Below are 57,671 nucleotides of genomic sequence, written 5' to 3' on the forward strand. Positions count from 1 at the left end.
TGGAATATTATTTTTACTAAAAAATTTCAAATCAAATGTCTTGTTTTTATCAATGCTCATAACACCTCCTATAATAGTGCCTTTAAAGAAATAACAAATAGATTGAGCAACATCTCCATTAGGATATTTGGTAAAATATTTTGAATATACTCCGATTAAATGCTCTACTTTAATATCAAGTCCTGTCTCTTCTTTAAGTTCTCTAATAGCAGTTTCTTCTATAGATTCACCAACCTCAACCGCTCCGCCTGGAAGACCCCAAACATCTTCTGCATCACTTCTTTTTTGAAATAATATTTCTCCTTTTTCATTAGTAATAATTGCCCCGGAGAAATTTAAAATTATTGCATCGTGTCCTACCTTACTTCTTATCCATTTAATATAATCACTCATTATACTCCTCCTAACCTTCGATGCGATTATTTACATTAATGTAATGAAATATAGTATATCAACGTTTTAATTATAATATCAAATACCATATTATGTAAATATCTAAACTGACAGTGATTCTTTGTTCAAAATCATCAAATATTGGTGGTGAAATGGATTTTAATAGAATAAAAACTATATGCAGAGGAGACACTAAATTTATTAATATAATTTAATTTTATACTTTTTATTTTTATTTCACTAATTCTTCACAAAGTAAACACATTTTATTTCTAGAATTAAAAGTGGATAGTGAATGAAAAACACTTTCTACTCCCACCCTATTATACGCATGGTTCTAAATTAAATTTAGTTACCAAAAAGAAGAAGCCAGATGTCGTTACTGGCTTCTTCTTTTATTTCCGCGAAAGCAAAAGTGAGAATTAGCAAGCTTGCTTGCAATAATTCGAACGCGCACGCGAACCGGAAGAAACTCGCAAAGCGTGTTTCTTCCGGTTTCCGCGAAAGCAAAAGTGAGAATAGCAAGCTTGCTTGCAATAATTCGAACGCGCACGTGAACCGTAGAAACTCGCAAAGCGTGTTTCTTGCAGTTTACAAAATCTTTTAAAGATTCAATCAGATCGTTATAAAGATACCTATGATAAGTATCGTTTTTATCCTTTTACTTGATGTATGTATCTAATGCAAAACTAATAATCAGAGCCCGGTTTATTTTTTTTAATACGTCTTGATCTAGATGACATACTTTTTCTTTTAATCTTGATTTATCTATTGTCCTTACTTGTTCCAGTAATATAACAGAATCTTTTATTATACCATATTTATCTGCATCAATTTCTACATGGGTAGGAAGTTTCGCCTTATTCATTTTAGATGTAATAGCAGCACATATAACAGTTGGACTATGTTTATTTCCTGTATCATTTTGAATAATCAGAACAGGTCTGACTCCTCCCTGTTCAGATCCAATAACCGGTCTTAGATCTGCATAAAATATATCGCCTCTTTTAATTATCACTTTTATCACACTCCATTTTATGGCTTTAGTCTTATTATTTCCCAATTTTGACTTGTGTATTCCATAAAATGTTTTCTTTTATGTGATGAATCGCAATATTTTAGTAATTCTTTGTATAATCTCTGAGTAATTCGTAGGATTTCCAATTATTCAGCATAAAAAACCCAAAAACACTCACAATAAACGTCTTAAAAGAATTAAATATTTTTACATATTTGCGGTGCATAAACCCATTAATGAGTTGCATAAATACATTGTATCATTAACTCCAGGAATATGTTTTCGTCAAAACCGCAGTGATTAAATTATTACAATTTTATTCTTTAACCTCAATTATCTTACCCTTTTGAAAATAAATACGCGGAATTCTTTTCCCAACATTACAAATAAACTCATAATTAAAGGAAAATGCCATAGCTGCCAGTTCTTCAACCGTAATAGTTCGCTCCCCGTCTTTACCAAGCAAAGTTACCGTATCACCTTGTTTTACATTATCGATATCAGAAACATCAACCATAAATTGATCCATACATACTCTTCCAATGATAGGAGCATATTTACCATGAATTATAACTCTGCCTTTTGATGATAAAAGTCTTGGATAACCATCACCATAACCAACAGGTATGGTAGCAATTCTCGTCTTCTTAGTTGTAACATATGTACTGCCATAGCTTACACCAACTCCAACGTCTACCTCTTTAACATAACTAACATGCGTCTTTATTTCCATGGCTGGTTTTAAGGTAATTTTAGTCTTATCAACTTCTTCGGAAGGATATAAGCCATAAGTAGAAATTCCGCTGCGAACCATATCCAGCTGCGCTTCCGGTAAATCTATAATTCCGGCACTGTTTGCTATATGCTTAATGGGTATTGTGATTCCTTCTGCTTCCAGTTGTTTTACAAAAGAAAGATATCTCTTTAACTGATTTTTAGATGATGTTTTATCCGTTTCATCAGCACAAGCAAAGTGTGAAAAAATACCCTCAATCTTTATCCCTTTTAGTGATGCGATTTTCTTAATTTCATTAATACTCTCTATTTTATCGCTAAATCCAATCCTGCTCATCCCTGTATCCAGTTTAATATGGATATTCGCTGTTTTGTTCTGTTTTAATGCTTCTTTTGACAGTTCCTCCGCCGCACAGTACTGGAAAATAGCTGGAGTAATATCATACTTTACCAGCTCTTTAAACTGTTCTCTGGGGGTGTATCCAAGAATTAACAGCGGCTTTTTAATTCCTGCTTTTCTTAATTCGATTCCTTCTTCTAAAATAGCAATTCCATATGCATCAACACCGATTTGATCTAACGCCTTTGCTATTGGTACTGCACCGTGTCCATAACCGTCAGCTTTTATTATTGCCATAATTTTAGTGGTGTTATTTATTAATTTCCTTGTATTTAATATATTTTCGCAAATAGCATCAAGGTCAATACCGGCAGTTACCCTAAAATATCGTTCTTCTGCTTTTTCAATCGAAGATAAGTCTGTGAAACCTGTTGTCATATGTTCCTCCAATCTATACCAGGGTATCCTCATATGCCCATATATTTAATCATTATTATTTAATACTTGTGCCAATGCATCAATTATATCACTGGCAATCAAGCAATAACTTCCTTTTAATTCACGGGCTTTATCACCAGCCAGGCCATGTGTATAAACTCCCAGCTTAGCAGCTTCTTTTGCTTCTAATCCCTGTGCGATAAAAGCTGCGATAATACCCGTTAAAACATCCCCTGAACCTCCGGTTGACATTCCATTATTTCCCGATATATTAATATATCTTTCTTTTTTATTGGCAACGATGGTTCTGGCATCTTTTAATACAGTTATTAAATCATTTTTACAGGTACATATATCTGCAATACCTAAAAGATTATTTATAATTGTATCTAACGGCATATCCAATAAAACGGATAATTCTTTCAAATGAGGGGTTAGAATTGTTTGTTTCGGTAAAATAGATACTATGTTTTCTATTCTGCTGTTATCATTATGCATCGAATTAACTTTTTCAGATAATAAATTAATTCCGTCAGCATCTAATATTACCGGTACTTTTGCATGTTCTAAAACCAAATCCAGTAATCTTCCCGATGTATTACTCATACCAATTCCCGGTCCAATTACTATTACTTTTGCCCATTCGATTTCTTTAAGGATTTGTTCCTCCGTACAATCATCCCAGTTATCAGATTTATAAGTATAAAGTAATGCTTCCGGTAATTGTGACTGAATAATAATCCTGTTTTCTTCTGCAGTCATCACCTTTACTAAACCGGAACCTGCACGGTAAGCCGCTTTTGCTGAAAAATAACATGCTCCGCTGATATTAACAGAACCTGCGATAACTAATACTTTTCCAAATGTTCCTTTATTGGAATAGTTTAACCTTTTCGGTAATTTATTTAAGTCATTCGTATCATAACTAAAATATGGTGAATTAACCTGGTTCACTGCAATCTCCGGGAATCCAATCTCTTCCACTATAACATTACCGGCATATTCACAACCCGGATATAATATAAGACCGATTTTATTTAACCCGAAAGTTATTGTATAATCCGCTTTTATGGCAATGTCCATAGGTTTTGCAGTATCTGCAGACAGACCTGAGGGTATATCAACGGAATATACCGTATGACTGCCGGCATTAATTTCTTCGATGATTTCTTTATAAATACCGGATATATTCCTGCTAAGTCCGATTCCAAAGATTGCATCTATTATAATAGTATATTCAGTGATAGCTATATTGTTATATATAGAAATACCTAAATTTCTGGCGATTAATAATTGTTGTTTTAACAAAGGAGATGCCTTATCTTCATCGCCAACCAGCAATATAGCAACCGTATAACTTTGAAGATATAATATACGAGCGGCTGCTACTCCATCCGCACCATTATTACCAATACCGCATACTGCAAGTATTTTTTCTTTTGTTACACCATGCTTTTTCATTTCATCTATAACGGATAAAGCAGCACGTTCCATTAATACAATCGCAGGTATACCAACTTTTTCAACCGTATAATCGTCAACTGCCTTCATCTGGGCAGAGTTAACAATCGTCTTCATATTAACACCCCTTGCATAACACATCTGCCGGCAGATGTGTTTACTGCCATATAATAAGTCCTCTGTCTTTATTATCATATTTTCAAAGAACCTCAAAGCAGTTTCTTTTTCATTCTAACTTTCTCCAACAACAAAAGCACATGCATATTTATTCGTATTTGTTATGCTGACAAAAATTTTGGCAATAGATAAAGCGTTAGAAATTTCTAAGGCGGAACCATATAAATTTACGTATGGTTTTCCTAAAGAATCTCTTAAAACCTCTATTTCGATCGGCTTGATATTATGAAAACCGGTACCAAACATTTTAGAAACCGCTTCTTTAACAGCAAAATTATCTGCAAATTTATTTTTGCAGGATGCTGCTAATTCTATTTCTTTTGGTGTAAAATACTTTTTTTGAAATAATTCTTTTTCACAGGCCTTAATTACCCTGTTAATTTCTATCATATCTGTTCCAATACCAACAATCATAAATCAGACTCCCAGAAAGTTTATGAGCATGAAATTATAAGCTATTTTTTAATTCTTCATCAAGACCCTGCAGTAATTCCGGTCCCAGCATATCATGCATATAAGAATAAATAGCCGTATTTTTCATCTCCATATCTTGCTTTTCCAAAATCTTTTCTTTTAATTCATTTCTAATTTTTGAGACCCAAAGTGCAATTTCAGCAACTTTTTTATTATTGCTGTTTAATCTTTCATAACATACTTTAGCACTTTCTACAATCAACTGCTCATTAATTGCTTTAATTTGATAAGGCAACTCAATTAATTCATCCTCCGTGCGATTCATCTTCTCACTGAGTTCTTTAATATACCGCTGATTTCTATCCAGAGTTTTCGCTTTAATTTTACCTATTTTTGAATCATTTACATCCATATGGGTTATGATTTCCTGCATAAGTTTGTTCTTTAGAGCTTTCATATCTTTCATATCACTTGCCAATTTACCCTGTTGTTTGATCAGCTCGTTCAATTTTGCTTCAATTTCTTTTATATGAGCCGGCTTGTCATAATCCGGAAATAACTCATGCCAACGTTCATCCAAAGTCAGAATTGGAATTTTCTTACCTTTAAATATTTTCTCAAAGTTTAATTCTTTCTTTTTTTTCATTAGTTTCACTTCCTTCACCAAAGTGATTGTAAGCTTTAAGTTAAAGTATGGATCAGGGTATATTAATTTTTATCAGATTCATCATTATTTTCTTCCAGTGCTTTTAAATTATATGATAAACGCATAAGACTTTCCGCCAGATGGACATTTTCAACCATGACATCACCCGGTAAGTTTAGATCTGTAGGCGCAAAATTCCAGATTGCTTTTATCCCCATACGGACTAAATCCTTAGCAATTGCCGGTGCTTTTAATTTGGGAATGGTTAAAGCGGCAATATGCACCGTATTGTTTTTCATAAAATCCTCCAGTTCATCAATCATACGGATTTCAGTACCTCTGATGGAAATTCCCTCTAATCTTGGATTGACATCAAAAATTCCCCTGATATAAAATCCACGTCTTTCAAAATCCGTATAATTAGCCAGTGCCTGACCCAAGTTACCGGCACCGATTATAATTAAATTATAACATTTATCCAAACCTAAAATTTTACCAATCTCTGTATATAAATATTCAACATTATAGCCGTAGCCCTGTTGTCCAAAACCACCAAAATTGTTAAGATCCTGCCTGATTTGCGAAGCCGTTACTTTCATTCTTTCACTTAGTTCTTTCGAGGAGATACGAACTACATCATTCTCAAGTAATTCCCCCAAATACCTGTAATATCTCGGTAATCTTTGTATTACAGCTAATGATATTTCCTTTTCGTGCACGAATATTCCTCCTTTACTGATTTAACTTCATAAAAACCCATTTAAATTAATTATATGTGATTGATATAAAATTGTCAAATATAGTTTGCCACCCTGCTTATTTGCTTTGTTACAGTTCAAACAATCTGTAACTTTGCTTTCTTGGTTTCTTTCCCATTTACTTGACATTTTTACCGTATTACAATATGATTTTATAGGAATGTTTAATAACCTATACTATAATTACTATAATGCTCTCAAAAAATTAACGGAGAATACAATATGATTTTAGCATGTAAAAATATAAGTAAAAGTTTCGGTACGGATCAAATTTTAAATAATGTTTCTTTCCATGTTAATGACAGGGAAAAGGCTGCTATCGTGGGGGTAAACGGTGCAGGAAAGTCTACCCTTTTTAAAATAATCATGGGTGAATTATCTGCGGATGAAGGCGAAATTATTTTCTCAAAAGGCAGTACGGTGGGTTATCTGTCACAACATCAGGAACTGTCTTCCGATAATTCCATATACGATGAAATTCTAACAGTTAAAAAAGACATAATTGAGTTGGATAACACCATTCACCAATTAGAATCGGAAATGAAAAACGCTTCCGGTAATGAATTGGAACGGTTACTGGCTGGCTATACCAGATTGACCCATGAATTCGAATTAAAGAACGGTTATGCATATAAAAGCGAAGTAGTCGGTGTTTTAAAAGGTCTTGGATTTACCGAAGAGGAGTTTGGTAAACCTGTAACTGCTCTGTCCGGAGGTCAGAAGACCCGGGTAGCCTTAGGTAAATTACTGCTAAGTACACCGGATTTAATCCTGTTAGACGAACCGACTAACCATCTGGATATGGAATCCATAGCCTGGCTGGAAACATTTTTATTGAACTATAAAGGTGCTGTTGTTGTAATTGCCCATGATCGTTATTTTCTAGATAGAGTTGTTACCAAAGTAATTGAAATTGAAAATACCAAAGCAACATCCTATGATGGAAACTACTCTGCTTTTGCTGAGAAAAAAGCGTTCTTAAGAGATGCTATGTTAAAACACTATTTAAATCAGCAGAAAGAAATCAAACATCAGGAAGAGGTAATTGCCAAACTCCGCTCCTTTAATCGTGAAAAATCTATTAAACGTGCGGAAAGCCGTGAAAAAATGCTGGACAAAATTGAACGGATCGATAAGCCGATAACTCAGGAGTCTCACATGTCTATTCGTCTCGAACCCCATGTAACAAGTGGAAATGATGTACTTAGTATTATCGGCTTAAGTAAGTCATTTGATTCCCTTAATTTGTTTAAACAAATTAATTTTGAAATAAAACGTGGTGAAAGAGTCGCAATCATCGGTAATAATGGTACCGGAAAAACAACGATCTTAAAGATAATAAATCAACTGATACCGGCAGATGAAGGTGAAATCAAATTAGGAGCAAAAGTCAAAATCGGGTATTATGATCAGGAACACCAGGTCTTAAATCAGGACAAAACTTTATTTGATGAATTACAGGATACTTACCCCGATATGGATAATACTGAAATCCGTAATGTATTGGCTGCATTTCTTTTTACAAATGATGATGTGTTTAAGCGAATAAAAGATATCAGCGGCGGTGAGCGAGGCAGGGTATCCCTTGCAAAACTTATGCTTTCGGAAGCTAATTTTTTGATTTTGGATGAACCTACCAACCATTTGGATATTACATCCAAAGAAATATTGGAAAATGCCATAAATAATTATACCGGAACTGTCCTGTATGTTTCCCATGACCGTTATTTTATCAATAAAACAGCAACGAGAATTTTAGATTTAACCGGCTGTAATTTAATTAATTATATCGGAAACTATGATTATTATCTGGAGAAAAAACCGGAAATGGAACGTATTAAATTAGCGGAAGCTGCCAGTTCACCCTTTTCTTCCGCTGCTGCTTCATTAAATACGCCAGATGTTCAGAATTCCGAAAGTAAATTAGACTGGAAACAACAGAAAGAAGAACAGGCTAAACTAAGAAAACGCCAAAATGATTTGAAAAAAACCGAAGACGAAATCAATAAACTTGAAACAAGAAATGAAGAGATAGACGCACTTCTAACCCGGGAAGAGATATTTACCAACGTTTCAAAATTACTGGAATTAAATAATGAAAAGAAAGATATTGAAAAACGTCTGGAAGAATTATTGATTTTATGGGAAGAATTAGCGGAATAAAATTAAATATTCACTTTACTTTCGTAAAAGAACAAAGTGTCAGCGTGCTGACACTTTCGCGCCCGAGCGGATTGCGTAGCAATATATTTCCTTTCCGCGAGGTATGCTTCCTGCCCAGGGGCTTTTTTATCGTATAGGACGTAATTTCCTATACGATAAAAAAGGTTATAGCACATCGGATTAAAATCCGGTATGTAATAACCTTTTTTATATAAGCCCCTGCGTTAAGATAGAAGCCCTTGTTGCTATTGAATTGAACTTATAATGATAACAATTTTTTATATTTATGTATGTCAGGTCTTATAATCCCTGTTCACTAATATTCTTAATCGTATTCATAATATGTTCGTGTGCTAAAAATTCAGCTTTTTCACCATCTCTTTGGCGTATTGCATCTAATATAGCAGTATGTTCTTTATTGGAATTAGCAGCCCTGTTATCGGAGGATAATGTAATTTTACGTATCCTCTGAACGTAATGATGAAAATCTGACAGAACATGATTTAATATTTTACTGTCAGATGCATCATAAATTAACTGGTGAAACTTATTATCCAATTCAACTATCTGTTCATGATGTTCTTTCTTTGCATGAAATTCTGACAAATAAACTACTTCCTCTAATTCATCTATTTGTTCCTGTGTTATATGCTCACAAGCCCATCTTGCACATAAGCCTTCCAGATAAGAACGAATAATATAAATGTCATGAATATCTTTTTCAGATATACCATTTACATAGGCGCCCTTGTTCGGAATAATATTAACCAACCCCTCAAGTTCAAGCTGTCTAAGGGCTTCTCTAACAGGTGTTCGGCTAACACCAAGTTCCGAACCGATAGATGTCTCTTTTAATTCTTCATTCTGACTATATTTACCGGATAAAATATCCTCACGTATTTTATTGAATACACGGCCACGGAGAGAATACTTATCCGTTACTTCCTTATGAACATCTTTATCGTCCACAAAAAAACCTCCTATAGTTTTTCAATCGTACTCATGAGATAATCTGCAAATTCTGCACTGGTAGCGCCTGTGTTTCTTCCTGTGATAACCAGTTTTTTCTCTGTAATTGTACAGATATCGAGAGCTTTATATAACTTCTCAGATTCTGCAGTATATCCAATATGTGCAAGAAGCATAGCACCTGCACGAATAACACTGCATGGATCTGCATAAATATCTCTTCCTTCATCCACCATACGCGGTGCCGATCCATGAATTGCTTCAAACATAGCATATCTCTTGCCAATATTGGCACTTCCTGCTGTACCTACACCACCCTGGAACTCTGCCGCTTCATCTGTTAAAATATCACCGTATAAATTAGGTAATACCAGTACCTGGAAGTCTTTTCTTCTCTTCTCGTCTACTAATTTTGCTGTCATAATATCAATGTACCAGTCATCGGCAGTAATATCCGGGTATTCTTTCGCGATTTCCCTGAACATATCTAAGAATTTACCGTCAGTTGTCTTTATGATATTCGCTTTTGTAACAGCAGTTACTCTGGTTTTACCATTAGTTTTTGCAAAATCAAAAGCAGCCCTGATAATTCTTTCCGTTCCTTGTGAGGTTACCACTGTAAAATCAACACCAAGATCTTCTGTCACATGAAAACCTTTACTTCCTACAGCATAAGCACCTTCCGTATTTTCTCTGTAGAAAGTCCAATCGATTCCCTGTTCAGGTATTCTAACCGGTCTGACATTGGCAAACAAATCAAGTTCTTTTCTCATTGCAACGTTTGCACTTTCCACATTTGGCCATGGATCACCTTTTCTTGGAGTAGTTGTGGGTCCTTTCAAAATTACATGACATTCTTTTAATTCTTCTAATACGGCAGGAGGTATTGCAGCATCTTCCGCTGCTCTGCGTTCAATTGTTAAACCGTCTATTACTTTAAATTGGATTTTGCCTGATTTAATATCATCAGCTAATAAGTACTCCAAAACTCTTTGAGCCTGTGATGTAATTGCAGGTCCAATACCGTCTCCGCCGCAAACACCGATTACTATTTTAGATAACTCTTTATAGTTTATGAAATTACCTTGCTGTTTCATTATTTCTACGCGTTTTAGCTGTTCCTCCAGTAATTTACCGAATTGTTCCTTTGCTGCTTGTATATAATCAGTCATTTTTATCCTCCATAGTTATTATATTTTGCCAACTATATATCAGTTTATTTCATTTTTCTCCGCTTGTCAAACAGATACATATTTTTTGTAAAAATTCTTCTTTAATTAATATGATTTAAAGATTTTCTTTTACTTCTTTAATTACTGCAATTAATTCTTCATCTGTAATAACAGTAACACGGCCGCCTTCATATTCTTTATCTACCCACTCTTTTACTTTCATAACAACAGGGTCGTTTTTATCTACTGCGTCTTTACCCTTTAACTTAAAATAGGTATTCATCCAGTGAGCGATACCAGCTAAACCGGAAGTATTGGAAACAGATACTAAAACCGGTCTGTTTAAAAACTTTTCCGTATCAAATATATTATAGATTTCTTCATTTTTCAATAAACCGTCTGCATGGATTCCTGCACGGGTAACGTTAAAGTTCTTTCCTACAAAAGGTGTTCTATGGGGAATTTTATATCCAAGCTCCTTGGTAAAATAATCGGCAATTTCTGTTATTACTGTTGTATCCATACCATCTAATGTACCTTTTAATTGGGCATATTCAAATACCATTGCTTCAAGAGGTGTATTCCCTGTTCTCTCACCGATTCCGAAAAGGGAACAATTTACACCACAGGCACCATATAACCATGCAGTAGTAGAGTTGGTAACAGCTTTATAGAAATCATTATGTCCATGCCATTCTAACATATTAGACGGAACTCCGCCATGGGTCAAAAGACCATATATAATTCCCTGTACGGAACGTGGGATTACGGCACCGGAGAAGTTGACACCATATCCCATAGTGTCACATGCCCTGATCTTAACCGGAATACCATATTGTTCTCCAAGCTTCATTAATTCCAGACAAAACGGGATTACAAACCCATGTATATCGGATCTTGTTATATCTTCCAAATGGCAGCGAGGAGCAACACCTGTCTCCAGGCACTCACGTACTACACTCAGATAATGGTTCATTACTTCTTTTCTTGTCATTTTCATTTTATAGAAAATATGATAATCGGAACAACTTACTAAAATTCCGGTTTCTTTCATACCGATTTCTTTTACTAATTCAAAATCTTTTTTACTTGCACGGATCCAGGAGGTTACTTCCGGAAATTTATATCCTCTTTCCATACATCTATATACCGCATCTCTGTCCTTTTTGCTATAAAGGAAAAATTCACTTTGTCTTATGATGCCTTTCGGGCCGCCCAATCTATGTAAATAATCGTATATTGTAACTATTTGTTCCGTAGTATAAGGCGCTCTGGACTGCTGTCCGTCACGAAAAGTAGTATCTGTGATCCATATTTCTTCGGGGAAATTATGCGGTACGATTCTATCATTAAAGGCTATCTTGGGAATCTCATCATAAGGAAATAAGTTCCGAAATACGTTAGGCTTCTCTACATCAACTAATGGATATAAATGTTCTTCCAATTGAAGTAAATTGTTGTGTGGATTCATAAATACTTTCCTGTTTTCCATGTTATACGTCTCCTTACCACTTTAAGATTTACAATATATAAGAATATATATATTCTTACGATATTATTTTAACACCAACTCCCAAATGCATGCCTCATCCGCTTGCAGGTACGGCACTGCTTTACATAAGAAATTCGTTTTAAGAATTCATTGTTTCATCAGGGAGTGAATTGTTATTTATTTCACTCTATTAATTCTGTTTTATTGTATACAATTATACCGTCATTGTCAAGTACAATTTTTACGATGTAATTAATTATCATGTTATCACATTAAAGTGTTAAACTTTTCAGTTTATTGATATAATTAACTTTATTTTTTTATAGGTCTGTTATATAATTAAATGAAAGAAATCCAGTATAAAACAATACTTTTTATAAAAAAATAAGCGAGGTAAAACTATGCCAAAAAAGAAACTTGTAGTTGCATTAGGAAGAAGTGCTTTCGGTGATACTTTTCCCGAACAGCAGAAAGCAGTTAAAATAGCAGCGAAAGCGATTGTTGATTTAGTAGAAGAAAATTTTGATATTGTTATTACACATAGCAATGGCCCTCAGGTTGGTATGTTCCATACGGCAATGACCGAATTCAGCCGTCTTGATTCAAAATATACGGTTGCTCCAATGTCTGTCTGCAGTGCTTTGAGTCAAGGATATATTGGTTATGATTTACAAAACATTATCCGTACCGAATTATTAAACCGAGGTATTTTCAAACCGATTTCTACACTGATTACGCAGGTTAAAGTAGATCCTTTTGATAAAGCTTTCAGTAATCCAACCAAAATTATTGGCCGGTATATGTCATCTGAAGAAGCTGAATTGGAAAAAAAGAAAGGCAATTATGTAATATATGAAGAAGGTAAAGGATACCGCAGAATTATTGCTTCTCCAAAACCTAAGGATATCTATGAAATAGATGCAATCAAAGCACTATTGGATTCCAATCAGATTGTTATTGCCGGAGGCGGCGGTGGAATTCCGGTGCTGGAACAGGGAACTACATTAAAAGGAGCCAGTGCGGTAATTGAAAAAGACTATACCAGTGAATTATTAGCCGAATTAGTTCAGGCTGATATTCTGCTATTCTTAACAGGCGTAGAGAAAGTCGCAATACATTACGGTACGAAAGAAGAACAACCTTTGGATTTTATTACTGTCAACGAAGCAAAGGAATATATCAGTGACGGTTATTTTGATGCGGTTTCCATGCTTCCTAAAGTTGAAGCTTCCATACAATTTATCTCTTCTGCTCCAAACAGACAAGCAATAATAACACATATTGAAAAAGCGAAAGACGCGATTCACGGCAAGACCGGCACCAGCATAATTATCTAAGACAAAAAAACCGATTTGGTAAATTCCAAATCGGTTTTTTTATTTCCGCGAAAGCAAAGTGAGAATTAGCAAGCTTGCTTGCAATAATTCGAACGCGCACACGAATCGAAGAAACTCATAAAGCGTGTTTCTTCCGGTTTTAAACATCATAATTTATAATTCCAGTGGGGAAATAAATTGCTGAGTCCTAAACTGCATAATTACTTAAATCTTCCTGGAAATTTTTAATCATGGCTTCAAAGACTGAAATCTGTCTGGTTAATTCGTTAATCTGCTCAACGTATACTGTTACATTGGAATTAGCTTCCTGCGTGGAGGCTGAATTTTCTTCTGCAATGGCAGCCAGATTCTGAATACCATCAAATAAATGGGATATATTATCTGCTTCCAATTTAAGATCCTGAGAATTCTGAATCATTAAGTCTGAAACCACTTTTAACCGTTGATTCGTTTGACTGGAGGAATAAACTGCTTCGGTAAGTTTCCTGTTTTCCAGTTTTAATACATCATATTGTACATCAATATCCTCTACAACTACATTAATACTGGAAACAAAATTTGTTAAACTCTCATTAATCTGATTAACTGCATTATTAGTTTCTTCGGATAGTTTTCTGACTTCTTCAGCGACTACGGTGAAACCTTTACCGGCTTCTCCTGCTCTCGCAGCTTCAATGGAAGCATTTAATGCAAGCAGATTAATCTGTTTTGCTATAGCGGCTACGATTAATACGATCTGAGTTATGTCATCAGCATTTACTTTCAGTTCATTGCTGCGCTCTCGAATATTACTGAATTTATCAAGAACGGCTGTGATTTGGGAAGCTGTTGATTGTACATTATGGAAGCTGTCTTCAATTCCCACAACCGCTTCTTCAATCTGCGTTTTATTTTTCTGTCCGTCGTCAGATATTTCTGATACGTTATGTATACTTCCATCGAGTACCGTAATAGCTTTACTTGTGTCTTCGGCCTGTGTCGTGGCTGCAACCGCTACCTGATCAAGTACTGTCGTAATATCATTGGAAGTATTCTGCATGGTATTTGCTATTTCTTCCACCGATATATTAAAAGTATATAACTCATCTACAATTGCGTTGAATCCAATAAAATCCTTTTGAACATTCCTCTTTATTTCATTTATGCTATTCATAATAGCTTCATATTCATCCTTGGACTTAAGTGTAACTGATTCAACAAAATTACGCTGGCTTAGTTTATCAAGTTCTGTCTTGATTAATTTCTGGGGACGATGAAACAGCACTGAAGTGAGCAGGGATACAATCAGGGTTACACCGCCGATAACACATGAATTTAGAATTCCTGCAGACAGGGCAAAGGATAATAAAGTTAGTACTATAGTATTTAATATGGCTGTTTTAACCGCCGTATTCTTAAATATACCAAAAGAAAATAATTGATTTATGCGGTACTTTTTAGTGTATTGAATTTCTTTTTCAAAAGTAAGGGATAATTGGGTTTCATTTTCTTTCTGATTCTTAACCTCAACTTTTATTTCTTCTTTAAAATAATCAGCAACACCGCTTATTAATCCGGTAAGGTAATCTACCATACCTCTCTTGGAACGATAGGTAAAGAGAATTTCATGGGATGAAACCGGCACCACATCCAATACCGGCGGCACCGCACCTTTAAAGCGTTTCATTACAATAATATGTACATCATTCATAGATTTTAAAAATTGATAAGCGGATTCATGACGGAAAAATCCCGGGTAAGACTTACTGAACGTTTTAATATTCTCTTCACCCATAGTAAACCAAATTTCCTGATGGCTTTTCCCAACTGCATTACCAATATGATCCACTATACCCCAAGCTATCCTATCTTCTACATCTTCTAAAGGTGTAAATATATGATCATTGGATAAATTATAGGCCTGCATCGCATTATTCACTATGGTATCTCCAAATAATTTCCTGCAGGATTCAACCCAAGTTGATACAACTGTACCTTTCATATTTCTTTCTCCTTTGTAATATATTTTTTGCAGAACAGATAATTATGGCTGTAATAAAGCTTTAAAGTTATTATTATAGCGATACATTATTGTTATTATTATAAATCAATCAAGAAATAATTACAAGATATGCCAGATGAATTTTATACAACCTGTTATACAACCTAACATCCATGCATATCGCAAGCAGGCCTGTGATACTGCCAGCTTACAAGGATAAAATGTTTTTCTCACACTAGCACCCATGCTTTCCTGGCATAAATCCTGAAGAATAGCTGCTTTTGCTATTCTTCTAATGGCTCGCATTTTTTTGCGAGACGATTCACACTAGCGCAACATGACCGCTTTGGCTATTCTTCCCAAGCCTCTATCCGGGGCTTTGGGCCCGCCTGTACTTTGCGAGACGATTCACACTATTAAGTATCAGAAATAAATGTCAGGCATAATATAACTATTATGATTAAGGATGGTGCTAAAAGTGTGTGGAATAGCCGGATTCTGTAACTTTAAGGGAAACTACACGGAAGAGTCACCGAAATGGTATGATATTCTTAATAAGATGAAAGATACAATAAAACATAGGGGGCCGGATGATAACGGTCTGCAGCTTACAGAACATGCCGGTCTGGCTCATACCAGACTGTCTATCATAGACTTGGCGGGTGGTAAACAGCCTATGAGCAGAAAAATCGGTAACAAAATATTTACCATAATCTACAATGGTGAATTATATAATACGGCTGAATTAAGACGGGATTTAGAATTAAAAGGCTGGAAGTTTCGAACTACCAGCGATACTGAAGTTATACTGCTTGGTATCATTGAATATGGCAATGAGTTTGTGAAGGAGTTAAACGGAATCTTTGCGTTTGCCCTATGGGATGAATATAACCAAACCTTAAGCATTTTCAGGGACCGTCTTGGAATTAAACCTCTATTCTATACAATTGTAAATGATACTCTCGTATTTGGTTCAGAATTAAAAGTGCTTTTTGAATATCCGGCTTGTAAACCGGTTATTGACAAACAGGGCCTGTGCGAAGTATTCGGTCTTGGGCCGGCAAAAACCTACGGCAACGGTGTCTTTAAGGGTTGCTATGAAGTATTGCCCGGCTATTATAATGTTTATAGCAAAGATGGGCTTAAATCTATAAAATATTGGGAATTAGTGAGCAGACCACATACGAATTCCTACGAAGAAACTATCGAAAAAACTTCGTTTCTGGTAAGGGATTCTATTAAGCGCCAAATGATATCCGATATTCCTATCTGTACCTTTTTGTCCGGAGGTGTAGACAGCAGTATAGTAACAGCCGTTTGTGCCACCGAATTAGCAAAACTGGGCGAAAGGCTGAATACGTTTTCTTTTGATTTTGACGGAAATGATACATTTTTTAAAGCAAATTCCTTTCAGCCTTCCAGAGACCGTCCGTATGTAGATATGATGGTGTCCCATTTAAAAACCAATCATACTTATCTGGAATGTGATAACATAAAACTGGCTGATTATCTGTATACTTCAGTGGATGCTAAAGACCTGCCCGGTATGGCCGATGTTGATTCTTCTTTATTATATTTTTGTTCGGAAGTTAAAAAATATAATAAGGTTACCTTAACCGGGGAATGTGCGGATGAAATCTTCGGTGGTTATCCTTGGTTCCATAATAAAGAATCATTTGAAATGCATACTTTCCCCTGGTCTAAAAATGTCGAACCAAGGAAACAGTTATTAAAAGATGATTTATTGCAGGAAGTTAATCTGGATGAATATATCCTGGAAACTTATGAAAAATCAGTTAATGAGACCCCTAAACTTGAAGGTGAAAGTACGATGGAAGCCAGAAGGCGTGAAATAGCTTACCTGAATGTAAAATGGTTTATGATTACCTTGTTAGACCGTATGGACAGAACCAGTATGTATTCCGGTCTGGAAGCCAGAGTACCCTTGGCCGATCACAGAATTCTGGAATATGTATGGAATGTTCCCTGGGATATAAAATGTAAAGATGGTGTGGTAAAACACCTCCTGAGAGAATCTGCCAGAGGCCTGCTGCCGGATGAAGTGCTTAACCGCAAGAAAAGTCCTTATCCAAAAACTTATAACCCTTATTATGAAAAACTGTTAGCAGACAGAATTATGGCTGTATTAGAGGATTCCGCATCGCCAATCAATGCCCTTGTGGATAAAGATAAGGTTAGAAATTTCATCAATACTCCTTCCGATTATGGGAAACCATGGTTTGGTCAGCTTATGGCAGGTCCTCAAATGTTAGCTTATATGCTCCAGGTAAACTATTGGCTGGATAAATATAAGATAAAAATACTTCTCTGATTATAGTTTTTTGTATAGCCTTTTAACACACACATTTGCAGTTAAACTATAAATATATAATACAAAAGGGGATGCTGCTATTAGCTTATACTAATTAGGTATAGTAAAAAAGCTAATATTAACATCCCTCATTTTTCATTCACCATCATAAGTAAGTATCGGTAAGTCAGCCTGCAATATTGAAAACATACCTGTGTATAACTAAAGTTTAAAGAAATTTATTAATTCATTTAATTGTACTGCACTCTCTTTATTACTATTTGCCTGTTCCAATACCTCACTGGTCTTTGATGCTATCGCTGATGATTTACCTGCTATTTCAGAAGAGCCGCTGGCTCCTTCATTGGTTGCAACAGTGACCTCGTCGATAGCCTGTCTAATAAACTGAATGGACTCAAATAACTGAACCGTAGAAGTTTTGATTTCTTCCATCATAGATTCAACCGTATTGGCATCCTCACTGTACTGTTCCCCCGTTTGTACTAATAGCTTATAGTCATTGCTGACTTTATTATCTATAAAATCCAAAATATTTCTGGAATCAGTAACTAATTCTTCTACTGCACCGGATACATCCATTGAAATAGCTTCTATCTTTGTTACCGCATCCTGGGAGTTTTCAGCCAGTAATCGTATTTCATTAGCAACAACCGCAAATCCTTTTCCGGCTTCCCCTGCCCGTGCAGATTCAATGGCAGCATTTAAAGCCAACAAATTTGTCTGGGAAGTTATATTTAGTATCGTTCTGGACAGAGCCCTTATTTCTTCAATCGCACTGGTTTTATCAATTGCCTGTCTTAACTGCCTGTTTGCTTTATCATAAATTTCCATCGCTGTTTTCTGGGATTCTAATGCAATTTCTTTTAATTTCTCAGCACGTTCTTTAATTTCTGCAGTAAGTTCTAATCCGTGATTTGATTTATCTGAAACACGGGTGATTTCTTTTTCTATTTCTACAGAAGTAGCACTCATCTCCTCTGAAGAAGCGGCTGTTTCTTCCATTCCCGCTGATAATTCCTGTGTTGTAGCTGATATATCTTCCACATTATTATAAACAGCATTAGCATTATCAGCCAAAGAGATGGCAGTATCTTCTATTTTTCTGCTTTCTTTTTTTATAGAATACATTGTCTTACTTATTTGATTCTGCATATTAATAAACGATCTGGTAATATCACCGATTTCATCTTTACTCTTCGCAATTTTCGTATCAAAATGAATTGTAAGTTCCCCTTTTTCCAATTTTTCCAAATTATCTTTAATAAGTCTGATACTTTTTGAGATAATGTTACCAAACAAATATGAAAAAATAATACCGGAAAATAAAATTATTATAAGCATTCCGGTTATGGATAGAATGGAATTGTTAATCTTAGCTTCAATATCTTTAGTGTAAACACCTACAAACCACATACCAATTACATTTCCATCCCTGTCCTTTAAGGGAATATAAAAAACATCTGCATTATTTCCAGCAACGACAGCTGTGCCCTGATATTCTTTCCCATCATTAAAAACGTTTTTGATTATTATATCAGAGGCTTTCGTTCCCACCTGGCGCTTTCCGTCTGCATCTTTAACCGTTGTAGAAACTCTCGTATCTCCCGCAAATACAGTTGCAAGGATTCCTGTTTTTTCAGTAAAACTATCTACAGCATCAAAATTATTATTAATCAGGGTGTCCCCTTTATATATTTTATCGCCCTCTAAGTGCCAGTCTCCAGGATAATGTGCATCAATTAAAGATAAGCCTAAATTTGAGTAGTTGATCAATTCTTTATCTGTTTCATCATTTACTAACTTAGTTACAATTTGTAAAAATGAAAAGCTGGTGATGATTATGAATCCAATTATTGCTGTTACTGTTGCTAATACTATTTTCCACTTAATCTTCATGGTATATTCCTCCTGTAATGTTGTTAGGTAATCTGCAATAATCTTTTGTTTTGCTTTAAAACATCCTGTTAAGAAAATTATATTACATAAATTTTCCATTTACAACAAAATACCCTATATAATTAGATTTTTTTGTAATATTCCATATTATACCAAACTGTTGCAATAGCAACATACATTTCCAGCTAAATATGGTTTATACTATAAGTATAGAGAGAATATACCATTGTTTAACTTAATTGAGCATACCAGTTAGCCGCAGTTCCTATCTAATACAGAACATAATTTTTATTGGGTATATCGACTTTGTGGTGGATGGCTTATTTTTGGAAGAATAAACCACCCACATTTTTTAGTGTATCATAGATTGTTATGCCGCCGCATCCAGCAAATTCATGAGTGCTGATTGCTCTACTTCCAATACTTTGGATAAGCAAATCAGTTCGCTTCCGCTGATAGTCGCATTCTGATGGAAGATTCTCATTAACCTCTGGTACTCAATTCCAGACCTCTCTGCAACGAAGGTGTACTTGATACCCTTACGTTCGATGATGTTTTTAAAGAATTGAATTATCTTTGCATTCATAACTTTCACCTCCTTGGATGGTTGAATATTTCGTTTCTAATTGCATTATACGATTGAATAATTCGCCTGTCAATAATTTTTGATTGAATTTTTCGACTTAATTATTGACTATCGATTATTTTTGTTGTATTATCCACTTAGGGGGTGGATATCATGGCAAACAAGAAGTTTGGAGATACTCTTCGTGAGCTTCGAAACTCCAAAGGGTATACCCAACAACAGGTAGCCAACATATTAGGATTAAAGAACAAGAGTACGTTAGGTTCTTGGGAAGTCGGCAAATCAGAGCCTGATGGTTATACGTTCCTAAAGTTACTTAAACTATATGAGGTAGAGGATGTTTACGATGCTTTTGGCGAGGTTTCACCTAAGCAACCTACTACCAATACAAGTGAGATAATCGAAAAATACAATCTGCTTAATGATGGGTACAAGTCACTTGTCGAAAACCAAATCAATCAACTCTTAGAATTGCAAGAAAAGAACACTACGGAATAATACTCCAATGAGTACTCAAATGGGTGAAAACGTACTAATAGAGAAACTACTCAAACTACCAGAGTTTGAAGTGACAGACTTCAAGCAAAATGACTTAAAATTGAATAGGAAGACCAAGGAAAGGTTATTCCGTTGCTGACTTGAATTTATAATGGATATAACTATGGATATGTGGCCTGCTTATCGTAATGCCGTAATATGAAACCTTGTCAAAGGCATTACCAGTCATCGCTTTACCTCTACATGATGAATGGTTTGAAGCATATCCAATTCTTCAAAAGAACTACGATCTAAAAAGGTATCAAAAAGTGGTGCGTATATGTAAATAAAAGATTGCTTATCCACCACTAATTTGAATAGCCATTTTATTTAAACAGGAGGAAATGTCTATGAGTACTAAAATATTAAAAAATATTGAAATGTCAACGGTAATGAATCTAAAAGATTTGGTGGATTATCAGACTGGGCAAATAGTCAGTAAAACTTTAATACAGAATAAAAATGTCAGTTTGACTTTATTTGCATTTGATAAAGGAGAAGAAATCAGCACGCACTCTTCCCATGGAGATGCCATGATTACTGTTACGGAGGGAACAGGTGAAATAACAATCGGTGAGAATAAATACACCTTAACAGAAGGCCAGTCCATTGTCATGCCGGCAGAGATACCTCATGCTGTTTATGCCAGTGAAGCTTTTAAAATGTTTTTAATCGTTGTATTTTAATTAATAGAATGACTTTAATAATTTAGGTTTATTAATAATATGGTTTATTAATAATTTAGGTTTATTCTAAAAAAAAGATTCAGGAAAAATTCCTGAATCTTTTTTACATTCGGTTGCCGCATAATTCCATTCGCGAAGATCACCTAATAATTAATAAAATGAGAACAGATTAGAAAACCGGTATAACTGCACCTTTCCATTGGTCATTAATAAATTTTTTGGTTTCTTCAGAAGTAACCGCCTTTACTAAAGCTTTGGTTTTATCAGATTCTTCATTGCCTTCTTTAACTACAATAACATTAGCATATGTTGCTGCGGCATCGGAAGCCGTATCTTCGACTAATAAAGCATCTTCACTGGCAGATAAACCGTTAGATAATGCAAAATTTCCGTTAATTACCGCTAGGTCAACATCCTGTAATACTTTTACTGTTTGAGCTGCTTCTATTTCTACAATGTCCAGATTTTTTGGGTTTTCGGTAATATCATTGATCGTTGCATCCAGACCGATATTTTCTTTTAATTTAATCAGTCCGGCTTTTTCAAGTAATAACAAAGCTCTCGCCTCATTGGAGGTATCGTTAGGAACTGCAATCTGCGCACCATCGGCAACTGCATCTATGGTAGCAGCTTTTCCGGGGTAAATTCCCAATGGTTCAAAATGAATATTTGCGACTGCCTTTAAATTAGTACCATTTTGTTTATTATAATCATCTAAGTATGGAACATGCTGGAAAAAGTTTGCATCTAAACTTCCATCTTCGGTAGCTACATTAGGTTGTATATAATCTGAGTACTCAACAACTTTAATGGAATAACCCTGTTCTGCCAATGCATTTTTTACAGCGTCGGAATTTAATATGGTAGCATGAGGTTCCACCGTTGCACCTACAACGATTTCAGTTAATTCACCCTTTGAAGTATCTCCGGCAGCAGTTTCTTTTGAGGTTGCTTCTGATGAAACCTCTGATGATCCGGCAGTTTCATTTCCGGCATTATTTGTATCACCACTCTCTTTGGTTCCGCAGGCGGTAAAAAGTATACTGATAAGTACTATTGATAATAATAAGCCGGCAAATCGTTTTATTTTTTTCATATTAATTTTCTCCTTTTCCTCTTTTATCAATTTTCTTTGAAACCATATGTCCAATGTTCTGTATAATTTGTACAAATAATACCAACAGAACAATTGTAACTATCATAATATCTGTCTGATAACGGTAATAACCAAATCGCATGGCAATATCACCAAGACCTCTTCCGCCGACGATACCGGCCATTGCCGTATAACCGACTAAAGTTATTGTAGCTAGGGAAGCACCCATTATTAAGGAAGGCAGGGACTCCGGAAGCATAACTTTAAATATTATCTGTAAATCATTGGCACCCATTGCTCTTGCAGCTTCAATAACTCCGCCGTCAACATCCCTTAAGGTATTTTCAATCAATCTGGCTACAAAAGGTGTAGCGGCTATTATCAAAGGAACAGTTGCTGCTTTAGGACCTATGGTGGTTCCGGCAACGATTCTGGTAATAGGCATAACTGCGACTAAAAGTATAATAAACGGTATAGATCTTCCAATATTAATGATTAAACCTAAAATCTTATTTAGGAAAGGTATCGGATGAATACCGCCTTTTCTTGTTACTTCGGCCAGGATTCCAATAGGAAGCCCGAATATGTAAGCTACAGCCGTCGCGGTAAATGTCATGTACAGCGTATCAAGAATACCTTGTGCAATCATGGAGCCGTTTTCTTCAAACAACACTTTTAAATATTCCATTATCTGATTCATACATTATCCCCCCGACTAAATTTCTTACAATTTCTGAAGAATTATTTTGGAATACATCTTCCGTATAACCACAGGCCACAATTTCTGATTTATCAATAACAGCGACTTTATTACAGATTTTCTGAACCACATTCATTTCATGGGTAATTACAATTATGGTGACTTTTGTTTCTTCATTAATTCTTTTCAACAATTTTAAAATCGAATCCGTTGTTTTACTATCAAGAGCTGAGGTAGCCTCATCGCACAGGAGTATGGATGGTCTGGTTGCCAATGCTCTTGCGATTGCTACACGCTGTCTTTGACCGCCGCTTAACTTTGCTGGGTAGTAATATTCTTTTTCCCTTAAGTCCACTAATTCTAAAAGCTCATCCACGCGTTTATTAATTTCCGCTTTTTTTGCTTTCCGCTTTTGAAAATAGTTTAACTTTTTATAATTCTCGGCGTTCATTCCAGGAATTTTAAAATCCTTTAATTTTGTAATTTCCAGTCCGAAGGCTATATTCTTTCTTACATTTTTTTGCATAAGAAGATTAAAATTCTGGAATATCATACCTATATTTTTTCTTAGTGCATGTAAATTTTTCCCTCTTACTTCTGTAATATCGGTACCATCGATAATAATATGTCCTCTCGTAGGCCTTTCCAAAAGGTTTATACACCGAATCAAGGTGCTTTTTCCGGCACCGCTCATACCAATGATTCCAAAAATATCTCCGTCTTCGATTTCTAAATTAATGTTGTTTAGTACTGTCAGCTTTCTATTTTTGCCGTTTTTAAACTCCTTTGTTAATTCTTTTACCTGAATCATACCGTCACCTTTTTTTCATATTGTATTTTATGTAATTCATACTTATCTGATATGATTTGTATGAATATTTATACTACTATTTTTATATTTTGTCAAGCACTTTTTTGCATTAAAGCGATATATTATAATTTTTTAACTAAAATCAAATAATTAGATATAATTAATTCCAAATTATTGATAATGTGAACTGTATAACATAAGAATTTATACTATATTTTATAGTAGATTGTCAATAGAAGAAGCATCCATATTACAAAAAAGAGCCTGTAAAATCTTTTATACAGGCCCATTTTTAATATAGATAAAAATAAAATATTTTATAAAGAGGCTAAGGTCTTATAAGTTTCATACCGTTCTTTTGCATTCTCTTCAGCCTTATTAAATAATTCTTCGGCTACATCCGGGAACGTACGTGCCAAGGAACTATAACGTACCTGGCCCATAATGAAATCACGGAAACTTTCTGTAGGCTCTTTGGAATCTAAGATAAATGGATTTTTACCCTCTTTCTTTAAATCCGGATTATATCGGTAAAGATGCCAATATCCAGCTTTTACTGCTTTTTTTATGGTCTCCATACTTCTGCCCATACCCTCTCTGATACCATGACTGATACATGGTGCATAAGCAATAATAATGGATGGCCCTTTATAGTTTTCAGCTTCCCTGACTGCTTTGATTAGCTGGTTGTTATCTGCATGAATACCAACCTGTGCAACATAAACATTGCCGTAAGTCATCATCATACGGCCAAGGTCTTTTTTGCCGGCTTTCTTACCGGAACTTGCAAATTTAGCAACGGCTGCCGTCGGAGTGGATTTGGATGCCTGGCCGCCGGTATTGGAATATACCTCAGTATCAAATACCAGAATATTAATATCTTCACCGGATGCCATAACCTGGTCAACTCCACCGTAACCAATATCATATGCCCATCCGTCACCACCTATGATCCAGTGGGAACGTTTCACAAGATAATCACTCCGTTGTTTGATCTGATCAATCAGATACATTACTTCACTGTCTGCAGACTTATAATTCTCTAATTCCGTCATTAATTTTTCACTGGCTGCCTTACTGACTTCCCCGTCTTCTTTATAATTCACCCAATCCACTAATAACTCTTTTACATGTGGCTCGATGGTTTTTTCTACTAATTTCAGTATATTTTCTTCAATGTTCTTTCGCATTTGCTTGGAAGCCAGATACATACCAAATCCAAATTCCGCATTATCTTCAAACAGGGAATTAGCCCAAGCCGGACCTTTTCCTTCTTTATTTGTCGTGTAGGCAGTGCTAGGAGCAGATGCACCCCATATGGAGGAACAACCGGTAGCATTGGCAATCATCATTCGTTCCCCGAATAATTGAGTAATTAACTTAATATAAGGTGTTTCACCGCAACCTGCACAAGCACCGGAGAATTCCATCAGTGGTTCTTTAAATTGACTATCTTTAAAGGATTTACCAAGTGCTAAATCTGTCTTATAACCAACATCACAAGAAGCAAACTTCCAATTTTCCACCTGCTCCTCCACCTGTGTTGCTATCGGATTCATTACAAGAGCTTTATCCTTAGCCGGACAGATATCAGCACAGTTACCGCATCCGGTACAGTCCATAGGGCTTATCTGAATTCTGAAATGTAATCCCTCCACACCTTTACCGGCAGCTTTTATCGTCTCAAATGATTTAGGTGCTTTTTCCAGTTCACTGTCATTTAAGAGGAATGGTCGTATGACTGCATGCGGACAAATATAAGAACATTGGTTACATTGGATACAATTTTCTTCAATCCATTCCGGTACATTAACTGCAATTCCGCGCTTTTCATAAGCTGTTGATCCGGAAGGAAAAGTACCGTCCTCCCTTCCTTTAAAAGCACTGACCGGAAGTTTATGACCTTTCTGCTGTTCCATAGGTCTCATAATATCCTTTATGAAATCCGGCTCTTTAACTTCGTTCTCTTCCTCAGTCTCTTTTGCATTCTTCCATTCAGGAGGAACCTCAACTTTATGAATTCTTCTGACACCTTTATCAATGGCATCATGATTCATCTGGACTACTTTATCACCTTTTTTATTATAGGAATAAGTTGCTGCATCTTTAAGGGCTTTAACAAATTCTTCTTCCGGCAAAATATTAATCAGTTTAAAAAACGCACCCTGCATAACCATATTAATGCGGTTTCCCAATCCAATTTCTTCTGCAATCTGTACTGCATTAATGGTGTAAAACTGAATATTTTTTTCAGCTATTACTTTCTTATATTTGGCTGGTAAATGAGTTTCCAGTTCTTCATCGGACCAAACACAATTGAGGACGAATATTCCGCCCGGTTTCAAATCACTTACAATATCATACTTATTCACATAAGACTGATTATGGCAGGCTACGTAGTCCGCATGTTCAACCAGGTAAGTGGACTTAATGGATGATTTACCAAACCGTAGATGGGACATGGTAATACCGCCTGACTTTTTCGAATCATAGTCAAAATATGCCTGAACTTTTTGATCGGTCTGATTACCTATTATCATAATCGCCTGTTTATTGGCACCAACGGTACCGTCAGAACCTAAGCCCATACCTTACAAGCTTTTCTATCCTCAGGTTCAGTTGAAATATGATCAACGGATTCCAGGGATAAATTGGTAACATCATCATGGATACCTAAAGTAAAATGATTTTTAGAATTTTTCTGTTTTAAATTTTCATATACAGCAGAAATATGATTTGGCCTGGTATCTTTTGATCCGAGTCCATAACGTCCTCCAATTATGGTAGGTGCGCTTTCAATATCACTATAGCAGCCGCATACATCCAGATATAAAGGCTCTCCTAATGCGCCGGGTTCTTTTGTCCGGTCTAAAACCGCAATTTTCTTAACTGACTTGGGGATACAGCTTAAAAAGTGTTTCGTAGAAAAGGACGATAAAGATGAACTTTTACTAAACCGTATTTCTCTCCTTTTGCATTGTGATAATCTATTGTTTCTTCTATGGTTTCCGTTACGGACCCCATTGCTATAATGATATATTCCGCATCCGGTGCACCGTAATAATCGAAAAGTCCGTATTTTCTTCCGGTTAAGGAAGCGGTTTTTTCTAAATACTCTTCTACAATCGGTATCAGGTTGTTATAAAATGGATTGCTCGACTCTCTTCCTTGAAAATAAATGTCCGGATTTTGTGCGGTACCGCGGATAACCGGATGATTCGGGATAATGCCCTGCTTCTGAATTCTTCAATTGCTTTATAATCTACCAGGTTGGCATAATCTTCATATTCTAAGGCATCCACTTTCTGTATTTCATGAGAAGTGCGGAAACCGTCAAAGAAATGTACAAAAGGTAATCTGCCCTTAATTGCTGCTAAGTGGGCAATAGGTGCTAGATCCATAACTTCCTGAACAGAACCGCTTGCCAACAGGGCGCATCCTGTCTGTCTTACTGCCATTACATCCTGATGGTCGCCAAATATGCTAAGTGCATGGGCAGCAAGTGCTCTTGCACTGACATGTAATACACCCGGGAGTAATTCTCCGGCAGCTTTATATAAATTTGGTATCATTAATAATAATCCCTGGGAAGCAGTAAAGGTTGTTGTTAATGCACCTGCCTGCAAAGAACCGTGAAAAGCTCCTGCCGCACCTGCCTCGGATTGCATCTCCACTACATTTACTTCCTGGTTAAATATATTTTTTCTTCCTTTTGCGGCCCAGTCATCCGTAATTTCTGCCATACCGGAGGATGGCGTTATTGGATATATAGCTGCTACATCAGTAAAAGCATACGCTACATAAGCAGCTGCTGAATTTCCATCTAAAGTCATTTGCGTTTTAGCCATTGTCTTTCTCCACTTCTATAATTTACTACCGTTATCTACCCAGTTTTTTGCTTTTTCCACATTATAATCATCCGGAATATTTACATGGCTGTCTGGGACCATCTTGTCCATATTAGCCCATGCTGCGGTACCCTCGTTATTGGTACAATCCGTTTTATTTAGTCTCTTATTATCAATCCCGCTTAGTGTTTTTTCTTTCCTTTCCTGCATAGTATACTCCTCCTTCCTGTATTGATAGTAAAAATTAAAAATAGTTATAATAAAAAAATATAGATAATATTAAATTCTCCAAATTTACTTTATTTATACAAAAAATTAAAGCAATATAAATGGGTTAGTTTTTATAATATGTTCAGATTGGCAGCGCTTATACGCTGTCTGACAGTGATATAAACATTTATATTAAACCGGAAGAAACACGCTTTGCGAGTTTCTTCGGTTCGCGTGCGCGTTCGAATTATTGCAAGCAAGCTTGCTAATTCTCACTTTGCTTTCGCGGAAATTAAAAGGGGCTGTCGCTTTAACAATGTCAATAAGTTAAGGTTATAAGCAGTATTTTACTAAGAGTAGAGCATATGAAAATATGTGCCCTGCTCTTTTTTTGTAATAAATTTTCATATAATAAATTTTATAAAGTACTTGACAAATCTTAAAAAATTTGCGGCGAAGCCATTTAAATATAGTTTCATTTAAGGAGGGCTGTCTTATGCAGCATGAATCGCCACATGTATTAAAGAAAAACTTGTCAAACATTATCTCTGCTATGCAGGCATCTTCCGATTTGTTTGTAAAGCAACCTGGAAAGGATTTTATAAGGAATCGGAAACTCACTTTTTCCCAATCCATCAACTTCTTTTTGTGTATGGGAGGAAATACAATCCGTAAAGAACTATTAGACTTTTTTAACTACGATTCTGATTGTGTTTCTTCTTCTGCATTCTCTCAACAGCGAGCAATGATTTTGCCGGAAGCAATCGATTTTCTGTTTCATTCTTTTACAGAATCCTTTACACAACTCGCCACTTATCAGGGATTCCGATTGATTGCATGCGATGGTTCCGATTTGGCCATTACCTATAACCCAAAAGATATGACAACTTATCGGAGGCATAATTCGATAGAAAAAAATGAAAAAGGTTATAATCAACTGCATTTAAATGCTTTGTATGATTTAGAAAACCGCATTTACCTGGATGCCATTATCCAGCCAGGACGCCATCCCAATGAAACACAGGCTTTGCGTGATATGATGGAACATTCCAAACTGGATGAAAGAACCATACTAATGGCAGATAGAGGGTATGAAAGTTACAACATTCTGGCTCATGCTCAGGAAAAAGGCTGGAACTATTTAATACGTGTTAAAGACTTGGGAAGTCACGGAATTCTTACAAATTTACCGTTGCCGGATACAGAGGAGTTTGATTGTAAATTATCTTTGATACTCACCAAAAAGCAGACGAAAGAGATAAAAGCTCACCCGGAACAATACCGCTATCTTACAAATAACAAATTTCCACGCCAAAAAGGTGGAGTATATCCTGCAAGAAATATTTGCCCGATTAATCCTCTACAATTCTGCGAACGAGTTACAACAGGAATTATCATACAGCAGAAAAAAACAAAGTACATATACCAGATAAACTTTGCTATTGCTGTTGTAATATGCAAGCAATTTTATAAAGACAGGATATCTCCACCCACTGTTGAAGCACTTATTCAAAAGAATGTTATTCCTGTGGGAGAAGGGCGAAAGGCTCCGCGAAAAGTCAGACCCAACTCAGCAGTCAGCTTCTTATATAGAATAGCATAAGAGAAATAAAAAGTTAAGAAAAAACGGCAGATTGTCATCTGTCTTATTTTCGTGCAAAAAAGCAGCTAAAAGAAAACAAAAATACTTTTAACTGCTTTTTGACTTGAGGCGTAACCACGGTTAATGGCTTAACTTATTGACATTGTTAGTGCGACAGCCCCTTTTCTTTCATTTATTTATCCAGTTTAATTTTAGCAAATGCATCCGCAAACGCATTATTAACAGGTTCTTTAGAATCCTTTTTTAACTTATTCATATAATTTGCAACATCTTTTTTGGATACACCTGCTCCTTCTTTCTCCCGTCGGTCTTTAAAAGCCGACAGCTTCTCTTTATAACCGCAGACACAGGTAAACATCTGTTTTTCCCCTTTTCCCTGCAGTTCCATTTTTTTGTGGCATACCGGACATCTTGCGTTACTGGTCCTTGCAATTACCTCTTTATGGCCGCAGTTCCGGTCACTGCACACAAGCATTTTACTGTTCTTATTCGTAACGGAAAGCATTTTCTGCCCGCATACGGGACACTTGGTATTGGTAAGGTTATCATGGCGGAATTTACCGTCACTTTCTTTAATTTCAGAAACAATCTCCTTTGTATAAGATACCATCTCCTCCATTAATTCCTGCTGCCGTAATTTTCCCTGGGCTATTCCTGATAATTTCATCTCTAGCTGGGCTGTCAATTCAGGTTTTTTTAAATCCTCAGGAACTAATTCCAATAACTGCTTACCTTTGGAGGTAATAAAAATATCTTTGCCGCGTTTTTCAATTAAAAAGGTATTAAAAAGTTTTTCAATAATGTCCGCCCGTGTGGCAACCGTTCCGAGGCCGCCGGTCTCTCCCAGTGTTTTAACCACCTCTTTATCCCTGTCTTCAAGAAAATGGACCGGATTTTCCATAGCGGTGAGCAGACTCGCTTCATTAAAAGGAGACGGCGGTGTTGTTTTCCCTTCCGTTATATTAAAATCGATATCACTTAGAACTTCACCTTTCTCTGCCTTTAATACTTTTTCTTCTTCCTCATCTGCCTTGGTTTCATAAACTTCTTTAAAGCCTAAGGACTTAATTACTTTTCCTTTTGCGGTAAATTCTTCCTGCTCCACCTCCACTGTTACCGAAACTTCTTCAAATTCACAGGGCGGATATAAAACAGCCAGAAACCTTCTTACCACAAGATCATAAATCTTCCGCTCATCCAGGCTCATATTATCCAGCCGTACAAATTCTTCGGTGGGAATAATAGCATGATGGTCACTTACCTTACTGTCATCTATAAAAGAGGAATTGGTTGAAATTGGTTTCTTCGTTAACTTTCCTGCCAGCAGTTTGTAAGGACCTACACTGACAGATTCTAATCTTTCCTTAAGGGTTCCCACTATATCGGAGGGAAGATATCTTGAGTCGGTTCTGGGATAAGTAAGAACTTTATGATTCTCATAGAGGCGCTGCATAATATTTAAAGTTTCTTTTGCCGAAAAATCAAACAATTTATTAGCATCCCGCTGTAATTCCGTTAAATCATAAAGTCCTGGTGCATAGGCTTTTTTACCAGTTGTTTTCACCTCGGTTACAATACCCTTTCTTCCGTTTACCTTTTTGTATATTTCTTCTATCCTGGATTTATCAAAGACTGTTTTCTCATTTGTCTTTTTATCTCTCCAGGTAACTGTCATATTTTTTACCTTTCCGGTAAGCCCATAATAAGGTTTCGGAATAAAACTTTTTATTTCTTCTTCTCTTTTTGCAATCATTGCTAAAGTGGGAGTCTGGACCCTTCCGCAGGAAAGACTTGCATTATATTTACAGGTCAATGCCCTGGTTGCATTCATCCCGACAATCCAGTCGCTTTCTGCCCTGGCTACAGCAGCCTTATAAAGGTTTTCATAATCCCTTCCATCCTTTAGTTTGTTAAATCCCTCTTTAATTGCCTTATCCGTAACGGAAGAAATCCATAATCTTTTAACCGGTTTTTTATTATTTGCCTTTTCTAAAATCCATCTGGCAACCAGTTCCCCTTCCCGTCCGGCATCCGTAGCTATAATAATATCCGAAATATCCTTTCTATGAATCTGATTCTTAACCACCTGGTACTGTTTACCGGTTTGTTTTATAACAACCAGTTCAAATTTATCCGGCAGCATAGGGAGGTGTTCCATCTTCCATTCTTTATATTTTTCATCGTAACCCTCGGATCAGCCAAAGTAACAAGATGCCCTAAAGCCCAGGTTACCACATATCTTTCGCCCTCCAGGACTCCGTTAATGTTTTTCGTTGATTTTAAAACCCTTGCGATATCTCTTGCAACGGATGGTTTTTCAGCAATAACTAATGATTTCATGTATACCTCTTTTTTCCAGCATATTTATTTTGTTTATATCCTTTGATTTTTTAACCACATTAAATACTCCCGTAATTTTACATCGTCCTTCTGTCTAAAAAGACATAGTAATACTATTTAAAATTACCCGGTATCTTATTATACTATTATAATACAATACGTTCCAGAAAATTATAATTATAAATTTCTTCTATCTCTTCCTCAAATAGGGGTTTACTAAATAAATAACCCTGTATATAATCACAACCTCCGTCTTTTAATCGTTTGAACTGCTCCGGCTCCTCTATTCCCTCCGCAATGATAACCAGGTCTAAACTATGTACCAGGGCTATCAGACTGTTCATTACCCGTAAGTTTTTCAGACCCAGAAATTTTTCACATAGTGTTTTATCCAGTTTTATTTTATCGACTGGTATAAAAGTCAAATAATTTAGTGAAGAATAACCGGTACCAAAGTCATCCAGAGCTATTCTGACACCGATTTTTTTTAACTGATTTAAAAAATCTATGGTATTTGCATTTTGTTCCATTAATATACTCTCTGTAATTTCAATTTCAAGATAATCAGGTGCAACCTGATACTTATTAAGGGTATCCTGTAAAAAAGCTATATAACCGTAGTCTTTTATCTGTTTACTGGAAAAATTAATAGCAATGGGTTTTGGTTCATACCCTTTCTCTTGCCAGAGTGCAATTTGTCTGACTGCCTGCTTTGTAACCCATCGGCCGATTTCTTTTATAAGTCCGGTTTCTTCTGCAATATTTATAAACTTATTGGGAGATATCTTATAATCTTTAAGTCTTAACAAAGCTTCAAATCCAATAATTTTTCCTGTCTGAACATTTATCTGGGGCTGATAGGCCAAAGTAAATCCATTATATTTGATTGCCTCTCTTAAGATATATTCTATATCTGTCCTATGTTTCAATTCATCCAACATACCAGCATTAAAAAACATAAAATTATTCTTACCGCCATGTTTTACACTATACATAGCCGTATCAACATTCATTAATAACTGGGTAATATTATCACTATCTTCCGGAAAGCACGTGATACCGATACTGAATTTAACGAAATTCTCTTTTTGATATAAAATTAACGGTTCATCAAATAAATGAATGATTTTATATACATAGGATTGAATTTGCAGGATATTGTCTTCATCTGATATTAATATTAAAAATTCATCTCCTCCAAATCGTGAAATAAATAGTTTATCATCCATAATTCCGGATAATTTCCGAGATATTTCCTGCAGCATTTTATCACCATAGATATGACCCAAAGTATCATTGATGCTTTTAAAGTTATCTATATCAAGTAACAGAATCGCACCCTGTTTCTTATGTGATAATTCTCTCTCTAATTTATTCATAAATTCCCTGCGGTTAGGAAGATTAGTCAGATAATCATGTTTCGCCAAATATTCGATATACTCCTCCTGCTCTTTCATCTTGGTTATATCCAATATAATACCATGAATAATATTTAAATTATCATTACTGTCTTTAAACCCTTTTCCTCTTACCAACAGCCATCGTCTGTTATCGTCCTGATCCATAACAGCTACCTTTATATGAATTTCATCTTTTAGACCGTTTTCATAGCTATGAAATTCTTTCCGAAGTTTCTCTTTTTCATCCGAATCCAATAGGAATTCAAAAACTCTGTGAATATTCTCCTGCTCATTTAAAGACCCGTTAATATCGTTGATAAACTGCCTTGAGATGTTCATTTCCTTTGTAACCAAATTATATTCCCAGACTGCACAGTCCGTACTTTCAATTGCAACACTATATTTCTGGTTTAAGGTTTCTATTTCCTCCGCATGTTCCTGTATGGTATCATACTGAACCCTTAATTCTTCTTCAGAAGCAGTTAACTCTTCAAAGGTTTGGGTTAACTCCTCATTACTTTCCTGTAAGGCCTTTTCGATTTTTCTTTGCTTTAAGTTATCTATAACTAAAATTATAACAATGATAATTAAAAATGATACTACCATAAGGGTATTTATTACGAGGGTTTTATACTCTTCAAAAAAACTGACTTTTTTATTAATGTAAACAGCATCTTTTGGAAGCACCGACTTATCAATCTTATATTTTTTTATCAGGTTATAATCAAATGTATATACATTAGGGCTGCCCGATATGATATTAATGGATTTAACCGGTTTGCCGTCGAAAACCTGAACCACAACCTTAGCGGCGATTCTTCCCGATTCAAGATAAGATACCATCTTGCCGCCTAAAATTCCCAATCCGACACCGCCTACTTCCGCTCGGAGTACGGGTACGTGGGTATGTTCCCTTATCAATTCAACTGCCTCCGGTATGGTAAGGGTTGCACCGGTTTTATCCGTATACATGCTTAAGTATATCAGTATGGTATCCTCTCCTATGTTTTCTAAAACATCTTCCAATTCTTTGAAAGTATAATCAGATACATTAATCTCTTCAAAGGTTAACTGCTTAAATTTATCCTTATTTTTATAAAACTGCTCTCTGTCACCTTTGCCTGTCAGGGTATCGTCAACAATCGCTGCTACTTTTTTGGCATTTTTGTTAATTTTTAAGCCTAATTCTATATTATCCTTTAAGGACATCTCCTCAATAATTCCAGTAATATAAGCATTATCCCAGGCACGTTTCGCCCTGTCGTAGTCATTAACTCCTAAGAAAACGATTGGCAGTCCTTTAAACAATTCATTCTGGTAATCCATTGCAAATTGCAATGCATTATCATCTCCAACTATAATAGCATCGTAAGGTTTAAGATTATTTATTTTATACTTTAACAATTCATAAAATAATCGTTCATTCTCTTTGGTATCAAACCGTTTCGTATCCATATATTCTACATCAAGCATAATATTAAGGGGTGTAAAAACTTCTCTGATTCCCGTTATCTCATCCGGGACACTTAAAAAATTTTCACTGTATGAGCTGATAAATAAAACATGTTTATCATTTTCACTACCGTAAATAACCTCTGAATTAGAGACTTTACAACAGAGGAAGAAAACGATACTAAATAGTGAAACGAATACCATATACTTTGCAGATTGATGTAATTTTCTCATAAACGTCCCCCCAATCGAAGCAGAATATTTTAATTACATATTATACCATATTATCCCTGTTTTCGCCACCAAATTTTTACATTGGAAGTTAATGAATTTTATGATAAAGATATTAACATATTAGTTTATCAACATAACTGCCTCTAATATCTTTTTTCACAATAATCTGCTTATCTATCCGCTCTTTAAGTTCATCTACATGAGAAATAATTCCCACCATCCGGTTCCCGAGGGTAAGATTTGTTAAAGTAACAATGGATTGTTCCAGGGCTTCCGTATCCAGTGAACCGAATCCTTCATCTACAAACATGGTTTCAATTTCAATACCACCGGAATGACTCTGAATAATATCGGAAAATCCTAAAGCCAACGATAATGCTGCCATAAAAGATTCTCCGCCGGATAAGGATTTTACGTTTCTAAGCTTACCGGTCCAGGTATCCAGTACATTTAATTCCAGTCCGCTCGCACTCTGCAGATTACCTCCCTCTTTTCGCATTAATTGATACCGCTTGCCGGACATTTCATAGAATCTTTTATTTGCTTCCTGTATGATTTGTACAAAATAGGCAGCTTGAACATAAGTTTCAAAGTTTATTTTCTGCTTACCCTCAAGTCTTCCATTCGCTGTTTTTGACAGAGCACTAATTTCTAAGTATTCTTTGTTTTTTTCTTCCCTGATTTTATCTATCTCTTTAATATGAAACAAGGAACTTTTGTTAGCGGATACCCTGTTGTGTACTTCTTTTTGTAATTTCTCTAATTGTGTGCGACTGTCTTTCAATAATTTTATGTTATTACGAATATCCTCTAAGTCTATCCGTTCTTTACCATAGGTCTTTTCTTTTAATTTATCTAATTGTGCTTTTATTTCCTGTTTCGTAAGCTCATATTTTTTACATATCTCTTTTATTTCGTCAATTTTCTCTTGGGACAATAAAGCTTCTTTATAAGCCTCTTCCGTTTTAAATCCATACTCTTTCATCTTTAGCATAAACCTACTAGAGGCTTTGTTAAAGGATTCTTTTGAGCTTTCATACTGTGTGGTGAATTCAGATAATAAACTGACGGCAGTCTTAAGTGCTTTATCTGCTTCATGGAATTCATTTTCAGCATCTAAGAATTTATTTTTTAATTCATCCAGTTCAGTCTTTTTTTCTGATATTATTGTTTTTGCTTTCTCTAAAGAATCAAACTCCAGATTTTTCTTTATCATTTCTATCTCTTTCCGGCAGGCACTTAAATCCGCAGCTAATAAATTTCGTTTTTCCTTTAGTAAGGCTGTATTTGAATTATATTCTTCTATACTCGCTAAAGCTTTTCTTATCTCCGTTTCACAGATTTCTTTTCTTTCACATTTCACCTTAAGCAACTCTTCTTCTGCCCTTAATAACTTTATGTTTGAATCCCATTCCGATATCAGCTTCTGTAAATAAGACTTTCTATCCTTTAGGTTATTAAAATCAATTTCACAAGTTATAATATCCATGGATTCATTTATTGTATCAAATCTGGTTTCATATTCTTTTTTGTATTCACTTACTTTTTTACCTGCCTCCAGCATTTCTTCACTTAGAGTATCCCGTTTCTCTTTCAGGGTATTTAACTCTGCTTCCGTGGGAGCTTCCAATAGAAGCTGTGCTGTCTTAGGATGTTCAAGGGATCCGCATACCGGGCAGGGTTTCCCCTCTTCCAAGGTTTTCGCAAGTATTCCGGCCTGCTCTCTGAGGTAAGCTTTCTGCTTCCTGTCAAATTCCAGGTTACATTCATCATATCTTTCTTCAGCCTGTAAAAAAGCTTTCTTATAGTTTTCTACTACTTCCTCCAGAAGGATTAATTTCGAGATATCTGCATCCAGTTGTTCCATTCGTTTTTTAGCAATTTCATCTTTTTCCAGTTTACTGACACAGTTTAAGAGTTTTATGGGGCTTTCTTTTACCGCTTCCAATTCATTTCTAAAATTCTGGTGTAAATTCTGCATATCTGAAAGCTTTTTAGATATGGATGAAATTGTTTCATCTAATTGATTACCCGTCTTAAAGTATTCTTTTTCTCTCTCCAATAAGTTATTTAGAAAATCATATTGTGGAAGACTTTCTTCTAAATTGCTGATATACAGGGTGAGGTTGTCCCTTAAATCACTTTTATTGTTTTCTTCTTCATATAATTTTTTAGCTCTGTAAAGTCTGACTTCAAATGATTCCTTTTCTTTACTTGCAGCTTTTATTTTTTCTGTTAAGCGGTTTGATATCTCCACTTCCCGATTTTTAGCATCTTCCAGAGGTTTTACATAAGACAGTGCCCTTTGTCCGATTAGCCCTCTCTGTTCCAAAACCTTCATCTCATCTTTCTTAAGATCCAGTTCCTCTTTTCTGCACTGTAGTTTTTCTTTCTCCTCCAGATTCTGATTAATGGTTTTTCCTATTACTTCTTTTTTAATAAACTTTTCTTTTTCCTTATCTACAGAACCCATTTTATCATTAACATCATCTAAAATCCGGTTATCTTCCTCTATTAATAAAGTAAGGCAATTCAGTATATCCGGAATAAAATTTATATTTTTTACAGTTTTAAAATATTCTATCTTCTGGTAATACTCCGACTCTTCCGGACATTTTATACCGTCTATATATAGCTGCAGGCTTTTTTCCAAATCCTCATTTTCATTTTTTAAAAATATTTCTTTTTCTCTTAATTTAGCAGAAAATCGCTTGTATATCTCCGTATTAAAAACTTTCTGTAAAATTTCATTTCTTTTATCATTATCTGCCAGGAGCAGTTCTAAAAATTCACCTTGAGCAATCATTGCAATCTGTTTAAACTGGTCATAACCCAACCCGCCTAATATTTCTGATATAATCCTTTTTACATCGTTACGGTTATCAATCTTTTTCCCATCCGGTAACAATATGGATACTCCCTTTTTCTGTTCAGCGATTCCCTTGCCCCTGTCGCTTTTCCTGGTCTGGTCGGGATATCGGTTAATGGTATAATGAAACCCCTTATGGGAAAAGGTTAAGGTAACTTCCGTAAATACTTCCAGGGTTGCAAAATCACTTCTTACAGAATTAACTTCCCTGGTAAGTCCACTGGTTTTCTCAAATAAAGCATAGGATATGGCATCAAAAATAGTCGTCTTACCGGCTCCCGTATCACCTGATATAAGAAAAAGTCCGGAATTTCCCATCTTTTCAAAATCAATGGTTACGGTACCTGCATAAGGTCCAAAAGCACTTATCATAAGTTTCAGCGGTTTCATTCTGCTTCACCTCCAAGCTCCGTAAATAAATCCATCAATATTCTTTTTTGGATATTATTTAATTCAATATTGTTTTGATTCTGGTAGAATTCTTCAAATAAATCCATTGGACTTCGTTTCGTTACATCGCCGGAAGCTGAGGTTTTGGAATTCTCATTGTTTTTTGTTTTTGTATTTTCCTTTTCCAGGATTAATACATTACTATATACTGTTCTAAGTTTTCCGATCGCATCATAGATATCCTCTTCATCGGTTAATATGGCATGGATATAGTCCTCACAGTTTTTGTTAATGTATTTTTCATCATGAAGCAAATGATCCAGTTTATCTTTTATTACACGCAGATCCCGGATTGGATGCAAAGGTATCTGAGAGATCTCAACGTTATTTTTATGGGTAATAACAATACAGGTTACGGACTTTTGATGTTTGCATTCAGAAAAGGAGTATTTTAACGGAGTTCCACAGTAACGTACCGTCTCCCTTCCAATTTTCTGAGGACCATGAATATGTCCCAGCGCTACATAATCAAAAGGATCAAATACCGATACATCAATATTATCAAGTCCTCCCACAGATATAACCTCAGAATCCGAGCGTTCCGGTTCAATCCCCTGATTCGTTACATATTGATGAGCAACAAGGATATTCCTCTGTTCCCGGTCTATCTTCGCTGACTCAAAAACAGCTTGAACAGCTTTTTCATAGGTATCAAGTTCTGTTTCTTTTATAAAATTCGAAACTATAGAAGGCTTTATATAAGGGAGCAGATAAATATTAACCTGACCATATTCATCTGATAGTGTTATACGGTCCATTTCACCTTTAAAAGCCCCTGAAATATAAATACTGTTCTTACCCATGATCTCTTTCCCAAAATTTAAACGTTCCGGTGAATCATGATTACCGCTGACAATAAATACCATTATATTTCGTTTTTCTAAGTTTGTTAAAAAATCATCAAATAGATTCACTGCACTTGCAGGAGGTACACTTCTATCATAAATATCACCGGCAATAAAGATTCCGTCCGGTTTTGTATCATCAACTATACTGATTATTTCGTTTAATATATGAATCTGATCTTCGGTAAAATCCGCTTCCCGCAGCTTTTTCCCGATATGAAGATCTGATATATGTAAAAATTTCATGTAAATCCTCCTTTATTCTGTTTTTATCATATATCACCCATTACGGTAAGACAAGTATAAGTTAATGGCCGCGTTCGAATTATTGCAAGCAAGCTTGCTAATTCTCACTTTGCTTTCGCGGAAATAAAAACAGCATCCGGTATAAGATAATCCGAATGCTGTATGTAAAATGAATTTATGTTTGCATTTAATTCGCTTCAGGTCTTTCTTTTGTCCATACCGGCGATTCCATTATACCGTTCCTTGCATCAAGATATATATTAATGAGATTGGTTTATATTAACGGACTCCTGTTATATCTTTAATCACTTCACCGGCTATAATCAATCCGGCAACGGATGGCACAAATGCAGTACTTCCCGGTATCTGTCTGCGCTCCGTACATTTTCTTTGGGCACCGGGAGGACAGATGCAATTACTTCTGCAGCTGATAGACATATCACTAAGAGGCTGTCTGGCCGGTTCTTTTGAATAAACGACTTTTAATTTTTTTATGCCACGCACACGTAATTCCTTACGCATAACTTTAGCCAAAGGACATACGGAGGTCTTATATATATCTGTAATTTCAAACTGTGTCGGATCTAATTTATTACCGGCACCCATACAGCTGATAATGGGTATATTACACTGGTTAGCCCGCATAACAAGTTCAATTTTAGCCGTAACCGTATCAATTGCATCAACAATATAAGTATATTCGGTAAAATCATATTGATCCGCTACTTGAGGAGTATAAAAAGTCTGATGGGTATTTACAACAGCCTGGGGATTAATTTCAAGAATTCTATCTTTCATAACCTCAACCTTATATTTACCCACGGTTTTTCTGGTAGCAATTATTTGTCTGTTTATATTGGTAAGACATACTTTATCATCGTCAAATAAATCAAAGATACCCACTCCGCTTCTGGCTAAAGCCTCAGCAGTGTATCCACCCACTCCGCCGATTCCAAATATGGCAACCCGGGACTGGCTTAATTTGTCCATCGCTTCTTTTCCAAATAAAAGCTCGGTTCTAGAAAATTGATTTAACATAAGTTTACTCCTGTTCTATAAGTAAAATTCCGGAAAAGACATTATTTCATTCCTATATAATCTATAAATTTAATCTGAAATATCATAGCATTTTATCCCTGCCCTGTCAATCGGATGTACCATAAAACTAATATTAGCTGTAATTCGGCCATGATACTCAATTATAACAGTTGCTTAAATTATACAGAATGAAAATAGAGTGCCCACATGTCTCGGTCTCTTTGAGATTTTTGCTTTACACCATTCCACTATAGTCAGATTAAGCTCTAGATTATTCTTCCCGCCCGTTTACCGGTAAATTCTGAGTTTTTCACAACAATTTCACCATTAACTATAACAAATTCTATACCAATGGGTTTTGCATCCGGTTGTCCGAGATGAGGCAGGATGGCTAAATCTTTTAAATTATCCATATCCAATATAACAATATCCGCATCCGCTCCGATTTGAAGAACTCCTTTGTTTTTAAATCCGAATAAGCTCGCCGGTAAGATGGTTGCTTTACGAATCGCTTCTTCCAAGGTCAGAATCTTCTTTTCACGAACCATTTCTATTAGGTATTTCGGGAAAGTTCCGGCAATCTGGGGATGTCCCTCTCCTTTTCGGTATTTCCCGATATCCGTGGAAGGCATTGCATAACTTTTCTTAAGGGCTAAATAGATATCCTCTTTTTTACCGGTCATACAGATTACTGACTCCTCAGGATAATCATGCCTCAAAGTAGCATAAATATCTTTCGTAAGGAATTTTCCTGTATATTTTCCCGTTGCAACAACCATATCCCCTAACACAAATCCATTATCTTTCATAGTTTGTTCACTGAAAGTCTCCGTTCCTATAAATGTAGCCCAATCCGTATACATTCCGCTGTCGATGTGAATATCAAGGCCCTGTTCCATTGCCCTTTCAATGGTTTCAAGGGCCGCCTGCATTGTACCGTTGCCATATTGGTAAATAAAATGGGAAAACAATACCTTAACTTTAGTTTCTTTCGCAATTGCAAGGACTTCATAAAGGGAATATAAGTCATATTCGGTAAAAAGCCTGGTATGTATCGCCATGATTTTATTATACTCTGCACACAACCTGGCCAACACGGTAATTTCATTTAAAGATGCTCCCGGAGAATAATCAAGTCCAAAAGAAACACCGCAAGCTCCGTTTGCAAGAGCCTTTTCCGCCAGTTCAGCCATTGTTTTAATCTGATCCGGTGCTGCCTTTTTATAATTATCCGTAATTCCAACCCTGTTTCGCAGGGAAAAGGAATGACCTATGAATTCTGCCTGATTGATATAGAATCCTCTGCTCTCCTGTTCCCTGAAGAATTCATTCATGTCAATTGGACTTAACCCGCAATTGCCACCTATGGTCGTGGTTATCCCCTGACAGGCTGCCAATTCTCCGGAATAATCATAACCGTCAATATGTCCGTGAACATCGATAAATCCAGGAGAAACAATTTTACCGCTTGCATCAATTACATATTTACCTGTTATTATATCTCTGCCGATATAGTTTATTTTACCGTCTTTAATACCTATATTCTGAATGGTCCTATTTAATTGTATCGTATCAATTACTGACCCGTTTGTTATCGCTATATCATACATGCTGATTTCCTTATATATTTCCTGGTTGGATGATGCCGCTTTTTTGTTCTAATTGATCTAGTTTCCACTTTTTCTGCCATTTTAACAATTCATCACGGTCAAATGGTTTCGGACATTTGGGTTTACAAATGTGAATGACAGAATGACTCAATTTCTCAAATTCTTTTGCGGCTATGCAGTCCGGGCAATCTTCAATTACTGTCTTTTCTGAAAGTGTACTGATTTCAATCTGCATATAATGATTTAAATATCCAAGTATGGTCAGATTGGTTGCCTCGGCATAAGAAGTAATCAGGGATTTGGTGGGATATTTATCTGCCTGATTGATTAACAGCCGGACTAATTTCTGATTTTCTTTATCAATTCTTACTACTCCGGCCAGAATACTGTTGGTAGTGCATAAGGCAGAATAATTACCGTCTGTTATAATAATGCACTGGGACATTATTCCCTCTCTAATGGGTAAAATATAACCGGTACAGGGTATATCACCAACAATATCATATAATACATAATTGATATGATATTTTTCTAACATGCCCTGCTGCTCCATCATTTCATCCACAAGATTAATGCCCCTTGCAAGGCACCCTACTCCGGGTTCGATGCTGCCAAGTTCCAGACAGTAAACACCGGAAGAACCCTTAACCAGATAATCTTCTACCTGAATATGGTATTTATTCCTAAATTCCTCTAATACAGGTGTGATATTTTCATCATCCCGCAGGAGCATGGTCGAGTTTAAACTGATATCATTTCCTATCTGTAGTACACCATAACCCATTTTAGCCAGCGATGCACTGATATTGGATACAATCACAGATTTACCAACTCCGCCTCTGCCAAGAAAACATATTCTTTCCGCCATTCCTATACCCTTCTTTGCATTTTTCACATTATTATAAAATATTCAGTCTGATTCTACAAGATGTGTTTTACAAAGTAGAGGTAATTTCTTTTAAATCCCTTCCTGAAAAGTATAATTTTACTGCATCTTCCCTTAGTTTTCGGAACTGGTCAAAAGTTTTCCCGGCTTCTTCGGCTTTATGATAAACTTTCCAGTAACCGCAGAGTATATAATTTTCTCCGTTATTTTTAATAAATTCCTCCACATCTAAAATCGGATATCCTAAAAAGATACCAACTTCATGGGGAAATTCAACACTATTGCCGTTTTTGAAATTTTGAAAACGTTTTTTTAAATTAATAAGGTTTTTATTAAAGTTATCTCCTCCCGGTAAATAGCCACTCCGAATTAATATATCGTTTTCACAAAATCTGTTTAATACATCCCTTAGCAGTTTTGTTTGATATAGTATAATAAAATAAGCCCTGTTATCTTCATATAATATTTCATAACTGCATTGAAATTGTTCTGATTCCTTATTTAATACTATAAAAAAATGGTTTGTATTTTCGATATATTTTTTTTGAAAATTAACCAACGTAGCGGGTTTTATTTTAAGCAATGTCGGCATACAGCTATTAGCTAATATAAATACTACATAAGAGGTTATTTTATCACCCCGCATACTAAAAATGTCATTACACATTTTAACACCCATTACATATCACATCTGCAGATATGTTACTGCCACATAAGTTGAAAGAATCTGCATGCGGCATCCTTTCTTATCCTTTATTTACTATTAATCTAATCCCAAACATATCGGCAGCCGGGCCTGCCATACTTCCCAAATAATATCATCTGCATTTAAAAGAAAAATATTAGCTTATTGGTTAGGATAAATTAACCGTATAGTAAAAAAATTCACCCTTCAAAGTGACGGGTGAATTTTTTGTTTCCGCGAAAGCAAAGTAAGAATCAGCAAGCTTACTTGCAGTAATTCCAACGTGCACGCGAACCGAAGAAACTGTTAAAGCGTATTTCCTTCCGGTTAATATTGTTAGTTTCTTTACGTATACCTCAAAACCGTACCTGTTAATGAGAATTTTTACTGAAATCAACTGCTGACGCTGCCTTCTCAAACTTATCTCTGCCTATGTGGCAGTAACCATTGGGATTTTTATCCAGATATTTTTGATGGTATTCTTCTGCTAAATAATAATTATTTAACGGCAAAACCTCAATTGCAATGGGTTTATCATACTGTTTTTGAAGTTCTGCTATGGAATTTTTTATCACTTCAATATCCGTATCATCAACATAATAAATTCCCGTGCGATACTGTGTTCCGGAATCCGCACCCTGTTTGTTCACAGAGGTAGGATTTATTACATCATAATACAGGCTAAGAATAAAGGAAAGGCTGATGATTTCAGGATCATAAACAACTCTGACCGTTTCTGCATGTCCCGTATTATTATGGCATACCTCTTCATAAGTTGGATTCTCTGTATTCCCATTAGCGTAACCCACATCTGTTTTTATAATTCCTTTTATACCGGATAAATATTTCTCTGTTCCCCAAAAACATCCTCCCGCTAAATATATTACCTTTTTTAAAACATTTTCCTGGTGCATAACCATACTCCTTTAATTTCTTTCTAAAATAAACTTATGTCTGCATCATATATCACTCTTTTAAGGTTGTCAAGAAATAACAGAATAGTATCTGTTTGCATCTGAAATATTGGTATATTTCTCCACATATTTAAACATTAATAATATTGCATAAAAATACTCTCTTGTTTTCACGTTAATAAAAAGTTATACTTGTAATAAATTAAATTTACAAGATATTCAATAATGTATCTTAAATCGACACATTCTTGGGAGGTTTATATTGAGAGAAATCGATTCTATGGCAGTGAAAGCATCCGCTGATAAAGAAATGCTTAATCTGTTTATACAACAAAATGAATACTACATATTAAAGAGTGTCGCTGCGATAACCCACCGTTTTATAAACAAAAGTGATGATGAATGGTCCATTGCCTTACATGCATTTACTGAGGCCGTACAAAGTTATCAATTTGAAAAGGGTAGTTTTTATAGTTATTCCGAATTGGTTATTCGAAGACGGCTTATTGATTATTACAGATCGCAGGAAAAATACAGGCAGGAATTATTTGTGGATCCGGTTGTTTTTGAGACGGAACCGGAAGAAGAAACAGATAATTTATCCGTACATTTAGCCGTGGCAAAACAGGTTACAGTCGAAAAGGATGACAGCCTTAAACTGGAGATAGATGCAGCAAATGACGCCCTATCCCATTATGGCTTTACATTTTTTGATCTGACGGACTGCTCCCCTCATTCAAAAAAAACAAAATCCGCCTGTGCGAAAGCCGTATCTTATATTTTGAACAATCCACTACTTAAACAGGAACTATTTCATACAAAACAACTGCAATTAAAAATTATTGAAAAAAATGCAAAAGTACCCCGAAAATTATTAGAACGTCACCGAAAGTATATAATAGCGGCAGTAGAGATACTTTCCGGTGAGTATCCACACCTGGCAGAATATCTGCGATACATCAGAGAGGAGATTGGTAAATGAAATCCGTTGTTATTGAAATTAAAGATGACTTTGCAGCAATCCTATCTGATGATGGCTGCATAACGAAAGTTAAAAATCAAAATTATACGGTTGGACAGGTGATTGAATTGAAAAAGAATACTATATTTAAAACAAAAAAATTCGCAGCCTGTGCCGCAGCCGCAGTCATAGTTTTATTCGGTCTTGGAGGCGGTGTTTATACTTATGCCAGCCCTTATTCCTATGTAAGTCTTGATGTAAATCCATCCATCGAATTCACATTGAATCGCTTTGACCGTGTGTTAAGTGTTAAGGCTGTAAATGATGATGGTGAAGAAATCCTGAAAGAAGTTAGGCTAAATGATTTAGAAAACCAGACAATAACCCAGGCTTTAACAGCAACAGTTGGACAAATAGCTGAGGAAGGATATTTTGACGGAACTGCAGAGGGCGGTCTTGTTATTACCACTGCCGGTGAAAATACCGAGAAATCCGAGAAAATGGCTGAGGAACTTAAGGAAAGTGTGGAAAATACCCTTGAGGAAACCGATAAAGTAGTTGAAGTAGAAGCAAGCAGTATTGGTTTGGAACGAGTAAAAGAAGCAACTGAATTAGGCGTAACCCCGGGCAAATTAAATCTGGTTCAAAAATTAATTGCAAGTTCAGAAGATCCGGGTAGCATTGTTTTGGAAGAATGGCTGAATAAACCGGTAAAAGAAATAATGGGTGCCATTAAGGCAAATAAAAAGGCTGCTAAAACCGTAACTTCCCCCGAAACAGATTCAACCCCGGAAGCCGCCATAATTTCAGAAAAAACTGGCTCTGCCGACGTATCTGATAAAACTGAAAAAGCAGCAAAACAAAAATCCGATAAGAATAAAAAGAAAGTTGATAAAGATGCGGCAAAAGAAGCTTCCAAACCCGCAAAAGAGAGAGAGAAAGCAACCGCAGCATCGTCTAAAGAGACTTCCAGGAGTAAAGTAAATAAGGAAACAGAAAAATCCAAAGAAGCTCCCGTAAAAGAAGCTAAAAAACCTAAAGAGGCAGCCAATAAGCAAGCTGAAAAAGCTACGGTGGCGGAGAATAAAGAAGCCGAAAAAACTAAGGAAGCTGCTGATAAAGCTAAGGAGGCTGCTGATAAAGAAGCTGAAAAAACTAAGGAAACTGCAAAAAAAATTAACGGAAAGCAGGATAAGTCTTCTGTCTTCCGTAAATCTGATCATGGTGATACCGGCCAGGAAGTATCAGATAAAAACTCCTCTAATAAAGAGGATAAAGAATCAAAAGAGGATTCCAAATCTTCCACAACACCGAAATCTGATAAAAGCGATTCTAAATCAGAAGGTAAAAGTAATCAATCAAAGGGTAATTAGGAAGGTGCATAAATAATACTCCCCAGCTCACCTAATAAAATATTTATTTTTCTTCCTATTACATAGGGGCTGCCGCAATTGGATCAATTATTGCGGTAGCCCCATTTTTATTTATTGTTCTTAAAATAATCAGGATATTGTTTCTTTAATTCTTCTTCATCTAACTTATATCTGGATAAATGTTTTGTAATTATACTTCTGGCTAATTCTTTATCTTTTTTTCTGATAGCATTGACTAAACTGCGGTGATCCGAAATATTCTTGGAGTCTTTGATTACGGAAAGACTTAATCTCCTCACCCGATCAAAATGAGTCATCATACCACCCAATAGGTCGTAAGTAAATTTCTTATTGCTGATTAAAAACAATAATTCATGGAATTCATTATCTAACTGCAGTAATTTATCTTTCGCATTATGTTCCAGATAAAAATCCTGTAACTTCAGATTTTCGTCCAAGGTAAGAAAATTAGCCGCATCTGCAATATCACAAGCCGACTCAACCATCGCCTGTTCTAAAATTAACCTGACGAATCTTGCTTCGTCTACTAACTGATTGTCAATCAGGGAAATAAAACTACCCCTTTGAGGATATATTTCAACTACTTTAAGCTTACTTAATTCAATCAGAGCTTCTCTGACAGGGGTTCTGCTGATACCCATCTCCTCCGCCAGTTCATTTTCACTAACCATACTGCCGGGAACCAGATCTAATGAAATAATATTATATTTTATTACTCTGTATGCATATTCCCTTGCCGTTTCTTTGCCGTTTCTTTCCAAAATGTACATGATATTCCCTCCGAATTCATGTTATTATAAAAGAACCTGCTAGTCAAGATACTTTTTCAGTGTGTTCCGAACGGCCCCAGGTCCCTGCATTAATTCAGTAAATAAGTTCTCTACCTTATATCCCAAACCTGCTTCGTATAAATCAATTCCGAAAATAGACTTATTACTTAAGATTTCTTTTACTTTATCATGGATTTCTTCTTTTTCACCTAATTTTATCTGTGTCATAACTGGTGTTAAAACAGGAAGCATAGGGTCAGGACTATAGCTGAAAGGATTGCCCTGGTCATCAATACCACAAAGGTACCTGAGCCAGCCGGCTAAAACTAATGGTATAAATGTCAGATCCCTAACCCTTAAATGTTCACTTTCAACATAGGCTTTAATCGTTTCTCCAAAGCGGATTGCCAGTTTCTGGGAAGTGTCACAGGCAATTCTCTGGGGGGTATCCGGCATAAAGGGATTCGGAAACCTGACATTTAAAACTTCCTTTAGAAAAGATTCCGGATTTATAATTCCGGGATCAGAAACCACCGGCATTCCCTCAATAGAACCTATCTTATTAACCAAAGCTGCCAGTTCCTTATCTTTCATTTCATCTGAGATTTTATTATAGGATAATAAACATCCAAAAACGGCTAAGGCGGTATGTAAAGGATTTAAACAGGTACAGACTTTCATCTTTTCAACTTTCTCTACGATTTCCTTATTGGTAAAAATAATCCCGCCTTGTTCTAAAGGTAATCTTCCGTTTTTAAAGTTATCTTCGATAACAAGGTATTGCGGTTCTTCTGCATTTACAAACGGAGCGACATATGTATTTTTTGCTGTAACTACTACGGAGGTATCTTCAAATCCAACCTCTTCCAGCATATGAATTACAGATTCTGAAGGTCTTGGGGTGATTTTATCAATCATTGACCAGGGATATGAGATACTCTCTTGAACATATTCATTAAATCCGGCTTCTGCTATACCATTCTCTACCCATTTGTTTGCAAAGGTCGTAACCGCTTCAAAAAGCCTGGTTCCATTATGAGAACAGTTATCCATACTGACTAAAGTTAAAGGTAATCTGCCGACAAGATATCTCTCATATAACAATGCAGTTAATCTACCGATATAACTGGCTGCCTGGACGGGTTTATGCTTAAAGTCATCTAACACACTCGGGATAAATTCCTGTTTATCATTAATTAAACTGTAACCCTTTTCTGTAATGGTAAAGGAAACCATTTTCAAACCAGGATTTTTAAAAATTTCGGTTAAGCGGTTCCAGTCCGTTGTGTTTGTTGTATCCATACAAAGGGATTCCGCTATACTGCCAACTACTTTCTTATCCAGATTCCCGTCAGCTTTTAAAGTGACAAGCAAGCTTAAATTGTCGTATGTCCTATAACTTTTTTCAATAATCTCATAGTCAAAACCTTCCGCTACAATGATACCGGTCTTTAATATTCCTTTGTTTAGAAGCTCCTGGCATACTGCAGCCGGGAATGCACGAAAAATATTTCCTGCTCCCAAATGAACCCATTCCGGATTTTTTAAGGTCTGTTCAATCATTTTATTACGGTCAAATTTGGGCAGCTCAAACCCTTTTTCTTCCCATACTATTGTATTTCTTAAATTACTCTGTTTTAATTTCATATTGTTTTCTCCTTTTAATACGGATATTTTAGGTAATTGCGAAACTCCAGAGTTTTCTGAATATTCCATTCAATTAATACGAATTTCATAGCTTCCGTTGCCTTTAGGGCAAAATTCAGCTCTGAAATTCGTTTAACTGCATGGAATATAAATACAATAATCTAGTTTCGCAATTCTCTAATACGGATGCTTAGTTAGAAGCCTTTTTAATATTTTTATCGGACTTTTCAATTGCTTCCCATAATCCGTTTAAATAGGTTGCTCCTAAAGCCCTGTCATACAGACCATATCCCGGCATAGCAACCTCATCCCAGATTGCACGGCCGTGATCCGGGCGAATCGGACCGTCAAATCCAATTTCATATAGAGTCTTCATTATTTCATACATATCAAAAGAACCATCACTGGACAAATGTGCTGCTTCATCAAATTTTCCCGGAGCATGGTGAATTAAATTTCTTACGTGGGCAAAATGGATTCTGCCTTTTGCCCCACGGATAATTTCACATATATCGTTTTTAGGATTGGAACCATAAGAACCGGTACATAACGTAAGTCCGTTAAATTCGGCATCAACGGTATTTAAAAGCCTGATTACATTTTCTTTATTGGTTATGATTCTAGGCAGGTTAAAGACAGGCCATGCCGGATCATCCGGATGAATTGCCATCTTTATATCGTATTTTTCACAAACAGGTTGTATTCTGTTTAAGAAATAGACTAAATTACCAAACAGCTTCTCATTATCAACATCTTTATATAATTCAAATAATTCTTTTACATGAGCAAGACGCTCCGGTTCCCAACCAGGAAGTATAAAACCATTACTCTTACCATCTATCTGACTGAATAATTTCTCGGGATCAATTTTATCAATTAATTCCTGATCATAAGATAATACGGTAGAACCATCCGGTCTCATTTTTGCCAGATCAGAACGTGTCCAGTCAAAAACCGGCATAAAGTTATAACAAACCATATGAATATCTGCTTTTCCTAAGTTTTCTAAGGTTGTAATATAATTATCAATATATTTTTCTCTTTCTGTAAGACCGATTTTAATAGCATCATGAATATTTACACTTTCAATTCCGGCTATTTCAAGGCCACTTGCCATAACTTCTTTTTTTAATTCCAAAATTTTTTCTAACGGCCATACCTCTCCTGCCGGTATATCATATAAAGTTGTTATTACTCCCGTAACTCCGGGTATTTGTCTTATTTGTTTCAGGGTAACAGAATCAAATCTGCTGCCAAACCAACGTAATGTCATCTTCATTGAAATATCCTCCAAATTTTAACTTGTATACTAGTATATATTCACTTTACTCCTACTATTTTCTCTTGTCAAGAACAAATTAAGGAAGCGATATTGACGAGGACGTGAAAAACGACATTGCCGTTACCGGGCGGCTGAACATCACGGCAACCACGCTGGACGGGATTCTGACCGTGAAAACGCAAGGACAGGCAAAAGACCATGCTTGAAGCCTTTGTTACCAATCTTGGACGGTATAACGAGAGATATTTAGACGGGGAGCCTTTAAAGCTCCCCGCCACCACCGAGGAAGTGCAGGCTCTTTTGAAGCGTATCCAAGTGGACGGTGTGCGGTATGAGGAAATTTTCATTACCAATTATGAAACCGACATTTCCAGCCTGCGTAACTGCTTGGGATAATATGAAAGCATTGACGAGTTGAACTTCTTGGCTTCCCTGCTGGACGATATGGAGGAATGGGAGTTAGAAAAGTTTTCTGCCGCCGTGGACTTCGGGGAGTACAACAGTGTACCCGCCCTAATTAACCTTACGCAAAATCTGGATTGTTTTGAGTTTTACGCCGGGGTTGAGAATGAGGAAGATTTAGGCCGCTACTATGTTGAGGAAATGTGTACGCTGGAAATCCCGGAGCATTTGGAAAACTATATTGATTATGAAGCCTATGGGCGGGATATGAACTTGGACGAGGACGGGCGTTTTACCGAGGGCGGCTATGTGGTGCGGACAGGCGACCGCTTATTTTAAATGATTATTGTAAGCCCTACACCTACTTCGTGTATGGGGATAAAACGATTTATTTCAGCTTTTACATGAAAGGATACACAATGGCACGGATAAAGGTCTGCAATGTCGTTATCCATAAAGTATTGAATGGTGCTTTTTAATCTTGTATCAATGTCAAACAAATGAAAGCCACCGATTACGCCCAAAACTTTTTGATTATTGCACACTTGTTTTGCATATTCGATAATATTGCATATGCCACTATGAGAACAGCCTGTTATGATAAAAATACCGTTCTTGCCGTTATAAACCAGCGCTGAATCATCGAATACATAATCGTCAAAATAAATATCATCTGTTTTCTGCTTGCCAATTGCGGCTCGCTCTTCAAAGGAATAGATTGCTGGAATTTCACCTAAAAAAATAATATTTTCACTGATTGATACGGGAAGCTTTGAGAGCGACAGGTTACATATTTGATTTACACTTTCCTCATGTAAATCAAATCCGATAGGTTCTTCATCAAAGATTTTTTCTCGAAAAGCATCAGGATGAGAAATAAGCATAGTTTGCGATAAATCGTATTGATTATTTAAAATTTTGAATCCACCAGTGTGGTCATTATGACCGTGAGAAAATACAATTTTATTAAGCTTATCGAGGTCTATACTAATGGCCTTTGCATTCCTAATAAAGACATCTGAATAACCGGTATCAAATAATATTTTTTCGTCGCCATCTTCTATGTAATAGCTAACGGCTGGTTCCCCTAAGAAATACTGATCTATATAAGTGTTATTATCTACTAAGACTGTTAATTTCATATCATTTCTTGTATGATGTATTTTTAATTAAATACATCAATACTCTCCTTTCATTTCAACTTTGTTATAATAGGCGTTGGCGAAACGCCACAACCCGTATAAATACGGGATATTTCATGTAATAAAAAAATATAACTCCTCACCGATTTATGTAAAAGTGAATTGTCGAGAAACAAATCCGCCCAAATCCGAAAGGAGTTATATACCTATGATAACATATAAACAGCTTTTTTGCAGAAATTTTTTCTAATTGTAAAGGAAAATTTGAATACCACAAATTTTCAGTTTCTTTCCTTACTGGAAAATAACATTGAGCTCGATGAGTTTATTTCGGTCTCTTTTCGAAACCATTATTATGCTTCAACCGGCAGACACAGAAAATATCCTCTGACAGCAATGCTCTGGCCTCTGCTCCTCCAGCGTATTTTCTCCATTCCTACAGATTCTCTTTTGATTCTCTTCCTTCAATACTCAAAGGAATTAAGGGAATTCATTCTCTTTGTCTCCTTATTATTTATAATTTGACTGCCATCTTTGGTGTTGTAATTTGTGTATTTTTATATCACTTGGTTACTTCTATCCAATAGGATCCCATACTTTTGCCTTTATATTTCATTATAATCACTGCCTCACCTTTGGTTTTGAACTTGTGACCTTTCTTTATTTTGACTTCATCCTTGAGTATGTAGCCGCCGCCCGCTGCATCTACTGATTCCTGGATATAGAAGGTGATTTTGTTGTTGACGTTTGTTTCGATGCCACCTGTTAAGTCCACTGCCTTCAACCCAGCAGTACTAAAGCCATTACCAATCTTATAAGTAGTTTTCGTAGGACTACTCAGGATTTCCACCGCTGCGGTTGCAGTCGGATTAACCGTTTTAAGCTTCCATACCCACATATAGTATGTATTTCCTTTGTAGGTCACCTTCGCCCAGTCACCCTCTATTTCGGTAACCCATACTTTCGTACCGCTACCTAGTTTCCCTATTATGTCGCCATCTGGCTTTGCCCTGTAGGGAGTATTATTTGACTTTACGCTAAAGAGAGCCGGCAGAACGGGTATAAACCGGAACTCGCCATGTTGAGGGGCGTCAGGAACTGGATAAGCCGGACAAATCCCACGGTCTACATGTTTCCATGTAATAATGTGGGTACCATCATCGTTCTTTTCCCCACTAGCATTTAAAACATAATCTTGCAGCATCCGCGGGCGCATACTAAAAATATCCTTCTCGTTTTCGCTGTTGATGTTCCAACGAAGCATATATTTCTTGAAATCAGCCTTCAGTGCTTTTACCCGTAACCCGTTCAACGCCTTCGGGTTTTTGAACATTTCATCTTCCGACAATTCTAATCCCAAAAATCTTCCATCCTCCAACTCAAAGCCAAACATTCCGGCTCCAACGTCGCTCCCATAGGAATGGATACGGAATTTTGTGTTTCCTTCTGGAGTTTTGCTTTTGTCGCGCAATTCCGCGTTGCCATCCGCGTCAATATTGAGATAGTTGTCCATACACCGTAGATAATCCCAACCTTCAGAGGGTTGGGATTTGTTTTTAGTGGCCGCATATGCCGCCGTAGGAAGCAGGGTCAACGCCATGCACAGAGTGAGCAATATGCTCATGAATCGCTTTTTCATAATGTTGTCCTCCTTTGAACATTGTTTTTGGGAAAATGCAGGAAACATATTTTTTCTGTATGAATCATAGTTTCAAATACAGGAAACAGGCCATGTAGTAGTCTGTGAGAGGTTCTTTAGCGGTGTCCCCCGCCGCTGTTAGCGCAATGAGGTTCCATAAAAGGATACTAATGTTCTTCACTGTACGATTGGGTGGTCACGAGCTTGTCCTCTTTCAGTGCGATGTAATAATTAGCAAGTGTTGCGTGTGTATACGGAGCTAGCCAAATTACAATAAGTCCAAGCGTGAGCGGGATAAGCAGTAACCACCCGATAAAAGACAAGTTTAGAACAAACAATTCAAATTTATGGCCGTTTGTCATCCTTTTGCTTTCTCTAAGCGCCTCGCGGGCTGTCATGCCAGGATTATCTGCAAGGATATAAGGTGCCATTAAATAAGCGTATCCCTTGACAATACCCGGAATAATAAAAAGCAATGACCATGCAAATGTAAAAAAACCTGTGATAATCGTAAGCCAAAGGGCCTTTCCAAACACTTTGAACCCTTTCCATATATCGCTGACTGCAGGACGAATGTTTTGAGTCAATGCAATATAAATCATGATAGTTGAAAGCGCAAAGGATGGCGCAATCAAGATCCCTGCCAAGAAAACCGGAGCCGCAAGCGTTGATATAAGGCTTATAACAAGTTGGCACACAAACAAAATTCCTATGTTGCCTTTTATCTGTGCTTTCGCTGCTTTTTTCATTTCAGAACGATGAATCATTATGTATATCTCCTTTTGCAATTTTATTTTTTTCATTCAGGTAACGGAACGCTATGGTTTCTATATTTCATTCCTTCATTGCGCGTCGCCCTCCCCGTCGTTACTTTCATTTTTCGTCACCATTTGTCGCAGACCACGCCTTTTTGCGTTGTCTCAAAGCCAAGTAGGATACACAAAAGCGTTGACTTTCCGCAGCCCCTTTCCCCTACAATCGCCACACGGAGGTAAGTGTGGTCGTCATTACGGCGTTGATGAGCATGGAGCAGATCCCCTCTCCATACCCGGCCGCTGTGATTTATCCCCGCTCGCCGGTAAGCTGTTCCGGTGAGGCGACGCGGTCGATTGCCGCCTTGCGGAAGATTTGATTTGATTCCATAAGTTTTAATTCTCCTTGGGATTGCAGTTATCTCGTGGCGTTACAATAATTAAATCCGTCGTCCCCCAACCTGTACATCCGTGGCATGGAAAAATTGACACAAATGTGTATCCCTCATGTATTCATATATAACATATTGGTGGCAATCTTTACATTTTCTAGCCCCCATTCTAAACCCCGCTTCAAACACCCCCTCGGGCAACGCTTGAACCACGCCCGCCGCTTACTTGGCTGACTTCCTCGTCAGTGAGTTTCTTCGAAGTTTCTTCCGGTGCGGACATCCTGGCGATCTCCGCTTTCTCTTCGTCTGTAAGTTCGATACTAGCCTCGCTTATAGCGGCGAGCAGTTCCTGTTCATTCCTCGCCTCGGCGATTTTCTCCTGCTGCTCCACAGTGAGAGCCTCTATTTTTTCTAGTGTCATGGTGTTTCCTCCTTTTTTAACCCTTTGATTTTCGCCTGTTTATCCTTGTTATGGGATTCCATTATGTAAAATTTCGCAAGATTTTTTCTTGCAGTGACATTATCCTTCAGCATTCCAAATATCACTCCAAGTATCACATGGTATTTGCTGTACAGTAAAGTAACTACCCTTTGCTCTGCAATATAAACGGGCTTCACCATCATTATACCAAATATGAGGTTTTTCGCGACACCAGCTACATTTTTTTAAGCCACTGTCACTTCCGCCCGCCACCGCTTTCAAATCGTTGTCAGTTAGTGCCTGTTTTCCCATTTCAACAAACTCGTTTCCGTTTTTCTTCTCGTTCATTTTCTTTTAGCAAAACATTCCCGTGTCCAACCGAGAAAGTCGCAATAAAAGGTAGAAACATATATGTTACCATATTTTTTTTGGGCTGTCTCGAAGTACAAAGGGCAACTTTCACAAATACCATAACATTGTGGGAGCCATTCTTTATAGACAAGCTCATATATACCCTGTCGCAACGCCAGTCCAACATATTCCCACCTCCTGCCACTTTGCTTACTTCCTCGTCGGTGAGTTCGATACCGGCCTCGCTTATTGCATCAATCAGTTCCTGCTCGTTCCTCACCCCAGCGAGTTTTGCCTTTTGTTCCTTTGTGAGAGCCATGATTTCTTTTTGTAAAGACATAATTCATTCCTCCTTGTTATTTTGACTTTTTTGACTTTTCCACTTCTGTTCCGCCAAGTCCCCGCCGCTGATACAAGGGTTAAGTTGTCATCGGTCAGCTCCTCACCGCCGAACAACCGCTGCCGAAGCGTTTCTTTAGCGAGTTTTGGGATTTTCACCTCCTTGAACATCAAAGGCAGAACGCGGGCTAATTTTTCTTCAACCATCTTGTTCATCACCACCTTCTGTTTGTGTATACACGTGAGTTCCGAAAAAGGGACGCGGAATTTCAACTTTTATTAGAATATTTTTTAGCATATCCAAAGCCCGCCTGTGGAGTTTCTTCGCGTAGTCCTTAGAAACGTTCAGTGCTGTGCCGATCACCTTAAAAGACTGACCAAGGTAATAGCGGCGGTAGACTGCCGCGTACTGGCGCTCCGGAAATCCAGATAGGTATACGCATCGTCAAATCCAGCCATGTGCATATCGAATATTTTTTCTTCCAGACCTTCCTTGGGCATCATTCGCTCGGAGATGCCTTTGAGAAGCGAGTAATAGATATAGGCTCCATACTGGTCAGTGTCTGATTTATCCGGTACATTCGTTACTACTGGCAAATTCTTTTCCACCTTCGGACGCCCCTCTAATACCCATGTCGCTGCCAATCACGTTGTTGAGCTCGTCGATCACGCCCTGATTGTTAGCGATCACGTCCTTGTAAAACTGTTGTACATCTGTGTGGCTGGGGTAATAGACCGGTAAAAACCATTCGTCCAGAAAATCACCGTCAATCACCAGCTCCCGCACATCAGTTGTGCTTTGCAGCCGCTTCAATAAATCAATCAGAAGCGGACGATTTTTCACAGTTTCGGCATATTTGTCATCAGTCCCGATGTGAATATCGCTTATGACAACAATCTTGTTTCTTGTGTCACCGGCCTCCCACAAAGTGGGTGCGCTCTTGGGCGCATCCGCTTCTGTCGATACGGTTTTCGGTGAGCATCCTGTGGTGAACAGTGCCTAGAAATGACCATGCTGAACGCCAGCAGCAGAGAGAGAATTTTTGCTTTCATGTTCGTTTTCTCCTTGTATGATAGGATTTTCTTAAAATTTTTATTTGCTCTATTCCCACAGATTATCTGGGCTTTTTCCATAAATCCGCCTTTATAAGCCCTCACATCATCATCCCGCTAATAGATTTATCAATCACCATTTCAAGCAAAGCCTATTGACGCTGTCATATTCATGGGTAATATTTTTCGCGATCCCTCTGGCGATTTGCGCCGACATACTCTCATCTTGGGTCACGTCTTGCTTCTCACCGCTGTAAGTGACCACAAGCTCGAATTCCGTTTGGCTGTCGGGAAAGCTAAAATCGACGCTGATTAGATTTGCTTTGGGAACAAGATTTAAAGTTAACTCTTCAGACAA

46 protein-coding genes and 5 pseudogenes (1 of these 51 cut by a window edge) are annotated in these 57,671 nt (G+C 36.5%); 10 read left to right on the forward strand and 41 right to left on the reverse strand.

Features of this window, described 5'->3' with window-relative positions:
* From Ana3638_RS18515 to Ana3638_RS18545, 7 genes are all read right to left on the reverse strand, one after another.
* Positions 1-393, reverse strand: the 5' portion of a protein-coding gene (locus Ana3638_RS18515) for an NUDIX hydrolase (protein ID WP_161839356.1). Its footprint begins 72 nt before the window's first position; only the first 393 of its 465 coding nucleotides appear in the window; the start codon lies at positions 391-393; its stop codon lies beyond the left edge, outside the window.
* A gap of 661 nt (positions 394-1,054) precedes the next feature.
* Positions 1,055-1,411 (reverse strand): type II toxin-antitoxin system PemK/MazF family toxin, encoded by a 357-nt coding sequence (locus tag Ana3638_RS18520; RefSeq protein ID WP_161839357.1) that lies wholly within the window; start codon positions 1,409-1,411, stop codon positions 1,055-1,057.
* 316 nt (positions 1,412-1,727) lie between these two features.
* Positions 1,728-2,924 carry an alanine racemase gene (alr, locus tag Ana3638_RS18525; protein WP_161839358.1) on the reverse strand — a complete coding sequence of 399 codons (1,197 nt, stop codon included), beginning with the start codon at positions 2,922-2,924 and terminating at the stop codon, positions 1,728-1,730.
* A 45-nt stretch (positions 2,925-2,969) separates the two neighbouring features.
* A complete protein-coding gene (locus Ana3638_RS18530; RefSeq protein ID WP_161839359.1) occupies positions 2,970-4,502 on the reverse strand; it encodes an NAD(P)H-hydrate dehydratase in 1,533 nt (510 codons plus the stop codon).
* 114 nt (positions 4,503-4,616) lie between these two features.
* Positions 4,617-4,976 carry a holo-ACP synthase gene (gene acpS / locus Ana3638_RS18535; protein WP_161839360.1) on the reverse strand — a complete coding sequence of 120 codons (360 nt, stop codon included), beginning with the start codon at positions 4,974-4,976 and terminating at the stop codon, positions 4,617-4,619.
* A gap of 34 nt (positions 4,977-5,010) precedes the next feature.
* Positions 5,011-5,622 carry a hypothetical protein gene (locus Ana3638_RS18540; RefSeq protein WP_161839361.1) on the reverse strand — a complete coding sequence of 204 codons (612 nt, stop codon included), beginning with the start codon at positions 5,620-5,622 and terminating at the stop codon, positions 5,011-5,013.
* Positions 5,623-5,684: 62 nt separating this feature from the next.
* Entirely contained in the window at positions 5,685-6,341 is a 657-nt protein-coding gene (locus Ana3638_RS18545) for a redox-sensing transcriptional repressor Rex (RefSeq protein ID WP_161839362.1), read from the reverse strand.
* Between the two features lie 261 nt (positions 6,342-6,602).
* On the opposite strand from Ana3638_RS18545, the gene abc-f reads away from it, so the two are divergent.
* Positions 6,603-8,543, forward strand: coding sequence for a ribosomal protection-like ABC-F family protein (gene abc-f, locus Ana3638_RS18550; RefSeq protein ID WP_161839363.1), 1,941 nt, complete (start codon positions 6,603-6,605; stop codon positions 8,541-8,543).
* Between the two features lie 300 nt (positions 8,544-8,843).
* Here the strand turns inward: abc-f and Ana3638_RS18555 are convergent, their stop codons facing one another.
* The 3 genes from Ana3638_RS18555 to Ana3638_RS18565 form a co-directional block, all read right to left on the reverse strand.
* Positions 8,844-9,512 (reverse strand): GntR family transcriptional regulator, encoded by a 669-nt coding sequence (locus Ana3638_RS18555; protein WP_161839364.1) that lies wholly within the window; start codon positions 9,510-9,512, stop codon positions 8,844-8,846.
* Positions 9,513-9,523: 11 nt separating this feature from the next.
* Positions 9,524-10,684, reverse strand: a complete 1,161-nt coding sequence (locus Ana3638_RS18560) for an isocitrate/isopropylmalate family dehydrogenase (RefSeq protein ID WP_161839365.1) — start codon at positions 10,682-10,684, stop codon at positions 9,524-9,526.
* A gap of 115 nt (positions 10,685-10,799) precedes the next feature.
* The gene (locus tag Ana3638_RS18565; RefSeq protein ID WP_161839366.1) at positions 10,800-12,176 is read right to left on the reverse strand and encodes a beta/alpha barrel domain-containing protein; all 1,377 of its coding nucleotides are present in this window, start codon (positions 12,174-12,176) and stop codon (positions 10,800-10,802) included.
* 401 nt (positions 12,177-12,577) lie between these two features.
* On the opposite strand from Ana3638_RS18565, the gene arcC reads away from it, so the two are divergent.
* The gene (arcC, locus tag Ana3638_RS18570; RefSeq protein ID WP_161839367.1) at positions 12,578-13,513 is read left to right on the forward strand and encodes a carbamate kinase; all 936 of its coding nucleotides are present in this window, start codon (positions 12,578-12,580) and stop codon (positions 13,511-13,513) included.
* A gap of 187 nt (positions 13,514-13,700) precedes the next feature.
* On the opposite strand, the gene Ana3638_RS18575 is transcribed toward arcC, so the two are convergent.
* Entirely contained in the window at positions 13,701-15,494 is a 1,794-nt protein-coding gene (locus tag Ana3638_RS18575; protein ID WP_161839368.1) for a methyl-accepting chemotaxis protein, read from the reverse strand.
* Positions 15,495-15,972: 478 nt separating this feature from the next.
* Between Ana3638_RS18575 and asnB the strand changes: the two genes are divergently transcribed.
* Positions 15,973-17,826 carry an asparagine synthase (glutamine-hydrolyzing) gene (gene asnB, locus Ana3638_RS18580; RefSeq protein ID WP_161839369.1) on the forward strand — a complete coding sequence of 618 codons (1,854 nt, stop codon included), beginning with the start codon at positions 15,973-15,975 and terminating at the stop codon, positions 17,824-17,826.
* Between the two features lie 201 nt (positions 17,827-18,027).
* On the opposite strand, the gene Ana3638_RS18585 is transcribed toward asnB, so the two are convergent.
* Both Ana3638_RS18585 and Ana3638_RS18590 read right to left on the reverse strand, forming a co-directional pair.
* Positions 18,028-19,722: a methyl-accepting chemotaxis protein gene (locus tag Ana3638_RS18585; RefSeq protein ID WP_161839370.1), complete on the reverse strand. Its 1,695-nt coding sequence runs from the start codon at positions 19,720-19,722 to the stop codon at positions 18,028-18,030.
* 370 nt (positions 19,723-20,092) lie between these two features.
* Positions 20,093-20,308, reverse strand: a complete 216-nt coding sequence (locus tag Ana3638_RS18590; RefSeq protein WP_161839371.1) for a helix-turn-helix domain-containing protein — start codon at positions 20,306-20,308, stop codon at positions 20,093-20,095.
* A 153-nt stretch (positions 20,309-20,461) separates the two neighbouring features.
* On the opposite strand from Ana3638_RS18590, the gene Ana3638_RS18595 reads away from it, so the two are divergent.
* Both Ana3638_RS18595 and Ana3638_RS18600 read left to right on the forward strand, forming a co-directional pair.
* Positions 20,462-20,806 carry a helix-turn-helix transcriptional regulator gene (locus Ana3638_RS18595; RefSeq protein ID WP_161839372.1) on the forward strand — a complete coding sequence of 115 codons (345 nt, stop codon included), beginning with the start codon at positions 20,462-20,464 and terminating at the stop codon, positions 20,804-20,806.
* A 389-nt stretch (positions 20,807-21,195) separates the two neighbouring features.
* Positions 21,196-21,531 carry a cupin domain-containing protein gene (locus Ana3638_RS18600; RefSeq protein WP_161839373.1) on the forward strand — a complete coding sequence of 112 codons (336 nt, stop codon included), beginning with the start codon at positions 21,196-21,198 and terminating at the stop codon, positions 21,529-21,531.
* Positions 21,532-21,700: 169 nt separating this feature from the next.
* On the opposite strand, the gene Ana3638_RS18605 is transcribed toward Ana3638_RS18600, so the two are convergent.
* The 5 genes and pseudogenes from Ana3638_RS18605 to Ana3638_RS18625 all read right to left on the reverse strand — a co-directional run bounded on the left by Ana3638_RS18605 (position 21,701) and on the right by Ana3638_RS18625 (position 28,196).
* Entirely contained in the window at positions 21,701-22,627 is a 927-nt protein-coding gene (locus tag Ana3638_RS18605) for a MetQ/NlpA family ABC transporter substrate-binding protein (protein ID WP_161839374.1), read from the reverse strand.
* 1 nt (position 22,628) lies between these two features.
* Positions 22,629-23,327, reverse strand: a complete 699-nt coding sequence (locus Ana3638_RS18610; RefSeq protein WP_246240357.1) for a methionine ABC transporter permease — start codon at positions 23,325-23,327, stop codon at positions 22,629-22,631.
* Positions 23,290-24,138: a methionine ABC transporter ATP-binding protein gene (locus tag Ana3638_RS18615; protein WP_161839375.1), complete on the reverse strand. Its 849-nt coding sequence runs from the start codon at positions 24,136-24,138 to the stop codon at positions 23,290-23,292. The genes Ana3638_RS18610 and Ana3638_RS18615 overlap by 38 nt, the downstream gene beginning before the upstream one ends.
* Before the next feature lie 317 nt (positions 24,139-24,455).
* Positions 24,456-27,986: pseudogene (nifJ, locus tag Ana3638_RS26885) on the reverse strand (pyruvate:ferredoxin (flavodoxin) oxidoreductase).
* 15 nt (positions 27,987-28,001) lie between these two features.
* Entirely contained in the window at positions 28,002-28,196 is a 195-nt protein-coding gene (locus Ana3638_RS18625) for a CDIF630_02480 family spore surface protein (RefSeq protein WP_161839376.1), read from the reverse strand.
* A gap of 496 nt (positions 28,197-28,692) precedes the next feature.
* On the opposite strand from Ana3638_RS18625, the gene Ana3638_RS18630 reads away from it, so the two are divergent.
* The gene (locus Ana3638_RS18630) at positions 28,693-29,799 is read left to right on the forward strand and encodes a transposase (protein ID WP_246240360.1); all 1,107 of its coding nucleotides are present in this window, start codon (positions 28,693-28,695) and stop codon (positions 29,797-29,799) included.
* A 172-nt stretch (positions 29,800-29,971) separates the two neighbouring features.
* Here Ana3638_RS18630 and Ana3638_RS18635 read toward each other — a convergent pair.
* From Ana3638_RS18635 to msrA, 9 genes and pseudogenes are all read right to left on the reverse strand, one after another.
* Positions 29,972-32,139, reverse strand: a pseudogene (locus Ana3638_RS18635) (DNA topoisomerase III).
* Positions 32,140-32,285: 146 nt separating this feature from the next.
* Positions 32,286-35,225 carry a GGDEF domain-containing phosphodiesterase gene (locus Ana3638_RS18640; RefSeq protein ID WP_161839377.1) on the reverse strand — a complete coding sequence of 980 codons (2,940 nt, stop codon included), beginning with the start codon at positions 35,223-35,225 and terminating at the stop codon, positions 32,286-32,288.
* 112 nt (positions 35,226-35,337) lie between these two features.
* Positions 35,338-38,484 carry an AAA family ATPase gene (locus Ana3638_RS18645; protein WP_161839378.1) on the reverse strand — a complete coding sequence of 1,049 codons (3,147 nt, stop codon included), beginning with the start codon at positions 38,482-38,484 and terminating at the stop codon, positions 35,338-35,340.
* Positions 38,481-39,635 carry an exonuclease SbcCD subunit D gene (locus Ana3638_RS18650; RefSeq protein WP_161839379.1) on the reverse strand — a complete coding sequence of 385 codons (1,155 nt, stop codon included), beginning with the start codon at positions 39,633-39,635 and terminating at the stop codon, positions 38,481-38,483. The genes Ana3638_RS18645 and Ana3638_RS18650 overlap by 4 nt, the downstream gene beginning before the upstream one ends.
* A gap of 279 nt (positions 39,636-39,914) precedes the next feature.
* Positions 39,915-40,673, reverse strand: coding sequence for a tRNA threonylcarbamoyladenosine dehydratase (locus Ana3638_RS18655; RefSeq protein ID WP_161839380.1), 759 nt, complete (start codon positions 40,671-40,673; stop codon positions 39,915-39,917).
* Positions 40,674-40,939: 266 nt separating this feature from the next.
* Positions 40,940-42,283, reverse strand: a complete 1,344-nt coding sequence (locus tag Ana3638_RS18660; protein ID WP_161839381.1) for an amidohydrolase family protein — start codon at positions 42,281-42,283, stop codon at positions 40,940-40,942.
* Between the two features lie 10 nt (positions 42,284-42,293).
* A complete protein-coding gene (locus tag Ana3638_RS18665; protein ID WP_202621512.1) occupies positions 42,294-43,151 on the reverse strand; it encodes a nucleotide-binding protein in 858 nt (285 codons plus the stop codon).
* A 67-nt stretch (positions 43,152-43,218) separates the two neighbouring features.
* Positions 43,219-43,836 (reverse strand): DUF3793 family protein, encoded by a 618-nt coding sequence (locus Ana3638_RS18670; protein WP_161839382.1) that lies wholly within the window; start codon positions 43,834-43,836, stop codon positions 43,219-43,221.
* Positions 43,837-44,225: 389 nt separating this feature from the next.
* Entirely contained in the window at positions 44,226-44,768 is a 543-nt protein-coding gene (msrA, locus tag Ana3638_RS18675; RefSeq protein WP_161839383.1) for a peptide-methionine (S)-S-oxide reductase MsrA, read from the reverse strand.
* A gap of 262 nt (positions 44,769-45,030) precedes the next feature.
* Here msrA and Ana3638_RS18680 point away from each other — a divergent pair, with 262 nt between their 5' ends.
* On the forward strand, positions 45,031-45,750 hold the full coding sequence (locus Ana3638_RS18680; protein WP_161839384.1) for a sigma factor: 720 nt from the start codon (positions 45,031-45,033) through the stop codon (positions 45,748-45,750).
* Entirely contained in the window at positions 45,747-47,102 is a 1,356-nt protein-coding gene (locus tag Ana3638_RS18685) for an anti-sigma-I factor RsgI family protein (protein ID WP_161839385.1), read from the forward strand. The genes Ana3638_RS18680 and Ana3638_RS18685 overlap by 4 nt, the downstream gene beginning before the upstream one ends.
* 107 nt (positions 47,103-47,209) lie before the next feature.
* On the opposite strand, the gene Ana3638_RS18690 is transcribed toward Ana3638_RS18685, so the two are convergent.
* The 3 genes from Ana3638_RS18690 to uxuA form a co-directional block, all read right to left on the reverse strand.
* The gene (locus Ana3638_RS18690; protein WP_161839386.1) at positions 47,210-47,893 is read right to left on the reverse strand and encodes a GntR family transcriptional regulator; all 684 of its coding nucleotides are present in this window, start codon (positions 47,891-47,893) and stop codon (positions 47,210-47,212) included.
* A 39-nt stretch (positions 47,894-47,932) separates the two neighbouring features.
* Entirely contained in the window at positions 47,933-49,540 is a 1,608-nt protein-coding gene (locus tag Ana3638_RS18695) for a mannitol dehydrogenase family protein (protein ID WP_161839387.1), read from the reverse strand.
* Between the two features lie 190 nt (positions 49,541-49,730).
* Positions 49,731-50,819 carry a mannonate dehydratase gene (gene uxuA / locus Ana3638_RS18700; protein ID WP_161839388.1) on the reverse strand — a complete coding sequence of 363 codons (1,089 nt, stop codon included), beginning with the start codon at positions 50,817-50,819 and terminating at the stop codon, positions 49,731-49,733.
* Between the two features lie 201 nt (positions 50,820-51,020).
* On the opposite strand from uxuA, the pseudogene Ana3638_RS18705 reads away from it, so the two are divergent.
* A pseudogene (locus Ana3638_RS18705) lies at positions 51,021-51,563 on the forward strand (antirestriction protein ArdA).
* Here Ana3638_RS18705 and Ana3638_RS18710 read toward each other — a convergent pair.
* Entirely contained in the window at positions 51,560-52,366 is an 807-nt protein-coding gene (locus Ana3638_RS18710; RefSeq protein ID WP_161839389.1) for an MBL fold metallo-hydrolase, read from the reverse strand. The pseudogene Ana3638_RS18705 and the gene Ana3638_RS18710 overlap by 4 nt on opposite strands.
* Before the next feature lie 208 nt (positions 52,367-52,574).
* On the opposite strand from Ana3638_RS18710, the pseudogene Ana3638_RS25355 reads away from it, so the two are divergent.
* Positions 52,575-52,870: pseudogene (locus Ana3638_RS25355) on the forward strand (ISNCY family transposase); the annotation flags it as partial.
* Positions 52,871-52,928: 58 nt separating this feature from the next.
* On the opposite strand, the gene Ana3638_RS18715 reads toward Ana3638_RS25355, so the two are convergent.
* From Ana3638_RS18715 to Ana3638_RS25365, 10 genes and pseudogenes are all read right to left on the reverse strand, one after another.
* A complete protein-coding gene (locus Ana3638_RS18715; protein WP_161839390.1) occupies positions 52,929-54,005 on the reverse strand; it encodes an SH3 domain-containing protein in 1,077 nt (358 codons plus the stop codon).
* Between the two features lie 167 nt (positions 54,006-54,172).
* A complete protein-coding gene (locus Ana3638_RS18720) occupies positions 54,173-54,772 on the reverse strand; it encodes a DUF975 family protein (RefSeq protein ID WP_161839391.1) in 600 nt (199 codons plus the stop codon).
* 116 nt (positions 54,773-54,888) lie between these two features.
* Complete coding sequence (locus Ana3638_RS27135) at positions 54,889-54,990, reverse strand: ATP-binding cassette domain-containing protein (RefSeq protein WP_161839392.1); 102 nt, start codon at positions 54,988-54,990, stop codon at positions 54,889-54,891.
* A 340-nt stretch (positions 54,991-55,330) separates the two neighbouring features.
* Entirely contained in the window at positions 55,331-55,570 is a 240-nt protein-coding gene (locus Ana3638_RS18730; RefSeq protein WP_161839393.1) for a hypothetical protein, read from the reverse strand.
* Positions 55,571-55,669: 99 nt separating this feature from the next.
* Entirely contained in the window at positions 55,670-55,882 is a 213-nt protein-coding gene (locus tag Ana3638_RS18735; protein WP_161839394.1) for a hypothetical protein, read from the reverse strand.
* A 1-nt stretch (position 55,883) separates the two neighbouring features.
* Positions 55,884-56,261 (reverse strand): hypothetical protein, encoded by a 378-nt coding sequence (locus Ana3638_RS18740; protein WP_161839395.1) that lies wholly within the window; start codon positions 56,259-56,261, stop codon positions 55,884-55,886.
* Complete coding sequence (locus Ana3638_RS18745) at positions 56,198-56,476, reverse strand: hypothetical protein (protein WP_161839396.1); 279 nt, start codon at positions 56,474-56,476, stop codon at positions 56,198-56,200. The genes Ana3638_RS18740 and Ana3638_RS18745 overlap by 64 nt, the downstream gene beginning before the upstream one ends.
* Positions 56,460-56,633 (reverse strand): annotated as a pseudogene (locus Ana3638_RS27140) (hypothetical protein); the annotation flags it as partial. The gene Ana3638_RS18745 and the pseudogene Ana3638_RS27140, both read right to left, overlap by 17 nt.
* The gene (locus Ana3638_RS25360) at positions 56,621-56,857 is read right to left on the reverse strand and encodes a hypothetical protein (protein ID WP_246240362.1); all 237 of its coding nucleotides are present in this window, start codon (positions 56,855-56,857) and stop codon (positions 56,621-56,623) included. The gene Ana3638_RS25360 and the pseudogene Ana3638_RS27140, both read right to left, overlap by 13 nt.
* A complete protein-coding gene (locus Ana3638_RS25365; protein ID WP_246240365.1) occupies positions 56,829-57,188 on the reverse strand; it encodes a metallophosphoesterase in 360 nt (119 codons plus the stop codon). Before Ana3638_RS25365 ends, Ana3638_RS25360 begins: the two co-directional genes overlap by 29 nt.
* Between the last annotated feature and the right edge of the window lie 483 nt (positions 57,189-57,671).

This window comes from Anaerocolumna sedimenticola (assembly GCF_009931695.1).
In the GTDB taxonomy this organism is placed as follows: Bacteria; Bacillota; Clostridia; order Lachnospirales; family Lachnospiraceae; genus Anaerocolumna; species Anaerocolumna sedimenticola.

Excerpts from the sequence above, each read along its gene's own strand:
- alr (WP_161839358.1), bottom strand. The coding sequence starts at position 2,924 with ATGACAACAGGTTTCACAGACTTATCTTCGATTGAAAAAGCAGAAGAA.
- Ana3638_RS18530 (WP_161839359.1), bottom strand. The coding sequence starts at position 4,502 with ATGAAGACGATTGTTAACTCTGCCCAGATGAAGGCAGTTGACGATTAT.
- acpS (WP_161839360.1), bottom strand. The coding sequence starts at position 4,976 with ATGATTGTTGGTATTGGAACAGATATGATAGAAATTAACAGGGTAATT.
- Ana3638_RS18540 (WP_161839361.1), bottom strand. The coding sequence starts at position 5,622 with ATGAAAAAAAAGAAAGAATTAAACTTTGAGAAAATATTTAAAGGTAAG.
- abc-f (WP_161839363.1), top strand. The coding sequence starts at position 6,603 with ATGATTTTAGCATGTAAAAATATAAGTAAAAGTTTCGGTACGGATCAA.
- Ana3638_RS18560 (WP_161839365.1), bottom strand. The coding sequence starts at position 10,684 with ATGACTGATTATATACAAGCAGCAAAGGAACAATTCGGTAAATTACTG.
- Ana3638_RS18565 (WP_161839366.1), bottom strand. The coding sequence starts at position 12,176 with ATGGAAAACAGGAAAGTATTTATGAATCCACACAACAATTTACTTCAA.
- arcC (WP_161839367.1), top strand. The coding sequence starts at position 12,578 with ATGCCAAAAAAGAAACTTGTAGTTGCATTAGGAAGAAGTGCTTTCGGT.
- Ana3638_RS18575 (WP_161839368.1), bottom strand. The coding sequence starts at position 15,494 with ATGAAAGGTACAGTTGTATCAACTTGGGTTGAATCCTGCAGGAAATTA.
- Ana3638_RS18585 (WP_161839370.1), bottom strand. The coding sequence starts at position 19,722 with ATGAAGATTAAGTGGAAAATAGTATTAGCAACAGTAACAGCAATAATT.
- Ana3638_RS18590 (WP_161839371.1), bottom strand. The coding sequence starts at position 20,308 with ATGAATGCAAAGATAATTCAATTCTTTAAAAACATCATCGAACGTAAG.
- Ana3638_RS18595 (WP_161839372.1), top strand. The coding sequence starts at position 20,462 with ATGGCAAACAAGAAGTTTGGAGATACTCTTCGTGAGCTTCGAAACTCC.
- Ana3638_RS18600 (WP_161839373.1), top strand. The coding sequence starts at position 21,196 with ATGAGTACTAAAATATTAAAAAATATTGAAATGTCAACGGTAATGAAT.
- Ana3638_RS18605 (WP_161839374.1), bottom strand. The coding sequence starts at position 22,627 with ATGAAAAAAATAAAACGATTTGCCGGCTTATTATTATCAATAGTACTT.
- Ana3638_RS18610 (WP_246240357.1), bottom strand. The coding sequence starts at position 23,327 with ATGAATCAGATAATGGAATATTTAAAAGTGTTGTTTGAAGAAAACGGC.
- Ana3638_RS18615 (WP_161839375.1), bottom strand. The coding sequence starts at position 24,138 with ATGATTCAGGTAAAAGAATTAACAAAGGAGTTTAAAAACGGCAAAAAT.
- Ana3638_RS18625 (WP_161839376.1), bottom strand. The coding sequence starts at position 28,196 with ATGCAGGAAAGGAAAGAAAAAACACTAAGCGGGATTGATAATAAGAGA.
- Ana3638_RS18630 (WP_246240360.1), top strand. The coding sequence starts at position 28,693 with ATGCAGCATGAATCGCCACATGTATTAAAGAAAAACTTGTCAAACATT.
- Ana3638_RS18640 (WP_161839377.1), bottom strand. The coding sequence starts at position 35,225 with ATGAGAAAATTACATCAATCTGCAAAGTATATGGTATTCGTTTCACTA.
- Ana3638_RS18645 (WP_161839378.1), bottom strand. The coding sequence starts at position 38,484 with ATGAAACCGCTGAAACTTATGATAAGTGCTTTTGGACCTTATGCAGGT.
- Ana3638_RS18650 (WP_161839379.1), bottom strand. The coding sequence starts at position 39,635 with ATGAAATTTTTACATATATCAGATCTTCATATCGGGAAAAAGCTGCGG.
- Ana3638_RS18655 (WP_161839380.1), bottom strand. The coding sequence starts at position 40,673 with ATGTTAAATCAATTTTCTAGAACCGAGCTTTTATTTGGAAAAGAAGCG.
- Ana3638_RS18660 (WP_161839381.1), bottom strand. The coding sequence starts at position 42,283 with ATGTATGATATAGCGATAACAAACGGGTCAGTAATTGATACGATACAA.
- Ana3638_RS18665 (WP_202621512.1), bottom strand. The coding sequence starts at position 43,151 with ATGGCGGAAAGAATATGTTTTCTTGGCAGAGGCGGAGTTGGTAAATCT.
- Ana3638_RS18670 (WP_161839382.1), bottom strand. The coding sequence starts at position 43,836 with ATGTGTAATGACATTTTTAGTATGCGGGGTGATAAAATAACCTCTTAT.
- msrA (WP_161839383.1), bottom strand. The coding sequence starts at position 44,768 with ATGCACCAGGAAAATGTTTTAAAAAAGGTAATATATTTAGCGGGAGGA.
- Ana3638_RS18685 (WP_161839385.1), top strand. The coding sequence starts at position 45,747 with ATGAAATCCGTTGTTATTGAAATTAAAGATGACTTTGCAGCAATCCTA.
- Ana3638_RS18690 (WP_161839386.1), bottom strand. The coding sequence starts at position 47,893 with ATGTACATTTTGGAAAGAAACGGCAAAGAAACGGCAAGGGAATATGCA.
- Ana3638_RS18695 (WP_161839387.1), bottom strand. The coding sequence starts at position 49,540 with ATGAAATTAAAACAGAGTAATTTAAGAAATACAATAGTATGGGAAGAA.
- uxuA (WP_161839388.1), bottom strand. The coding sequence starts at position 50,819 with ATGAAGATGACATTACGTTGGTTTGGCAGCAGATTTGATTCTGTTACC.
- Ana3638_RS18710 (WP_161839389.1), bottom strand. The coding sequence starts at position 52,366 with ATGAAATTAACAGTCTTAGTAGATAATAACACTTATATAGATCAGTAT.
- Ana3638_RS18715 (WP_161839390.1), bottom strand. The coding sequence starts at position 54,005 with ATGAAAAAGCGATTCATGAGCATATTGCTCACTCTGTGCATGGCGTTG.
- Ana3638_RS18720 (WP_161839391.1), bottom strand. The coding sequence starts at position 54,772 with ATGATTCATCGTTCTGAAATGAAAAAAGCAGCGAAAGCACAGATAAAA.
- Ana3638_RS18730 (WP_161839393.1), bottom strand. The coding sequence starts at position 55,570 with ATGACACTAGAAAAAATAGAGGCTCTCACTGTGGAGCAGCAGGAGAAA.
- Ana3638_RS18735 (WP_161839394.1), bottom strand. The coding sequence starts at position 55,882 with ATGGGAAAACAGGCACTAACTGACAACGATTTGAAAGCGGTGGCGGGC.
- Ana3638_RS18740 (WP_161839395.1), bottom strand. The coding sequence starts at position 56,261 with ATGTCTTTACAAAAAGAAATCATGGCTCTCACAAAGGAACAAAAGGCA.
- Ana3638_RS18745 (WP_161839396.1), bottom strand. The coding sequence starts at position 56,476 with ATGAACAAGATGGTTGAAGAAAAATTAGCCCGCGTTCTGCCTTTGATG.